Source organism: Roseivivax sp. GX 12232, assembly GCF_021272185.1.
Lineage (GTDB): Bacteria > Pseudomonadota > Alphaproteobacteria > Rhodobacterales > Rhodobacteraceae > Roseivivax.
In genome coordinates, this window is the sequence record NZ_JAJSEC010000013.1 from 1 (window position 1) to 55,974 (window position 55,974).

At 69.6% G+C, this 55,974-nt stretch carries 50 protein-coding genes (1 of these 50 only partly in view); 27 read left to right on the forward strand and 23 right to left on the reverse strand.

The window, feature by feature from the left end; all coding sequences use genetic code 11:
- Nucleotides 1–126: 126 nt before the first annotated feature.
- The 5 genes from LR948_RS17270 to purC are packed head-to-tail and all read right to left on the reverse strand — an operon-like array spanning nucleotide 127 to nucleotide 4,980.
- Entirely contained in the window at nucleotides 127–1,464 is a 1,338-nt protein-coding gene (locus LR948_RS17270) for a sigma-54 dependent transcriptional regulator (protein WP_232755337.1), read from the reverse strand.
- A 7-nt stretch (nucleotides 1,465–1,471) separates the two neighbouring features.
- A complete protein-coding gene (locus LR948_RS17275; protein ID WP_232755338.1) occupies nucleotides 1,472–3,235 on the reverse strand; it encodes an ATP-binding protein in 1,764 nt (587 codons plus the stop codon).
- A 36-nt stretch (nucleotides 3,236–3,271) separates the two neighbouring features.
- Nucleotides 3,272–3,940, reverse strand: a complete 669-nt coding sequence (gene purQ / locus LR948_RS17280) for a phosphoribosylformylglycinamidine synthase subunit PurQ (RefSeq protein ID WP_232755339.1) — start codon at nucleotides 3,938–3,940, stop codon at nucleotides 3,272–3,274.
- The gene (purS, locus tag LR948_RS17285; RefSeq protein WP_232755340.1) at nucleotides 3,940–4,170 is read right to left on the reverse strand and encodes a phosphoribosylformylglycinamidine synthase subunit PurS; all 231 of its coding nucleotides are present in this window, start codon (nucleotides 4,168–4,170) and stop codon (nucleotides 3,940–3,942) included. The genes purQ and purS overlap by 1 nt, the downstream gene beginning before the upstream one ends.
- Before the next feature lie 48 nt (nucleotides 4,171–4,218).
- The gene (purC, locus tag LR948_RS17290; RefSeq protein WP_232755341.1) at nucleotides 4,219–4,980 is read right to left on the reverse strand and encodes a phosphoribosylaminoimidazolesuccinocarboxamide synthase; all 762 of its coding nucleotides are present in this window, start codon (nucleotides 4,978–4,980) and stop codon (nucleotides 4,219–4,221) included.
- Between the two features lie 170 nt (nucleotides 4,981–5,150).
- Between purC and LR948_RS17295 the strand changes: the two genes are divergently transcribed.
- Together LR948_RS17295 and bmt are read left to right on the forward strand one after the other, a co-directional pair.
- The gene (locus tag LR948_RS17295) at nucleotides 5,151–5,465 is read left to right on the forward strand and encodes a DUF1476 domain-containing protein (RefSeq protein WP_232755342.1); all 315 of its coding nucleotides are present in this window, start codon (nucleotides 5,151–5,153) and stop codon (nucleotides 5,463–5,465) included.
- Nucleotides 5,466–5,576: 111 nt separating this feature from the next.
- The gene (bmt, locus tag LR948_RS17300; protein ID WP_232755343.1) at nucleotides 5,577–6,596 is read left to right on the forward strand and encodes a betaine--homocysteine S-methyltransferase; all 1,020 of its coding nucleotides are present in this window, start codon (nucleotides 5,577–5,579) and stop codon (nucleotides 6,594–6,596) included.
- Nucleotides 6,597–6,601: 5 nt separating this feature from the next.
- Here the strand turns inward: bmt and LR948_RS17305 are convergent, their stop codons facing one another.
- Nucleotides 6,602–7,687, reverse strand: a complete 1,086-nt coding sequence (locus LR948_RS17305) for a PA0069 family radical SAM protein (protein WP_232755394.1) — start codon at nucleotides 7,685–7,687, stop codon at nucleotides 6,602–6,604.
- Between the two features lie 185 nt (nucleotides 7,688–7,872).
- Here LR948_RS17305 and LR948_RS17310 point away from each other — a divergent pair, with 185 nt between their 5' ends.
- The 3 genes from LR948_RS17310 (at nucleotide 7,873) to LR948_RS17320 (ending at nucleotide 9,499) form a co-directional block, all read left to right on the forward strand.
- Nucleotides 7,873–8,577, forward strand: coding sequence for a B12-binding domain-containing protein (locus LR948_RS17310; RefSeq protein WP_232755344.1), 705 nt, complete (start codon nucleotides 7,873–7,875; stop codon nucleotides 8,575–8,577).
- A 108-nt stretch (nucleotides 8,578–8,685) separates the two neighbouring features.
- Nucleotides 8,686–8,859 carry a hypothetical protein gene (locus LR948_RS17315; RefSeq protein WP_232755345.1) on the forward strand — a complete coding sequence of 58 codons (174 nt, stop codon included), beginning with the start codon at nucleotides 8,686–8,688 and terminating at the stop codon, nucleotides 8,857–8,859.
- Nucleotides 8,840–9,499 carry a DUF1638 domain-containing protein gene (locus LR948_RS17320; RefSeq protein WP_232755346.1) on the forward strand — a complete coding sequence of 220 codons (660 nt, stop codon included), beginning with the start codon at nucleotides 8,840–8,842 and terminating at the stop codon, nucleotides 9,497–9,499. The genes LR948_RS17315 and LR948_RS17320 overlap by 20 nt, the downstream gene beginning before the upstream one ends.
- 150 nt (nucleotides 9,500–9,649) lie before the next feature.
- On the opposite strand, the gene LR948_RS17325 is transcribed toward LR948_RS17320, so the two are convergent.
- Entirely contained in the window at nucleotides 9,650–11,677 is a 2,028-nt protein-coding gene (locus tag LR948_RS17325) for a divergent polysaccharide deacetylase family protein (RefSeq protein ID WP_232755347.1), read from the reverse strand.
- Between the two features lie 194 nt (nucleotides 11,678–11,871).
- On the opposite strand from LR948_RS17325, the gene LR948_RS17330 reads away from it, so the two are divergent.
- The 6 genes from LR948_RS17330 to glp are packed head-to-tail and all read left to right on the forward strand — an operon-like array spanning nucleotide 11,872 to nucleotide 16,556.
- Nucleotides 11,872–12,453 carry an aminodeoxychorismate/anthranilate synthase component II gene (locus LR948_RS17330; protein WP_232755348.1) on the forward strand — a complete coding sequence of 194 codons (582 nt, stop codon included), beginning with the start codon at nucleotides 11,872–11,874 and terminating at the stop codon, nucleotides 12,451–12,453.
- Complete coding sequence (gene trpD, locus LR948_RS17335; RefSeq protein WP_232755349.1) at nucleotides 12,450–13,463, forward strand: anthranilate phosphoribosyltransferase; 1,014 nt, start codon at nucleotides 12,450–12,452, stop codon at nucleotides 13,461–13,463. Before LR948_RS17330 ends, trpD begins: the two co-directional genes overlap by 4 nt.
- Nucleotides 13,460–14,104, forward strand: a complete 645-nt coding sequence (locus LR948_RS17340; protein ID WP_232755350.1) for a uracil-DNA glycosylase — start codon at nucleotides 13,460–13,462, stop codon at nucleotides 14,102–14,104. Before trpD ends, LR948_RS17340 begins: the two co-directional genes overlap by 4 nt.
- Before the next feature lie 4 nt (nucleotides 14,105–14,108).
- Nucleotides 14,109–14,909 carry an indole-3-glycerol phosphate synthase TrpC gene (trpC, locus tag LR948_RS17345; RefSeq protein ID WP_232755351.1) on the forward strand — a complete coding sequence of 267 codons (801 nt, stop codon included), beginning with the start codon at nucleotides 14,109–14,111 and terminating at the stop codon, nucleotides 14,907–14,909.
- Nucleotides 14,910–14,913: 4 nt separating this feature from the next.
- Nucleotides 14,914–15,393: a cyclic pyranopterin monophosphate synthase MoaC gene (gene moaC / locus LR948_RS17350; RefSeq protein ID WP_232755352.1), complete on the forward strand. Its 480-nt coding sequence runs from the start codon at nucleotides 14,914–14,916 to the stop codon at nucleotides 15,391–15,393.
- Nucleotides 15,390–16,556 (forward strand): gephyrin-like molybdotransferase Glp, encoded by a 1,167-nt coding sequence (glp, locus tag LR948_RS17355; RefSeq protein ID WP_232755353.1) that lies wholly within the window; start codon nucleotides 15,390–15,392, stop codon nucleotides 16,554–16,556. Before moaC ends, glp begins: the two co-directional genes overlap by 4 nt.
- A 143-nt stretch (nucleotides 16,557–16,699) precedes the next feature.
- Here glp and LR948_RS17360 read toward each other — a convergent pair whose 3' ends face one another.
- From LR948_RS17360 to guaB, 3 genes are all read right to left on the reverse strand, one after another.
- Nucleotides 16,700–19,111, reverse strand: a complete 2,412-nt coding sequence (locus tag LR948_RS17360; protein ID WP_232755354.1) for a PAS domain-containing hybrid sensor histidine kinase/response regulator — start codon at nucleotides 19,109–19,111, stop codon at nucleotides 16,700–16,702.
- Between the two features lie 74 nt (nucleotides 19,112–19,185).
- Entirely contained in the window at nucleotides 19,186–20,346 is a 1,161-nt protein-coding gene (locus LR948_RS17365) for an RsmB/NOP family class I SAM-dependent RNA methyltransferase (protein ID WP_232755355.1), read from the reverse strand.
- An 8-nt stretch (nucleotides 20,347–20,354) separates the two neighbouring features.
- Nucleotides 20,355–21,803 (reverse strand): IMP dehydrogenase, encoded by a 1,449-nt coding sequence (guaB, locus tag LR948_RS17370; RefSeq protein WP_232755356.1) that lies wholly within the window; start codon nucleotides 21,801–21,803, stop codon nucleotides 20,355–20,357.
- A 982-nt stretch (nucleotides 21,804–22,785) separates the two neighbouring features.
- On the opposite strand from guaB, the gene speB reads away from it, so the two are divergent.
- The 7 genes from speB (at nucleotide 22,786) to ilvN (ending at nucleotide 31,356) form a co-directional block, all read left to right on the forward strand.
- Entirely contained in the window at nucleotides 22,786–23,745 is a 960-nt protein-coding gene (speB, locus tag LR948_RS17375; RefSeq protein ID WP_232755357.1) for an agmatinase, read from the forward strand.
- Nucleotides 23,746–24,132: 387 nt separating this feature from the next.
- On the forward strand, nucleotides 24,133–25,242 hold the full coding sequence (locus LR948_RS17380) for a CaiB/BaiF CoA-transferase family protein (RefSeq protein ID WP_232755358.1): 1,110 nt from the start codon (nucleotides 24,133–24,135) through the stop codon (nucleotides 25,240–25,242).
- Nucleotides 25,243–25,324: 82 nt separating this feature from the next.
- Complete coding sequence (locus LR948_RS17385; protein WP_232755359.1) at nucleotides 25,325–27,364, forward strand: ASKHA domain-containing protein; 2,040 nt, start codon at nucleotides 25,325–25,327, stop codon at nucleotides 27,362–27,364.
- A 259-nt stretch (nucleotides 27,365–27,623) separates the two neighbouring features.
- Complete coding sequence (locus tag LR948_RS17390; RefSeq protein WP_232755360.1) at nucleotides 27,624–27,893, forward strand: hypothetical protein; 270 nt, start codon at nucleotides 27,624–27,626, stop codon at nucleotides 27,891–27,893.
- 16 nt (nucleotides 27,894–27,909) lie between these two features.
- Nucleotides 27,910–28,395, forward strand: a complete 486-nt coding sequence (locus LR948_RS17395) for a hypothetical protein (protein ID WP_232755361.1) — start codon at nucleotides 27,910–27,912, stop codon at nucleotides 28,393–28,395.
- A gap of 564 nt (nucleotides 28,396–28,959) precedes the next feature.
- Entirely contained in the window at nucleotides 28,960–30,714 is a 1,755-nt protein-coding gene (locus LR948_RS17400) for an acetolactate synthase 3 large subunit (protein ID WP_232755362.1), read from the forward strand.
- Nucleotides 30,715–30,795: 81 nt separating this feature from the next.
- A complete protein-coding gene (gene ilvN, locus LR948_RS17405; protein ID WP_232755363.1) occupies nucleotides 30,796–31,356 on the forward strand; it encodes an acetolactate synthase small subunit in 561 nt (186 codons plus the stop codon).
- Nucleotides 31,357–31,401: 45 nt separating this feature from the next.
- On the opposite strand, the gene LR948_RS17410 is transcribed toward ilvN, so the two are convergent.
- Entirely contained in the window at nucleotides 31,402–31,722 is a 321-nt protein-coding gene (locus tag LR948_RS17410; RefSeq protein WP_232755364.1) for a hypothetical protein, read from the reverse strand.
- 257 nt (nucleotides 31,723–31,979) lie between these two features.
- Between LR948_RS17410 and LR948_RS17415 the strand changes: the two genes are divergently transcribed.
- Entirely contained in the window at nucleotides 31,980–32,753 is a 774-nt protein-coding gene (locus tag LR948_RS17415; RefSeq protein ID WP_232755365.1) for a helix-turn-helix domain-containing protein, read from the forward strand.
- Nucleotides 32,754–32,756: 3 nt separating this feature from the next.
- Here the strand turns inward: LR948_RS17415 and prfB are convergent, their stop codons facing one another.
- From prfB to LR948_RS17435, 4 genes are all read right to left on the reverse strand, one after another.
- Entirely contained in the window at nucleotides 32,757–33,878 is a 1,122-nt protein-coding gene (prfB, locus tag LR948_RS17420; RefSeq protein ID WP_232755366.1) for a peptide chain release factor 2, read from the reverse strand.
- Between the two features lie 320 nt (nucleotides 33,879–34,198).
- Nucleotides 34,199–36,706 carry a penicillin-binding protein 1A gene (locus tag LR948_RS17425; RefSeq protein WP_232755367.1) on the reverse strand — a complete coding sequence of 836 codons (2,508 nt, stop codon included), beginning with the start codon at nucleotides 36,704–36,706 and terminating at the stop codon, nucleotides 34,199–34,201.
- A 112-nt stretch (nucleotides 36,707–36,818) separates the two neighbouring features.
- Complete coding sequence (locus LR948_RS17430) at nucleotides 36,819–38,063, reverse strand: N-acetylmuramoyl-L-alanine amidase (RefSeq protein WP_232755368.1); 1,245 nt, start codon at nucleotides 38,061–38,063, stop codon at nucleotides 36,819–36,821.
- A 244-nt stretch (nucleotides 38,064–38,307) separates the two neighbouring features.
- The gene (locus LR948_RS17435; RefSeq protein ID WP_232755369.1) at nucleotides 38,308–39,453 is read right to left on the reverse strand and encodes a pyridoxal phosphate-dependent aminotransferase; all 1,146 of its coding nucleotides are present in this window, start codon (nucleotides 39,451–39,453) and stop codon (nucleotides 38,308–38,310) included.
- Between the two features lie 52 nt (nucleotides 39,454–39,505).
- On the opposite strand from LR948_RS17435, the gene LR948_RS17440 reads away from it, so the two are divergent.
- The 4 genes from LR948_RS17440 (at nucleotide 39,506) to LR948_RS17455 (ending at nucleotide 43,103) form a co-directional block, all read left to right on the forward strand.
- Nucleotides 39,506–40,825: a M48 family metalloprotease gene (locus LR948_RS17440; RefSeq protein ID WP_232755370.1), complete on the forward strand. Its 1,320-nt coding sequence runs from the start codon at nucleotides 39,506–39,508 to the stop codon at nucleotides 40,823–40,825.
- 27 nt (nucleotides 40,826–40,852) lie between these two features.
- A complete protein-coding gene (locus tag LR948_RS17445) occupies nucleotides 40,853–41,605 on the forward strand; it encodes a DsbA family protein (protein ID WP_232755371.1) in 753 nt (250 codons plus the stop codon).
- Nucleotides 41,605–42,261 carry a hypothetical protein gene (locus LR948_RS17450; RefSeq protein ID WP_232755372.1) on the forward strand — a complete coding sequence of 219 codons (657 nt, stop codon included), beginning with the start codon at nucleotides 41,605–41,607 and terminating at the stop codon, nucleotides 42,259–42,261. Before LR948_RS17445 ends, LR948_RS17450 begins: the two co-directional genes overlap by 1 nt.
- 68 nt (nucleotides 42,262–42,329) lie before the next feature.
- Nucleotides 42,330–43,103, forward strand: a complete 774-nt coding sequence (locus LR948_RS17455; protein WP_232755373.1) for a transglutaminase family protein — start codon at nucleotides 42,330–42,332, stop codon at nucleotides 43,101–43,103.
- A gap of 33 nt (nucleotides 43,104–43,136) precedes the next feature.
- On the opposite strand, the gene ispG is transcribed toward LR948_RS17455, so the two are convergent.
- The 3 genes from ispG to hemA form a co-directional block, all read right to left on the reverse strand.
- Nucleotides 43,137–44,279: a flavodoxin-dependent (E)-4-hydroxy-3-methylbut-2-enyl-diphosphate synthase gene (gene ispG / locus LR948_RS17460; protein ID WP_232755374.1), complete on the reverse strand. Its 1,143-nt coding sequence runs from the start codon at nucleotides 44,277–44,279 to the stop codon at nucleotides 43,137–43,139.
- 93 nt (nucleotides 44,280–44,372) lie between these two features.
- Nucleotides 44,373–45,656: a helix-turn-helix domain-containing protein gene (locus LR948_RS17465; RefSeq protein ID WP_370635007.1), complete on the reverse strand. Its 1,284-nt coding sequence runs from the start codon at nucleotides 45,654–45,656 to the stop codon at nucleotides 44,373–44,375.
- Between the two features lie 173 nt (nucleotides 45,657–45,829).
- A complete protein-coding gene (gene hemA / locus LR948_RS17470; RefSeq protein WP_232755376.1) occupies nucleotides 45,830–47,053 on the reverse strand; it encodes a 5-aminolevulinate synthase in 1,224 nt (407 codons plus the stop codon).
- Between the two features lie 347 nt (nucleotides 47,054–47,400).
- Here hemA and LR948_RS17475 point away from each other — a divergent pair, with 347 nt between their 5' ends.
- Nucleotides 47,401–48,780 carry a dipeptidase gene (locus tag LR948_RS17475; RefSeq protein WP_232755377.1) on the forward strand — a complete coding sequence of 460 codons (1,380 nt, stop codon included), beginning with the start codon at nucleotides 47,401–47,403 and terminating at the stop codon, nucleotides 48,778–48,780.
- Nucleotides 48,781–48,946: 166 nt separating this feature from the next.
- Entirely contained in the window at nucleotides 48,947–49,480 is a 534-nt protein-coding gene (locus LR948_RS17480; protein ID WP_232755378.1) for a hypothetical protein, read from the forward strand.
- Between the two features lie 167 nt (nucleotides 49,481–49,647).
- Here the strand turns inward: LR948_RS17480 and LR948_RS17485 are convergent, their stop codons facing one another.
- From LR948_RS17485 to choW, 3 genes are all read right to left on the reverse strand, one after another.
- On the reverse strand, nucleotides 49,648–50,523 hold the full coding sequence (locus tag LR948_RS17485; RefSeq protein ID WP_232755379.1) for a glycosyltransferase family 2 protein: 876 nt from the start codon (nucleotides 50,521–50,523) through the stop codon (nucleotides 49,648–49,650).
- Between the two features lie 61 nt (nucleotides 50,524–50,584).
- Nucleotides 50,585–51,616, reverse strand: a complete 1,032-nt coding sequence (choV, locus tag LR948_RS17490; protein ID WP_232755380.1) for a choline ABC transporter ATP-binding protein — start codon at nucleotides 51,614–51,616, stop codon at nucleotides 50,585–50,587.
- On the reverse strand, nucleotides 51,613–52,452 hold the full coding sequence (gene choW, locus LR948_RS17495; protein ID WP_232755381.1) for a choline ABC transporter permease subunit: 840 nt from the start codon (nucleotides 52,450–52,452) through the stop codon (nucleotides 51,613–51,615). The genes choV and choW overlap by 4 nt, the downstream gene beginning before the upstream one ends.
- Before the next feature lie 107 nt (nucleotides 52,453–52,559).
- Between choW and betI the strand changes: the two genes are divergently transcribed.
- Complete coding sequence (gene betI / locus LR948_RS17500) at nucleotides 52,560–53,129, forward strand: transcriptional regulator BetI (RefSeq protein WP_232755382.1); 570 nt, start codon at nucleotides 52,560–52,562, stop codon at nucleotides 53,127–53,129.
- A gap of 133 nt (nucleotides 53,130–53,262) precedes the next feature.
- On the opposite strand, the gene LR948_RS17505 is transcribed toward betI, so the two are convergent.
- On the reverse strand, nucleotides 53,263–54,015 hold the full coding sequence (locus tag LR948_RS17505; protein WP_232755383.1) for an RlmE family RNA methyltransferase: 753 nt from the start codon (nucleotides 54,013–54,015) through the stop codon (nucleotides 53,263–53,265).
- Nucleotides 54,016–54,098: 83 nt separating this feature from the next.
- Nucleotides 54,099–55,211, reverse strand: coding sequence for a Ppx/GppA phosphatase family protein (locus LR948_RS17510; protein WP_232755384.1), 1,113 nt, complete (start codon nucleotides 55,209–55,211; stop codon nucleotides 54,099–54,101).
- Nucleotides 55,212–55,393: 182 nt separating this feature from the next.
- Between LR948_RS17510 and LR948_RS17515 the strand changes: the two genes are divergently transcribed.
- Nucleotides 55,394–55,974, forward strand: partial view of a hypothetical protein gene (locus tag LR948_RS17515; protein WP_232755385.1) — the 5' portion only. 340 nt of this gene lie beyond the right edge of the window; 581 of the gene's 921 nt are visible here — the first part of the coding sequence; it begins with the start codon at nucleotides 55,394–55,396; its stop codon lies off the right edge, out of view.

The window sequence follows — 55,974 nt, forward strand, 5'->3', positions numbered from 1 at the left end:
CCGCCCCCCCTCACAACAAGAAACCCGGCCACCCCCAACGCGCCACCGCGCAGGCCTGACCGGGCCTTAAATACTCTCGGGGGGTCCGGGGGGCAGACAGCCCCCCGGCCTCTCAATCAAGCGCAGTCAGTCGAGGTAATCCGACCGCTGCAGGCCGTATTTCGCCATCTTCTCGTTCAGCGTCCGGCGCGGCAGGCAGAGCTCGTCCATCACGCTCGAGATCGAGCCCTTGTGGCGGCGCATGGTGTTGTCGATCAGCATGCGCTCGAAGGCTTCCACGTATTCCTTCAGCGGCTTGCCCTCGGTGGTCATCACCGGCTGCATGTCCTCGTGGTCGTTCATCAGGAGCGAGGAGATCGTCCCCGTCCCGCGGCGCGATTGCAGCACCGCGCGTTCGGCGAGGTTGATGAGCTGGCGCACGTTGCCCGGCCAGGGCGCCTGCAGAAGCTGCGCGGCCTCCTGGGCCGAGACCTGGGGCGCCTCGCAGCCGTATTCCTCGGCGTAGCTTTCCGAGAGCCGGGTGAAGAGCGTCAGGATGTCCTCGCCGCGCTGGCGCAGGGGCGGCACGGTGATGCGCAGCGCCGCGAGCCGGTAGAAGAGGTCCGAGCGCAGCGCCGTCTCGCAGGTCTTGCCCTCGTCCTGGAGGTTGCAGATCGCCACGATCCGGGTCTCGGGCGGGTTGCCCTGGTCGTTGATCACCGACAGGAGCCGCGCCTGGGCGCCGTCCGAGAGGCTTTCGATGTCCTCGAGGACCAGCGTGCCGCCGCGGGCCTCCTCGATGGCCGGCAGGCGGCTGTCGTCGGGGTCCATCGGCCCGAAAAGCCGCTTGGTCAGCGCCGCCTCGTCCATGGCCGCGCAGGGCAGGAGCACGAAACGCTTGCCCGCCCGGCTGCCGACGGCGTGCAGGGCATGGGCCACCAGCGTCTTGCCGGTGCCGGTCTCGCCCTCGATCAGCACGTGGCCGTCGGCCTGGCCGAGATCGAGGATGTCCTCGCGCAGCCGCTCCATGGCCGGGGCCTGGCCGATGAGCTTCTGCATGATCTGCCCGCCGTCCGAGAGCTCGCGCCGGAGCTGCCGGTTGTCGAGCGTCAGCCGCCGGGCGTTGGTGGCCTTCTTGGCCAGATCCGACATGCGTTCGGGGTTGAAGGGCTTCTCCAGGAAGTCGAAGGCGCCGATGCGCATGGCTTCCACCGCCATGGGCACGTCGCCATGGCCGGTGATCATGATCACCGGCAGCGAGCTGTCGAGCCCCATGAGCTTTTTCAGAAGCTGAATGCCGTCCATGCCCGGCATCTTGATGTCGGTGATGACGATGCCCGGATAATCCGCTCCGACGGTCTTCAGCGCCTCCTCGGCGCTGCCGAAGCTTTCGGTGTCATAGCCCGAGAGCGCCAGCCACTGACTGATCGATTGGCGCATATCCTTCTCGTCGTCGACGATCGCGATTTTCATAGCCTTTGCCATTGTTCTCTTATTCCGCGGCTTGAGTGTCTTCGGTCATGATCGGCAGTTGCATCTCGAAAACGGCCCCACCGCCCTCGGCGTTCCGCGCGGTGAGCCGTCCGCCGAGGTCGCTGACGATCCCCGAGGAAATCGCCAGCCCCAGTCCGGTGCCGTCTCCGGGCTGCTTGGTGGTGTAGAATGGTTCGAACAGCGCATCGAGATCCTCGATGCCATGGCCGTTGTCGCGCACGCTCAGGGTCGCCGTCTCGCCATGGGCGAGCAGGATCTCAATCTCGGGGTTGCGCACCGATTTGGTCGCGTCGAGCGCGTTGCGCAAGAGGTTGATCAGCACCTGTTCGATGCGCATCCGGTCGCCCATGACATGCACCTTCTCGTCGGGCAGCACCCGGCTGATGCGCACCTGGCGGGCGCGGAGCTGCGGCTCCATCATCGCCAGCGCCGAGGTCACCGCCTCGCCCATCTCCACCGGCGAGAACTCCTCCTGGCCCTTGCGGGCATAGGATTTGAGCTGCCGGGTGATGGCGCCCATGCGTTCGATCAGGTCGTCGATGCGGTGGAAGGCGCTGAGTGCCTCGTCGGGGCGGTTGCGGCGCAGCAGAAGCCGGGCGCCGGCGAGATAGGTCTTCATCGCGGCGAGCGGCTGGTTCAGCTCGTGGCTGACCGCCGCCGACATCTCGCCGAGGGCGGCAAGCTTGGAGCTTTGCGCCAGGGTCTGTTCGGCAACCGCGAGGTTTTCCTGCACGCGCTCGCGCTCGGCGATCTCGCGCTGGAGGCGCAGGTTGAGCTGGCGCAGCTCGCGGCTTTCGCGCTGGAAGAGCGCCATGCGCAGCGCGGTCTTTCGGCTGAGCGCGTAGAAGGCCAGCGCCGCGAGGAGCGCGAAGCCCATGATCTCGAGGGCGAGCACGGCGTTCACCCGCTCGCGCACGCTCTGGTAGGTGGTGAAGGAGGTGATCGACCAGCCCCGGAAGGGGATGCGCCCGTCGATCCGCATCACCGCCTGGCCGCCGACATAGGCGTCGGCGGGCAGCGCGGTCCAGTCGGTGGTGGCCTGGATCGCGCGCTCGATGGCGCTGTCGGGAGGCTGGCGCGCCAGCGCCGCCTCGACCGTCAGCCCGCGCCAGCGCGGCTCGGTCGCCAGGATGATCCGGCCTTCGCTGTCGGTGACCAGCACCGCGTCCGAGATGCCTGCCCAGGCGCGTTCGAACTTCGCCAGATCCGCCTCGACCACGATGACGCCAAGGGCGTTGCCCTGGCTCTCGACCCGGCGGGAATAGGTGAAGGTGTAATTGCCCACCTCGTTGGGGATCGAGGTGAAGACCGTCGAGGACGAGCGCATGGCCTCCACGAAATAGGGCGCGTTGCGATGCGCCGCGCCGAGCCGGGCGCGGTCGGTCGCGGCCACGGTCCGGCCTTCCTCGTCGAGCAGCATGAGCGAGGCCGCGCCGATCTCCTCGACGAAGGAGATCAGCCGCTGGGTCGACTGGCTGTAGTCGTCGGTGTTGAGCGCGTTGATCAGTGCGGGGTCGCGCGCCAGAAGCTGCGGCACGATGGCGTTGCGGCGCAGCTCGGACAGGAGGTTGCCGCTGTAGAGCGCCAGGCGCAGCTCGGCGCGGTTGCGCGTGGTCTCGGTGAAACGATCGGTCAGAAGCGCGTTCGTCACCCAGACGGTCGCCACCGCGGCGGCGAACAGGGCGACCAGCGCAGCGCGCACGCGCCACGACAATGGCCCGGGCCCGGGGCGGGATGTGTCTTCGGACGGCGTCTCCGACATGGATATGTCATAGGCCCCGAGAGGCCCCGCCACAAGTCAGGCGGCCGCCAGGGCCCCGCTGAGATGGGCGAAAAGACGCTGACCGTCGGTGCCGCCATGGCCCGGATCGGCGGCGCGCTCGGGATGCGGCATCATGCCGAGCACCCGGCGGTTGGCCGAGAGGATGCCCGCGATGTCGCGCTGCGAGCCGTTGGGATTGCGGCCGTAGCGGAAGGCCACGCGGCCCTCGCCCTCGAGCCGGTCCAGCGTCTCGGCATCGGCGTAATAATTGCCGTCGTGATGGGCGATGGGGATCATGATCTCCTCGCCCGCGCCGTAGCCCCGGGTGAAGACGCTGTCGGTCTCGCCCACCAAAAGCGGCTCGGTGCGGCAGATGTATTTCAGCCCGGCGTTGCGCAGGAGCGCCCCGGGCAGGAGGCCGGTCTCGGTCAGGATCTGGAAGCCGTTGCAGGGTCCGAAGACATAACCGCCCCGGCCCGCGTGATCGACCAGCGCCCGGCAGATCGGCGAATTGGCGGCGATGGCGCCGCAGCGCAGGTAATCGCCGTAGGAGAAGCCGCCCGGCACGCCGACGATGTCGGTGCCCTCGGGCAGCGCGGTCTCCTTGTGCCAGACCATCTGGGTCTCGAAGCCCGCGGCGCGGAAGGCCTGCGCCAGGTCGCGGTCGCAGTTGGAGCCGGGGAAGACCAGGACGGCGGCGCGCATCACAGCACCTCGACCCGGTAGCTTTCGATCACCGTGTTGGCGAGCAGCTTCTCGCACATCTCGCCGACCTGCGCCTCGGTGGTGCCGGGGGCCAGGTCGAGCTCGATCACCTTGCCCTGGCGGACGCCCTCGACGCCCTCGAACCCCAGCGCGCCGAGCGCGTGGCGGACCGCCTCGCCCTGCGGGTCGAGAACGCCGTCCTTCAGCATCACATGAACCCGTGCCTTCATCGCATCTGCCCCTTGTCGTTACCGCGCCGCCCCGGGCCCGGGCTTCTTTCAGTTGATCAGCGTCGGCTTGGTGACCGGCTGGTTGTTCTTGGGCATCACGCCCAGGCGCCGCGCCACCTCTGTGTAGGCATCGGCCAGGTTGCCGAGATCGCGGCGGAACACGTCCTTGTCGAGCTTCTGCCCGGTCTCGATGTCCCAGAGCCGGCAGCTGTCGGGCGAGATCTCGTCGGCCACGATGAGCCGCTGGAAGTCGCCCTCGAAGACGCGGCCGATCTCGATCTTGAAGTCGACGAGCCGGATGCCGACCGCCATCATCACGCCCGAAAGGAAGTCGTTGACCCGGAGCGCGAGGCTCAGGATGTCGTCCATGTCCTGCTGGCTGGCCCAGCCGAAGGCGGCGATATGTTCCTCGGTGACCAGCGGATCGCCGAGCGCATCGTCCTTGTAGTAGTATTCCACCACCGGACGGGTGAGCGGCGTGCCCTCCTCCATGCCGAGGCGCTTGGCCATCGAGCCCGCCACCACGTTGCGCACCACCACCTCGAGGGGGATGATCTCGCAGGAGCGCACCAGCTGCTCGCGCATGTTCAGCCGCTCGATGAAATGGGTCGGCACGCCGATCTGGTTCAGCCCGGACATGAAGAACTCCGACAGGCGGTTGTTCAACACGCCCTTGCCGTCGATCACATCCTTCTTCTCGGCGTTGTAGGCGGTGGCGTCGTCCTTGAAATACTGGACGATCGTGCCCGGGCGCGGGCCTTCGTAGAGAACCTTCGCCTTGCCTTCGTAGATCTTCTTGCGGCGTGCCATGCGGCCCCTTTCCCAAGATACAGGAATCGGCACGGGGGAAGCCCCCGCGCCCGTTGCGCGACCTTTAGTCGAAGCCCCGAAAACCCGCAAGCTGCGCAGGCGCACGCTTGCCCGAAGCCCCTGATTGACCGTATCATAACCGAACAGACGCATTTGTCGGGAGGCCCGGAATGACCACCTTCGACGACCGCGAAGCCGCGTTCGAGAATAAGTTCGCCCACGATCAGGAAATGCTGTTTCGTGCAGAGGCCAGGCGCAACAAGCTTCTGGGGCTCTGGGCGGCGGAGCGCCTGGGCCTCTCGGGGCCCGAGGCGGAAGCCTATGCGCGCGACGTCATCAAGGCCGATTTCGCCCATGCCGGCCACGAGGACGTGTTGCGCAAGGTGGCCGACGATCTCGGCACCGGCTCCAGCGACGACGAGATCCGCGTGAAGATGCATGAGCTGCTGGCGCTGGCCAAGGCGCAGCTGATCGACGAGCATTGAACCGGCCCTCCGGCTCATCATCTTCTTGAACATTATGAATTTGCGTCATGGCGCGCCTTCGGGCATTGCGCGGGGACACCTTTCCCGCGACTCGCACGGAGACCGCCCGACATGTCCAATGCCCTGACCGACCTGCTGCAAAGCCGCGACTGGCTGCTCGCCGACGGGGCCACCGGGACCAATCTGTTCAACATGGGGCTCTCCTCGGGCGATGCGCCGGAGTTCTGGAACATCGACGAGCCCGAGAAGATCCGCGCGCTCTACCGCGGTTCGGTCGACGCGGGATCGGACCTGTTTCTCACCAATTCCTTCGGCGCCAATGCTTCGCGGCTGAAGCTGCACGACGCCGCCCATCGCGCCCGCGAGCTGTCGCGGGTCTCGGCCGAGCTGGGCCGCGAGGTGGCCGATGCCTCGGGCCGCAAGGTCGTTGTCGCGGGCTCGGTCGGCCCCACCGGAGAGATCATGCAGCCCGTGGGCGAGCTGACCCATGAGGCCGCCGTGGAGATGTTCCACGAACAGGCCGAGGGCCTGAAGGAAGGCGGCGCCGACGTGCTCTGGGTCGAGACGATCAGCGCGCCCGAGGAGTTCCGCGCCGCCGCCGAGGCCTTCGCGCTGGCGGACATGCCCTGGTGCGGCACCATGAGCTTCGACACCGCCGGGCGCACCATGATGGGCGTCACCTCCGAGGATATGGTCAAGCTCGTCGAGGGGCTGCCGAACCCGCCGCTGGCCTTCGGGGCGAACTGCGGCGTCGGCGCCTCGGACCTCTTGCGCACCGTCCTGGGCTTCACCGCCGCGGGCCCGACTCGGCCCGTCGTGGCCAAGGGCAACGCCGGCATCCCGCGCTTCGAGGATGGCCACATCCACTACGACGGCACGCCGGACCTCATGGCCGAATACGCCGTGCTGGCCCGCGATTCCGGCGCCACGATCATCGGCGGCTGCTGCGGCACCATGCCCGAGCACCTCGAGAAGATGCGCGCCGCGCTGGAGACCCGCCCCCGGGGCGAGCGTCCCTCGCTCGAGACCATCGCCGAGAAGATCGGCGGTTTCTCCTCCGAGAGCGACGGCACCGGCGAGAACGAAGGCGGCCAGCGCCGCGCCGGCGGACGCCGCCGCCGTCGGGGCTGATGACCCTAGAGAAGCGTCAGCTGATCGCCCGGCCGCGGCGGCGGGCGGAAGAGGTCGCAGCGCAGCGGCGGCACGCTCCGGTCGAGGCCGAGGCGCCGCGCCGCCAGCTTGAAGCGGCTGGCGATGATCTCGGCGTAATGGCCTTCGCCGCGCATCCGGTGGTGCCACTGGGCGGAATACTCCTTGCCGCCGTGCATCTCGCGCAGCCGCGCCATGACGCGGGCCGCGCGGTCGGGGTAATGGGTCTCGAGCCAGTCCTGCCAGAGCGGCGAGACCTCGCGCGGGAGCCGCAGCATGATCCAGCTGGCCGCATCCACGCCCGCCTCGGCGCCGGCCTCGAGGATCGCCTCGAGCTCGGGATCGGTCAGCGCCGGCACCACCGGAGAGACCATGAGCCGCACCGGGATGCCCGCCTCGCTGAGGCGCCGGACCGTCGCCAGCCGCCGCGCGGGCGCCGGCACCCGCGGCTCCATCCGGCGCGAGAGCTGCGCATCGAGCGTGGTCACCGAGATGCCGACGCGGGTCAGCCCCTGGGCGGCCAGGTCGGACAGGATGTCGATGTCGCGCTCGATCAGCGTGCCCTTGGTCACGATGCCCACCGGGTGGCGGAAGTCGCGCAGCACCTCGAGCAGGCCGCGCATGACGCCCTGGTCGCGCTCGATCGGCTGGTAGGGGTCGGTGTTGGTGCCGATGGCGGTGGGCGCCACGCTGTAGCGCCGCGCGCGCAGCTCGCGGGCCAGGACCTCGGGCGCCTCGGGCCGGGCCACCAACCGGGTCTCGAAATCGAGCCCGGGCGAGAGCCCGAGGCAGGCGTGGCTCGGCCGCGCGAAACAATAGATGCAGCCGTGCTCGCAGCCCCGGTAGGGGTTGATCGTGCGGTCGAAGGGCAGATCGGGCGAGCGGGTGTAGTTGATCACGCTGCGCGGCGTCTCGACCGAGACCTCGGTGCGCAGGAGGCGCATCTCCTCGGGGATCTCCCAGCCGTCGTGGTCGTCGGCGCGGGAGAACCGTTCGAACCGCCCCGCGTCGCGGCTGGCGGCGCCGCGCCCGCGGCGGGCCTCGGGGGCGATATCGGTCTGGTGACGGCGCATGCCGTCAGAATAGAACGGAAGAAGAACATTCACAAGCGCCCCCGCAGGGACCCGAGCCGCGCGCATCGCGCGTCGGTCGCGGGACGGCGCATGTCGCAATCCGGCGATTGCTGTGCGGTGAAAAGCCACATAGCTGCCGATCAAGGCGGCGCCCGTGACGGCGCCCGAACCAGAGGACGTGCCTAATGTCTGACGAAGAAGACGATCTGATCCTGTCCGAACTGCCCGACGAGGAGCTCGTGCCGCAGATGCACGACGACCTCTACGACGGGCTCAAGGAAGAGATCGAGGAAGGCGTGAACATCCTGCTCGAGCGCGGATGGCAGCCCTACGAGATCCTGACCGAGGCGCTGGTCGCCGGCATGACCATCGTCGGCCGCGACTTCCGCGACGGGATCCTCTTCGTGCCCGAGGTTCTCCTGGCCGCCAACGCGATGAAGGCCGGCATGGCGATCCTCAAGCCGCTGCTGGCCGAGACCGGCGCGCCGCCGATGGGCAAGATGGTGATCGGCACGGTCAAGGGCGACATCCACGACATCGGCAAGAACCTCGTCTCCATGATGATGGAGGGCGCGGGCTTCGAGGTGGTGGACCTGGGCATCAACAACGCCGTGGAGGCCTATCTCGAGGCGATCGAGCGCGAGAAGCCCGACATCCTCGGCATGTCGGCGCTGCTGACCACCACCATGCCCTACATGAAGGTCGTGATCGACACGCTGAAGGAACAGGGCATCCGCGACGATTTCATCGTGCTGGTGGGCGGCGCGCCCCTGAACGAGGACTTCGGCCGGGCGATCGGTGCCGATGCCTACTGCCGCGACGCCGCGGTCGCGGTCGACACCGCCAAGGAGCTGGTGGCGCGTCGGCACAACCAGGCGGCCGCGCAGTAATCCGCCAAAGGCGGGTGACCTTCCGTCACATCGGGCCCCCTCTCGCGCCGAGGGGGCTTTTTCTTTCCACGACTGTGCCCCATATTATTGGCAGGGAAAGGAGAAATCATGCCCGTGACATCCTTCGCACTCACAATCCTTCTGGTCGTGGCCGCAGCGGCGCTGACCGTCTGGGCCATGAGCGCGTTCGGCGTCCTGGCGGTGATGCCCGTCCTGCTGGTGGTAGCGCTCATCGCGCGCTGGGGGCTTGGACATGTCCCCTATGACGACAGCCACACCTGACGACGCCACGCTTCGCGACAAGGGCTACGCCGAGGACGGCTCCGGCCGCATCCTGCTGATCGCCTGCGGGGCGCTCGCGCGGGAAATCCTCGACCTACGCGCCGCCAATGGCTGGGATCACCTCGATCTCACCTGCCTGCCCGCGATCCTGCACAACACGCCCGAGAAGATCACCCCCGCCGTGCGCCAGGCCGTCGAGAAGGCGCGCGGGGACTACGCGCGCATCTACGTGGTCTACGGCGACTGCGGCACCGGTGGCGGGCTGGCGGCGGCCTGCGCGGAGATGGGCGTGGAGATGGTGCCCGGCCCCCATTGCTACAGCTTCTTCGAGGGCAACGCGGCGTTCGCCGCCCGCGAGGAATGCACCGCCTTCTACCTCACCGATTTCCTCGTGCGCCAGTTCGAGGCCTTCGTCTGGCGCCCGCTCGGCCTCGACCGCCACCCCGAGCTGCGCGAGATGTATTTCGGCAATTACGAGACGCTGGTCTACCAGGCCCAGACCGACGACCCGGCGCTGACCGAGCGCGCCCGCGACTGCGCCGCGCGCCTTGGGCTCGCCTTCGAGCGGCGGATGACCGGCTACGGCGACCTCGGCGCGACGCTGGCCTCCTGGGCGGAAAGCGGCACGGCGCGGGGGTGACTCTGCCGCCTGCTGTGCCGGGAGGCGGCGGGTGAGAGGGGCTGGGAGGCGGTCGGCACGGGGACTCAAGAGCTGAGAAAAGTGCCGCGCGTCCCGAGAGCCCAGGCCTTCGATGACCTCGCGCCCTGCCCCGTTTGTCCGCCTGACCCGCTACTCCCCCTGCGCCGCGAGCACCGCCGAGACCGGCACCAGCGCGAGATCGTTGGTGCGGTCCTGCAGCCCCCAAAGGAGCAGCGCCGAGACGGTGTCCGCCGTCAGCCGGCCAAGCGCGATGACCGCGCCGTCCTGCCGCGCGCGCAGCGCCACGCGGTCGAGCATCCGGCGCTGCATCGTCGGGTCCTGCCCGTCGCCGTCGAAGTCGCGGAAGACCGCGCCCGCGGGCACCCCTCCGCGCCGCGCGAGGTCGGTCGCGGTGTTCAGCCCCTGCCCCTGCATGACCAGCGCATGGCCCGAGGCGGCGAGGTAATCGGCCACCTGTTCGGAGACATCGCGCGAGCCCTGAAGGCCACCCTCGGGAGCCTCGAGCACGCCCACCACCTCGGGCAGCGCGCCAAGCGCGGCCTCCAGCGTGACCTCGACGTCCCGGGCCGCGGCGCCCTCGGGCAGCGCGGTCAGCGCCAGCACCTCGAAGCCGCGTTCGCGGTAGCCCCGCATGCGCGCCGCCGCGTCGGGCGCGGTCGGGTCGACGGCGAAGGAGAGCGGAAAGGGAAAGGCCTCGAGCGCCGCGGGCCCGAGCGGCCCCGTGCCCGGGTCCATCAGGATCACCGCAAGGCGCGGCTGGCCGGCCTCGGCCTCATGCGCGACGGCGTAGCGCTGGTAAGGCGGCGCGTCGGGGTCGAGGCCCTTGGCGCCCTCCGCCGCGCTGGCCGGGGTCTCTTCCGGCGCGGGCGTACTGTCCTCGGGCGTCTCGCCGATGCGCGGCAGGCGGGTGCTGCGCGCGGCATCCGCGCGCTCGGTCGGAGATGTCGCGGGCCGGCCCACCTGCGGGCGGCCGGCCTCGCTGTCGGGCGGGCTGAGCACCGCCACCTCGTCCTGCGCCTGCGGCGCGGGCGCGGGGCGTTCGGGCGGGGTGGTCTCCGCGCTCGGTGCCTCAGGGGCGTCCTCCGGGGCCGCTGCCATGGCGTCGGGGGGCCGGGTGGTCTGAGTGCTGCTCTCTTGGGTGGCGCTCTCTTGGGTGGCGCTCACCCCTGTCTCGGAGGCGTCTTCGTTGGTCGCCGGGTCGGCGGGTTGGCCACTATCGGCGGCGCTGTCTTCGGCGGCGCTGCCAGCAGAGGCGGTCTCGCCCGCGTCACCACCCTTGGCGCTATCAGCCGTCGGACCCGAAGAGCTCCCCTCGACATCATCCGAAGCAGCCTCTGATCCGTCGCCCGCCTCAACCATCGCCCCTTCCGGCGCCTCCGGCACGACATCCGCCCCTTCCGGCGCGGCCAGCGCCATGCCGTCGCCCTCGGGCGCGGCCTCGTCGGCCCGGGTCGGATCCGCCAGCGCGACCTCCATGTCCGGCGCGGAGCCTGCCTCGGGCGCCGCGCCACGGGCGGGTGCCTCGGCGCTCTGCGTCTCGGGCGCCGGACCGCTGTCGGGGCTCTGCGTGGGCAGGCTCTCGGGCCCCGGCGCGGCGCGGGGGGCGTCGCCCGTGACGGGCTGGTCGGGGGCCGCGCCCTCCGAGGGCGCCGCGGCAAAACCGGCCTCGCCGTCGGAGACCTCGGGCCGCGGCGGCTCCGCCGGGGCCTCGGCCGCCTCTGGCGCGCGCTCACTTGCCGGCGCCTCAAGGCCCGCGCTACCCGGCGCGGCGCTCACCGGCGCATCCGCGCCCGGCGCGACCGGACCCGCCGCACCCGGCTCCGGCGCCTCGGAGAGGCCCTCCGCCGGCGCGGTCACCTCGGGGGCCGCCGCCGAACGCCTGTCCGCCCCGTCGGCCAGCGGCGCATCGGGCGCGGGCGCCACCAGCCCGCCGGACGAACGGCCCGGCGCGGGCGCCGCATCGGCCCCGGGCGCCTCGGCCCCGGCCTGTCCCGGCTCGGGCGCGGCCCCGGCCTCGCGATCCTCGCCCGCAACCTGCGGCTCGGGCATCAGCCCCGCCGGCGGCTCGGGATAGCTCTGGGTCAGCGACAGAACCGCCGCGCCCCCCGCCGCGATCACAACGCCCGTCATCGTGCCTGCCAGAAATCCGCGCGCCATCGCCCGTCCTTACCCTTGCGCCCCGGTCCCGGGGCCTGCCTGAAGTCTCGCGGCCTTCTCCCGGCGAGGCGCGCGGGCCGCGGCGCCGCCCTGCGCCCTTGACCTCCTCGGGCCGCTCGGACCATCTATACCGGAATTCGCCCCGCCCGGACCAGCCCCCGCGGCCCCACAAACCGTCGGAAACAGGCCAGAACATGCTGCTGCTCATCGATAATTACGACAGCTTCACCTATAACCTCGTGCACTACCTGGGCGAGCTCGGCACCGAGGTGACCGTGCGCCGCAACGACGCGCTCGACGTGCAGGAGGCCATGGCGATGAAGCCCGCGGGCATCCTGCTCTCGCCCGGGCCCTGCGACCCGGACCAGGCGGGCATCTGCCTCGCGCTGACCGAGGCCGCCGCCGAGACCGGCACGCCGCTCCTGGGCGTCTGCCTCGGCCATCAGACCATCGGCCAGGCCTTCGGCGGCCGGGTCCAGCGCCACAGCGACATCGTGCACGGCAAGATGGGCCAGATCCGCCACGAGGGCGGCGGCGTCTTCGCCGGGCTGCCCTCGCCCTTCGCCGCGACGCGCTACCACAGCCTCGTCGTCGCCCGCGAGGGCCTGCCCGACTGCCTCGAGGTGACCGCCGCGCTCGAGGACCGGACGATCATGGGGCTCTCGCACAAAAGCCTGCCGATCCACGGGGTGCAGTTCCACCCTGAAAGCATCGCCTCGGAACACGGGCACAAGCTTTTGAAAAACTTCACCAACCTGCTTCCGGTGCCGGCATGAGCGAGAGCCTGAAACCGCTGATCTCGGCCGCCGCCGAACGCCCGCTGACCCCTGAGGAGGCCACCCGCGCCTTCACGCTTCTCTTCGAGGGCGAAGCCACGCCGAGCCAGATCGGCGGCTTCCTCATGGCACTGCGCACCCGCGGCGAAAGCGTCGCGGAATATGCCGCCGCGGCCTCGGTCATGCGCGCCAAGTGCCACAAGGTCGCCGCCCCCACGGGCGCCATGGATATCGTCGGCACGGGCGGCGACGGCAAGGGCACGCTGAACATCTCGACCGCGACGGCCTTCGTGGTGGCGGGCGCCGGGGTGACGGTGGCGAAACACGGCAACCGCAACCTCTCGTCGAAGTCCGGCTCGGCCGATGCGCTGACCCAGATGGGCGTCAAGGTGATGATCGAGGCGGGCCGGGTCGAGGCGATCCTGCGCGAGGCGGGCATCTGCTTCATGATGGCGCCGATGCACCATCCGGCCATGGCCCATGTCGGCCCGACGCGCCAGGAGCTCGGGACAAGAACGATCTTCAACATATTGGGGCCGCTCACGAATCCGGCCTCTGTGACGCGGCAGCTTACCGGCGCCTTCTCGCGTGCGATGATCCGGCCCATGGCCGAGACGCTGCAGGCCCTGGGCTCCGAACGGGCCTGGCTGGTGCATGGCGGCGACGGCACCGACGAGCTGTCGATCGCGGGTGTGAGCCATGTCGCGGCGCTCGAAGACGGCGCGATCCGCGAGTTCGAGCTGCACCCCGAGGACGCGGGCCTGCCCGAGCATCCCTTCGAGGCGATCCTCGGCGGCACGCCCGAGGAGAACGGCCGCGCCTTCCGCGCGGTCCTGGGTGGCGCGCCCGGCGCCTACCGCGACGCGGTGTTGCTGAATGCTGCCGCAGCGCTGGTGGTCGCGGGCCGCGCGGGTGAACTGAAGGAAGGCGCGGCGCTCGGCGCCGAAAGCCTCGACAGCGGCGCGGCCATGGCCCGGATCGAGGCGCTGGCGCGGCTGTCCCAGGCGTGACGCCGCCCAACCCGCCCGCCGCTTGGGCGCATCTGCCCTTTTTCGCGACCCATTGGCCGCGCATCGCCGCGCGGCTGGCCGCCGAACAGCGCTTGATCCTGCCGCCCGCGCCGCAGGTCTTCGCCGCGCTCGAAGCGGCGGATCCGGCGGATGTGCGGGTGGTGATCCTGGGCCAGGACCCCTATCCGACGCCCGGGCACGCCAATGGTTTCGCCTTCTCCACCGCCCCGGAGACGCGCCCCCTGCCCCGCAGCTTGTCGAACATATACAAGGAGTTGCAGGCCGACCTTGAGGTGACGCGCAGCGAGGGAGACCTCTCCGACTGGGCCGCGCAGGGGGTGCTTCTGCTGAACACCGCGCTGACTGTTCCGGCCGGCGAGGCCGGCGGCCATGCCCGGCTTGGCTGGCAGCGGCTCACCGAAGAGGTGCTGGACGCGCTCTCGGACCGGCCGCGCGCCTTCCTTTTGTGGGGCGCCAAGGCGCAGGCCTTTCGCCCCTTCATTCGCGGCGCCGACCACCTTATCCTGAGCGCGCCGCATCCGTCGCCCCTGTCGGCGAGCCGGGGGTTTTTCGGCTCCCGGCCCTTTTCGCGGATCAACGCTTGGCTTAGGTCACAGGCTGATTGCGACATCAACTGGTGAGGACATGACAGAGACCATTCTTGACAAGATCAAAGCCTACAAGCTCCAGGAAATCGCCGCGGACAAGGCCACCATGCCGATCGACCTGATCGAGGAGGCCGCGAAGAACGCATCCGACCTGCGCCCCTTCGCCGACAGCCTGAAGCGCGCGCAATCCTCGGGCTACGGGCTGATCGCCGAGGTCAAGAAGGCGTCTCCCTCCAAGGGCATCATCCGCGAGGATTTCGACCCCGCGGGCCTCGCCCAGGCCTATGAGCGCGGCGGCGCGACCTGCCTGTCGATCCTGACCGACATGCCCAGCTTCAAGGGCGCGAAGCCCTACCTCAGCCAGGCGCGCAACGCCACGCGGCTGCCGGCGATCCGCAAGGATTTCATCTACGATCCCTACCAGGTGATCGAGGCCCGGTCGCTGCATGCCGATTGCATCCTGCTGATCATGGCGACCCTCGAGGACGACCAGGCTGCCGAGCTGGAAGCCGTGGCCCATGACTGGGGCATGGATGTGCTGGTCGAGGTCCACAACGAGGCCGAGCTCGAGCGCGCGCTGAAGCTGAAGTCGCGGCTGATCGGGGTGAACAACCGCGACCTGCACAGCTTCGAGACCTCGCTCGAGACCACCAAGCGGCTCGCGGCGCTGATGCCCGACGATGCGCTGGTCGTCTCGGAATCGGGCCTCGCGGCGCCCTCCGACCTGGCGGAGATCGCCGAGGCCGGCGTGCGCAGCTTCCTCATCGGCGAGAGCCTGATGCGCGAGGACAACGTCGAGGCCGCCACGGCCAAGATCCTCGCCGATCCGGTGGCCTGAGCGCATGGCGGGCGGGCTCACCCATTTCGACGCCAAGGGCGACGCGCATATGGTCGATGTCTCCGACAAGGCGGTGACCGCGCGGGTCGCCGTGGCGCGGGGCTGGGTCCGGATGTTGCCCGAGACCCTGGAGATGACCCGCGAGGGCCGCGCCAAGAAGGGCGACGTGATCGGCGTGGCCCGGCTCGCGGGGATCATGGGCGCCAAGAAGACGCCCGAGCTGATCCCGCTCTGCCATCCATTGCCCGTCACCAAGGTCTCGGTCGAGGTGACCCCCGATGCCGAGCTGCCCGGGCTGCGGATCGAGGCCACGGTCAAGACCACGGGCCAAACCGGCGTCGAGATGGAGGCGCTGACCGCCGTCTCGACCACGGCGCTGACCGTCTACGACATGCTCAAGGCCGTGGATAAGGGCATGCAGATCGGCGGCATCGAGGTGGCGCTCAAGGACGGCGGCAAGTCCGGCCGCTACGAGGCGCCGTGATCTCGGTCGAGGCGGCGCTCGAGGCGCTCTTTGCCCTGACGCCCGAGCTCGAGGCCGAGCGCGTGCCGCTGCGGCAGGCCTCAGGGCGGGTGCTGCGCGCGCCGGTCACCGCCCTCCGCGACCAGCCGCCCTTTGCCGCCGCCGCCATGGATGGCTATGCGGTCACCGAGGCCGCGCCGGGCGCCCGGCTGCGGGTTCTCGGCGAAAGCGCCGCCGGCCATCGCTTCGAAGGCCCCGTGGGCCCGGGTCAGGCGGTGCGGATCTTCACCGGCGCGCCGCTGCCCGAAGGCGCGATGCGGGTGGTGATCCAAGAGGATGTGACCCGCGAGGGCGATCAGATCACCCTGGGCGACAACCTCGATGCCGGGACGCATATCCGCGCCGCCGGTGTGGATTTCCGCGCGGGCGATCAGGTCGCGGCGCCGCGGCGCCTCGGGCCGAATGACATCGCGCTTCTGGCGGCGATGAATGCGGCCGAGCTGAGCGTCGCGCGCCGCCCGCGCGTCGCGCTGATCGCCACCGGCGACGAGCTGGTCAGCCCCGGAGAGACGCCAGGCCCGGACCAGATCGTCGCCTCCAACACCTATGGGCTGGCCGCGCTGTTCGAGAGGCTGGGCGCCGAGGTGCGGCTTCTGCCCATCGCGCGCGACAGTCGCGCGGCCCTGGGCGCGGTCCTGGGGCTGGTGGCCGACGCGGACCTGGTGATCACCGTGGGCGGCGCCTCGGTTGGCGATCACGACCTGGTGGGCGAGGTCGCCGAGACCCTTGGGCTCGAGCGCGCCTTCTACAAGGTCGCCATGCGACCGGGCAAACCGCTCATGGCCGGGCGGTTGGGCGCGGCGATGATGATCGGCCTGCCGGGCAACCCGGTCTCGGCCATGGTCTGCGGGCATGTCTTCGTGGCGCCCGTGTTGCGCGCCATGCAGGGGCTCGGCGCCGCGCCCGCGCCGCGGCAGCAAGGACGGCTGGCCCAGGACCTGCCCGCCAACGGGCCGCGCGCGCATTACATGCGGGCGGCGCGCGGGGCCGAAGGGCTGCGCGTCTTCGAGCGCCAGGATTCGAGCCTCCTGTCGGTTCTGGGAGAGGCCGATGCGCTGGTGGTCCGCCCGCCGGAAGACCCCGCGCGCCGCGCGGGCGAGACGGTGGAGTATATCGCGATCTAAGGGGCGCGGCGGGGCGTGCCGGCGCAGAAGCGCGCGGGCAGCTCGCCTTGGAAAGCGGCGAAACGGTTTTGCCATTCCAAACGCGCGGCGCAGCGCAGTTGCGATTTTTCCGAAAAATTGTCCTGCATTTTTCGCAGAAATAATCATGAGGCCGGGGCCTCCCGGGCTTTGGGTTGGGCGCTGCCTCCCTCTGGCGCGTCGGAGCTTCCATGTGCCCCGAACTCACTTGATGGCTCCGCAGCCGCCCCACCCTCTGCTGCCGGATCCGCCGGCGGTTTCGGCTTCCGGCGCGGCAGGTAGGTGTCGATATCAATGCCCAGCGTCTCGTCGACCAGGTCCGTCAACTCGTTGAGTGAAAAGGGTTTCGGCAGGAAGGCGGCGTCGGCCAGCTCGGGGCCGGAGCGGTCGAGCGCCTCTTCGGCATAGCCCGACATGAAAATCACCGGCGTGCCGGGGTGTTTGGCGCGCGCCTCGGTGATCCAGCTGGGCCCGTCGCGGCCGGGCATGATCACGTCGGAGATGAAGAGATCCACCGCCATGCCGCTGCCCGAAAGCAGCTCCAGCGCGGCCTCGGCGCTGGGGGCCTCCCTTACCTTGTAGCCGCGCAAGGTAAGCGCGCGGCTGGCGAAGGCGCGGACCGGGGCCTCGTCCTCGACCAGCAGGATGTTGCCCCGGGCGCGGCCGCGGAGCCGGCCGCGCGGGACCTCGCGCGGAGCGGGATCGGGCTGTGGCAGCGGCCCGTCGTGGGCCGGCACATAGATCGAGAAGGTGGTGCCTGCGCCCGGCGCGCTTTCGACGAAGATGAAGCCGCCGGTCTGTTTCACGATGCCATAGGCGGTCGACAGGCCGAGGCCCGTGCCTTCGCCCTGCCGCTTGGTGGTGAAGAAAGGCTCGAAGACCTTGCCGAGCTGGTCCTGCGGGATGCCCTGCCCGCCGTCGATCACCCGGATCCGCACGTAGGAGCCCGCGGGCAGGCGCGCGCGGTCGCGGCGCAGCGGTTCCTCGAGGGTGACATGTTCGGTCTCGATGCGGATCTCGCCGCCCTCGGGCATGGCGTCGCGGGCGTTGACCACGAGGTTCATCACGACCTGCTCAAGCTGCCTGCGGTCGCCGCGCACCGGCGGCAGACGCGGGTCATGCGTCAGGATCAGCCGCGTGCGTTCGCCGACCAGCCGGTTCAAGAGATGGGTCAGGTCCGAGAGCGTCTCGCGCATGTCGAAGATGCTGGGGCGCAGGGTCTGCTTGCGCGAAAAGGCCAGGAGCTGGCCGACCAAGCTGGCGGCGCGGTTGGCGTTCTGGCTGATCTGCACGAGGTCCGCGTAATTCGGATCGGCGGCGTCGTGGCGCAGCAGCATGAGGTCGCAATGGCCGGTGATGGCGGTCAGCAAGTTGTTGAAATCATGGGCAACGCCGCCGGCGAGCTGGCCGATGGCCTGCATTTTCTGGCTTTGCACGAATTGCGCTTCGAGGGTCTTGAGCTCGGTCGCGTCGTTCAGAACGGCGATCAGAATGCGGCGCCCGGCCTCGGTCGTGGGGGTCAATGTGACCTGCACGAAGGCCTCGCGGTCGTCGCGGACGAGGCGCAGGAATTCCGAGCGGTTGAGACCGCGGCCCTCGGCCGCCTCGGAGAGCCAGTCGGCGATCGAACGGCCCAAGCCTTCCATGTAGCGCGGCAGGCGGGCGCCCTCTAGCTTCTCGGCCCCGAGGAGCTGGCGGGCGGTTTCCGTGGCAAAGAGGATCGTGCCGTCGCCTGCCACCTTCAGGACCGCCACGGGCAGTTCCGAGAGGCTCTGGTCCGCGCCCACCTTCGGCAGTTCGGCGGGGATCACCGCCAGTTCGCGACAGCCCGGCCGGTCCTCGAGCGCGGCGACATGCGCCTCGCGCGGGCCCTGGGCGGTCTTCAGCCGGTAGATCCGGTCCTCGGCGATGGGGCCGTCGGCCACGAGTTGATCGGCCCGGCGCGGGCGCTGGCCGATCAGCCGCCGCCCGGCGGCGTTCATCGACAGGACCTTGCCATCCTGGCCCAGCGTGACCAGCGGGATCGCGGTTTCCGCGTCTGGTCCCAACCGCTCGATCCGCCAGAGCATCCATTTGCCGAGCGGTCTGAGCGACAGGAGATGCGCGGCGCCGGCCAGCCGGGTTTCGCGGGTGGCGTGGCCTTCGGCCCGGGCGCAGGCCAGGAGCATGTCGGGATCGACCGGCGGATCGGCCCCCGCCAGCCCGGTCCGCAGCGGTGTGTCGGCCCCGAGCGCCAGGGCGGCGCAGGCGGCGGGATTGGCGTAGACCAGCCGCCCCGTGCCATCGGTCACGCAGCCCGGCACCGGGTCGTCGCGGATCAGCGCAACGAGGCCTCGCCGCGCCCCGGGCAGGAGCAGCCAGCGCAGGAGAAGCCCCAGCGCCAGCGCGCCGCCAAGCGCCGCAAGCGTCAGCCCCGGGTCGGGATCAAGCGCCGTCAGCCGGGCCAGCGCAAGCCCGGCCAGGATAAGAAGAACGCCCAGGATCGGCAGCCAAAGCTCCCTCCCGCGCCGCGCGCCCTGCCCCGTATCGCCCGTCATGCCGCAAGTTCCCGGACCGTTCGCTCCGGTCAATCTTTAGGGCAAAGACCTTAACAAAGGCTGAAAGGCGGGGATCAGGCCCCGGCGCGCTGCAGGACCGCGTGGTAGAAGCCGTCGCCCTCGGCGTCGGGCAGCGCAAGCGCCTCGCGCGACAGGAAAAACTCCGGGTGCTCCGCCAGGAAGGCCGCGACCTGGGCCGCGTTCTCGCGCGTGAGCACCGAGCAGGTCGCATAGGCCAGCACCCCGCCCGGGCGCACCAGGGGTGCGACCTCGCGCAGGATCGCGGCCTGGGTCGCGCAGAGCCCGGCAAGCGCCTCGGGCGTCAGCTGCCACTTGGCCTCGGGCGCGCGCCGCCAAGTGCCGCTGCCGGAACAGGGCACATCGGTCAAAACCAGGTCGAAAGGCCCCTCGGGGCGGTCGGTCACGCGCAGATCGGCGCCGGCGCGGGCCGCCCGATCCGGCAGGTCGCGCATCCGGCGGGGATCGGCGTCATGGGCCCAGACCGGGCCGCCGCCGAGCCGGGCGGCCAGGGCCAGGCTCTTGCCGCCGCCGCCCGCGCAGTAGTCGAGGACGCGGTCGCCCGGGGAGAGCGGCAGATCCGCCATGGCGGCCTGGCTCGCGGCGTCCTGCAGCTCGACCAGGCCTTCGCGGAAGGCGCGCGAGCCGGCGACGCGGCGGGGGTTCTCGGTGACGCTCAGCGCGGTCTCGGCGCGGGGGTTGGGCGTGGTGGCGATGCCCTCTTCCGCCAGTGCCTCCGCCGCGACATCGCGGTTTGTTTTCAAAAGGTTGACCCGCAGGATGATCGGCGCACGGGCACGCAGGGTCTGGGCGATCTCCCGGGCTTGATCAATCCCGTGATCGGTGCTGAGCGCCTCCAAGAGCCAGTCGGGCAGATCGCGCGCCTCGGCCTCGGGCACCTCGGGCGCCCGGGCTTCCGCGTCGCTCAGCGGCGCGGGCGCATGGCCTTCTCCGGTGAAGAGCTTCTCGGGCGCGAGGCCCTGTTGCCGCAGAAGCCCGATCATCCGGGCCCGGCCGGTGGTCCCGCCGCCCGCCGCCGCCGAGGAGCGCCACATCCGCAGCGCGTCGAAGACGTGATCGCGCACCGCCGCGCGGTCCTTCGAGCCGGCGAAGCGCGCCCCCCGCGCCCAGCGGGTCAGCGCCTGCTCCGCCGCCATGCCCCCGGCCACGCGGTCGAGGATCTCGACCGCCGCCTGCACCCTTGCGCCTGGCGTCATCTTGGGGCTCAGCCGATCCGGTAGTTCGGGCTTTCGCGCGTGATCGCCACGTCGTGCACGTGGCTCTCACGCAGGCCCGCGTTGGTGATCCGCACAAAGCGGCAGCCGCGGCGCATGTCCTCGACGGTGGCGTTGCCGGTGTAGCCCATGGCGGCGCGCAGACCGCCGACGAGCTGGTGCAGCACGGTGCCCGCGGCGCCCTTGTAGGGGACCTGGCCCTCGATGCCTTCGGGGACGAGCTTGTCGGTGGCGGCGTCCTTCTGGAAGTAGCGGTCGGCCGAGCCGCGCGCCATGGCGCCCATGGAGCCCATGCCGCGGTAGGCCTTGAAGGAGCGGCCCTGGTAGAGGATCACTTCGCCCGGGCTTTCGTCGCTGCCCGCCAGCATCGAGCCCACCATGGCGCAGGAGGCGCCGGCGGCGATGGCCTTGGCGAAATCGCCCGAGAACTTGATGCCGCCGTCGGCGATGATCGGCACGTCGCCGGCCGCCTCGGCGCATTCCATGATCGCGGTGAGCTGCGGCACGCCGACGCCGGCGACCATGCGGGTGGTGCAGATCGAGCCCGGCCCGATGCCGACCTTGACCGCATCGGCGCCCGCGTCGATCAGCGCCCGGGTGGCCTCGGCGGTGGCGACATTGCCGGCGATGACCTGGACCTCGTTGGAGAGCCGCTTGGCCCGGCTGACCGCCTCGATCACGCCGCGGCTGTGGCCATGGGCGGTGTCGATCACCACGATGTCGACCTCGGCGTCGACCAGCGCCTCGGTGCGCTCGAAGCCGCTGTCGCCGACCGAGGTGGCCGCGGCGACGCGCAGCCGTCCGAGCCCGTCCTTGCAGGCGGTGGGGTTGACCACGGACTGCTCGGTGTCCTTCAGGGTCAGAAGGCCGGTGAGCTTGCCCTGGGCGTCGGTGACGAGCAGCTTCTCGATCCGCCGCGCCTTCATAAGGTTGATCGCCTCCTGCCGGTCGGCGGGTTCGGTCAGCACCGCCAGCCGCTCCGAGGTCATCATCGCGTGCACCGGCGTGTCGTCGCGCTCGGCGAAGCGCATGTCGCGGTTGGTCACGATGCCGACCAGGCGGTGGGCCTCGTCGACGACGGGGAAGCCGGTGAAGCCGTAGCGCTCGGTCAGGGCGCGGGCATCGCCCAGCGTCTGGTTCGGTGTCAGCGTGATCGGGTTGTAGACGATGCCGCTTTCGAAGCGCTTGACCCGGCGCACCTCGCGGGCCTGTTCCTCGACCGAGAGGTTCTTGTGGATCACCCCGATGCCGCCCGCCTGGGCCATGGTGATCGCCATGCGGCTCTCGGTCACGGTGTCCATGGCCGAGGACAGGAGCGGGATGTTCAGCGACACCGCCCTGGTCACGCGCGTGCGGGTGTCGGCGGTCGAGGGCAGGACCTCGCTTGCGCCGGGCAGAAGCAGAACATCGTCGAAGGTGAGCGCCTCGCGAATCTCCATGAGCAGACCTCTCGGGTTGGAGCCTCGTTTGGCGCTTCCCTATCGCACGCGACCGAAGGATTGGAAAGGCGCATTCGGGGAAAATCTGGCGGGATGGTTGGGGGGTGGTTTTGGGTTGGGGGCGTGGCGAGGTGGCGTGGTGTGGTGGCCTGGTGGTTTTGCAGAGGCAGCGTGGGTTGTGGGCTGGGGTGTGCTCTGTGGTCCAGGTGTGGCCGGGTCGCGCCTAGTCGCCCCCCCACCGTCTCCGGGGTCCGCCCCGCCCCCCCTGGCAACGACACCCCAACCGAGGGCGCGCGCCGGACCGGGGGCCGGCGCTACTGACCTCCGAGCGAGGCGCTTTATCCCAACAAGGTCAGGGCTAGGGGATAGCTGAGCACGTCACCCTAAGGAGCGCCGGCCCATCGGGCCGGTCCGGCGCGCGCCCGGCACCTTCGGTGCTATTCGGGCGCAAGGGGGCGCGAGGGATGGAAATGATGGGCGTAAATTGTGAATGAGGTGCAAAGAAGGCCGCTTCGCTGCGCGCAAAAAAACATAGAAGACAAGGCTGCCTTCAGATTTCGTGATCCGCCCGAGACCAATCGGCCCTCCCGCTCTCAACAAGCGCTTCCAGAGGGCGCGCGCCGGACCGGGGGCCGGCGCTGCTGCCCTCCGAGCGAGGCGCTTTATCCCGGCAAGGTCAGGACTAACGACGATCTAAGCGCGCCATTCCAAGGAGCGCCGGCCCAAGGGGCCGGTCCGGCGCGCGCCCGGCACCTTCGGTGCTGTTCGGGCGCAAGGGGGCGCGTGGGAAGGGAATGATGGGCGTGGATTGTGACGGGGGTTCAGAGGATGCATCTGAACGCGGCACCAAAACTCGGAACACCAGCTCCCTCCGTTCCCCCCCCCCACAGACCAGACGAACCGCCACCTCCTCCGCGCCCGCACGTCCGCGCCCCCACTCCCCCCTTGCCAGCCCCGCCCACCGCGCTCAAAACTCCCTCCCATGACCCATGGCTACGACACCGGCCGGCTGAACCTGCCCTTCACCGGCATCTGCACCTTTGCCAAGAAACCCTTCGAGCCCGACTGGAACCGGCTCGACGCCGATGCGGCGATCCTCGGCGCGCCCTTCGACGGGGGCACCCAGTGGCGGCCGGGCGCGCGCTTCGGGCCGCGGGCGGTGCGCGAGGCCTCGACGCTTTTCTCCTTCGGCCATTCCGGCGCCTACGACCACGAGGACGACGCCACCTACCTCGGGCCCGACGTGCAGATCGTCGACATGGGCGATGCCGACATCATCCACACCGACACCCAGCAGAGCCACGACAACATCGAGACCGGCGTGCGCGCGGCGCTCAATGCCGCGGCCCTGCCGGTGGTGATCGGCGGCGACCACTCGGTCAACATCCCCTGCCTGCGCGCCTTCGACGACCAGGGCGACATCCACATCCTGCAGATCGACGCCCATCTCGACTTCGTCGACGAGCGCCACGGCGTAAGGCACGGGCACGGCAACCCGATGCGGCGGGCGGCGGAGCGGCCCTATGTCTCGGGGCTGACGCAGCTCGGGATCCGCAATGTCTCCTCCACCGCCAAGGAGGGCTACGACGACGCGCGCGGCATGGGCTCGGACATCCTCTCGGTGCGGCAGGTGCGCAAGCTCGGGCCGCGGGCGACGGCGGCGCGGGTGCCGAAGGGCGCGCGGGTCTATGTGACGCTCGACATCGACGCCTTCTGTCCTTCGATCGCGCCGGGCACGGGCACGCCCTCGCATGGCGGCTTTCTCTACTACGAGGTGCTGGAGATCCTGCAGGAGATCGCCCGGCAGAACGAGGTTGTGGGCCTCGACCTCGTGGAGGTCGCCCCGGCCTATGACCCCGCCGGCGTGACCTCGATCCTCGCGGCGCAGGTCTTGATGAACACGCTTGGCTTCATCTTCCACGCCCGCGCGGCGGGCGGCTGAGCGGGACGCACACGCTCAAAGTTTGGGCAGCGGCTCGGATCGTTCGCAGCGATGGCTCGGAGGAGCGAGCCGATCTCCTTTGTTTTGAAAAAGGCGGGCCGCAGATGTTCGCTTCATAGCCGTTCCCACGCACCCCAGCGTCGCCGCCCCTTGTTCACCCACACGCCTTCTCCGCCCAGCCCTTCCTCGAACCAGCACAACGCTTGACCCACACCGCGCCCCTCAATCGCGCCCCCACGACACAACCGAACCCCCCACCCTGCCCCCGCCCCGCCCGCGGCTCGGCGGCAACCCGCCGCCGGACACCGCGCACAAGGGCTTGAACTCCGGCGCCGAGGGGCGTTCAAACGGAGGGGAGACTCCAGCCCCCACCGGACCCTCACCCTCATGCCGCAGCCGCTCAACGGCCTTGTCATCCTCGATCTCACCCAGGCGCGCGGAGGCCCCTTCGCGGCGCTGAGCCTGGGCGAGCTGGGCGCCAAGGTCATCAAGGTCGAACGCCCCGGGACAGGCGACGCCGGCCGCGCCGTGCCGCCCTTCAAGAGCGGCAAGAGCGCGCTGTTCGCCGCCCAGAACCACGGCAAGGCCTCGATCGCGCTGGACCTGCGCTCCGAGACCGACCGCACCACCTTCGAGCGGCTTCTGGCCCGCGCCGACGTGCTTCTGGAGAACTTCCGCCCCGGCGCGCTCGAGCGGCTGGGCTACGGCTGGGAGGCGCTGCACGCGGCCTACCCCGGGCTGATCTACGGCGCCCTTTCGGGCTTCGGCCAGACCGGGCCCGAGGCCACCCGGCCGGGCTACAGCGGCATCGCCGCGGCGCGCGCGGGCCAGATGGGCCAGGGCCGCACCGGCCAGGCCGAGGTCGCGGGGCTCTACCTCGCGCAAGGCGTGCTGGCCGCGCTCTACGACCGCAGCACCACCGGGCGCGGGCGGCGGGTCGATGTCTCGCTCCTCGACACGGAGTTCGCGCTTCTCGGTCCCGCCTTCGCCGCCGCGGCGGCGGGCAGCAAGACCCCCGAGGAAGGCGCCCCGCCGCCCTTCGCCCCGGTCGAGACGCTGGAGGCCGCCGACGGCGCCTTCGTCCTGGCCGCGGCCAGCGACAAGCTCTTCGAGAAACTCTGCATCGCGCTGGCGCTGCCGCTCAGCGAGGATCCCCGCTTTGCCCGCCCCGAGGCGCGTTGCGCCAACGCGCGGCTCCTGAAGCGGCTGATCGAGGCGGTGACGCTCGAGCAGACCCGCAGCCACTGGCTGCAGAAGCTCACCGCCGCCGGCATCCCCGCCGCGCCGATCCAGAGCCTCGACCAGGCGATGAAGGACCCCCAGCTCCTGGCCCGGACCATGGTGGTCGACGTGCTCGACCGCAACGGCCGCAAGGCGCATCTCGCCCCCGGCAACCCGATCAAGATCTCCGGCGCCGAGGACCGCTCGGCCCGGGGCCCGGCGCCCGATCTCGACGGCAACCGCGGCGAGGTGCTGCGCTGGCTCGACGAGGCGTGAGGCCGCAGCCCGCGCGGGCGGCTTTCACTTCCCGCAAAACCTCATATGGTGCGCGCAAAGAATGCGCCCCCGAGAGGAGTCCATGAGCCAAGATCCCCTCGTCGTCTTCACCCCCTCGGGCAAGCGAGGCCGCTTCCCCGTGGGCACCCCCGTCCTGACCGCCGCGCGCAAGCTCGGCGTCGATCTCGATTCGGTCTGCGGCGGCCGCGGAATCTGTTCGAAGTGCCAGGTCGCGCCCTCCTTCGGGGAGTTCTCGAAACACGGGCTGACCTCGCGCGAGGAGGCGCTGTCGGACTGGAACCGGGTCGAGGCGCGCTACGACGAAAAGCGCGGGCTGAAGCCCGGCCGGCGGCTCGGCTGCCAGGCCGAGATCCGCGGCGACGTGGTGATCGACGTGCCGCCCGAAAGCCAGGTGCACCGGCAGATCGTGCGCAAGGCCGCCAGCGCCCGGGCGATCCCCATGGATCCCGCCACGCGGCTGTATTACGTCGAGGTCGCCGAGCCCGACATGCACGAGCCCTCGGGCGATTTGCAGCGGCTGGAGACGGCGCTGCGCCGCGAATGGGGCATCGAGCGGCTCGAGGCGGACCTCTCGGTCATGGCGGGCCTGCAGCCGACCCTGCGCAAGGGCGGCTGGAAGGTCACCGCCGCGCTTTACCGCGACCACGCGGGCGGCGCGCACAAGCTCACCGCGCTGTTCCCGGGCTTCCACGAGGCGGGGCTCTACGGGCTCGCCATCGACCTGGGCTCGACCACAATCGCGGCGCATCTGACCGACCTCGACACCGGCGCGGTGATCGCCTCCTCGGGGCTGATGAACCCGCAGATCCGCTTTGGCGAAGACCTGATGAGCCGGGTCTCCTACGCGATGATGAACCCCGGCGGCGACCAGGAGATGACCCGCGCCGTGCGCGAGGCCATCGACCGGCTCGCGGTCGAGATCGCCGGCGAGGCGGGCATCGACCCGGCGCATATCCTGGAGCTGACCTTCGTCTGCAACCCGGTGATGCATCACCTGCTCCTGGGCCTCGACCCGGTGGAACTGGGCCAGGCGCCCTTCGCGCTGGCGACCTCGGAAAGCGCGCGGCTGACCGCGCGGGATCTCGACCTCGGCCAGCTGCGCGACGCCGCGCGGGTCTACGTCCTGCCCTGTATCGCGGGGCATGTCGGCGCCGATGCGGCGGCGGTGGCGCTTTCCGAGGAGCCCGGCAAATCCGAGGACCTGGTGCTCATGGTCGATGTCGGCACCAACGCCGAAATCCTCCTGGGCGACACCTCGCGGGTGCTGGCCTGTTCCTCGCCCACCGGCCCGGCCTTCGAGGGGGCGCAGATCTCCTCGGGCCAGCGTGCCGCGCCGGGCGCCATCGAGGCGATCCGCATCGACCCCGAGACCAAGGAGCCGCGCTTCCGGGTGATCGGCTGCGAGCTCTGGTCCGACGAGCCGGGCTTCCTCGATGAGGTCGGCGCCTCGGGCATCACCGGCATCTGCGGCTCGGGCATCATCGAGGCGGTGGCGGAGCTGCGCATCGCGGGGCTGATGGACCCCTCGGGGCTGATCGGCTCGGCCGAGCAGACGGGTTCCGCGCGCTGCGTGCCCGAGGGGCGGACGCATGAATACCTGATCTGGGACGCCAGCGCCGAGGGCGGCCCGCGCATCACCGTGACCCAGGGCGACATCCGCGCGATCCAGCTGGCGAAATCGGCGCTTTACGCGGGCGCGCGGCTCCTGATGGACGAACGCGGGGTCGAGAAGGTCGACCGCGTGGTCCTGGCCGGGGCCTTCGGCGCGCATATCTCGCCGCGCCACGCCATGGTGCTGGGGATGATCCCCGACGTGCCGCTCGACAAGGTGACGAGTGCTGGCAACGCCGCGGGCACCGGCGCGCGCATCGCGCTCTGCAACATCGCCCGCCGCGCCGAAATCGAGCGCATGGTGCGCGAGATCACCAAGGTCGAGACTGCGATCGAGCCGCGCTTCCAGGAGCATTTCGTCGCCGCCAACGCGATCCCGCACAAGACCGACGCCTTCCCGGAGCTGTCGCGGCTGGTCACCCTGCCCCAGGTCAGCTTCGGCGCCGGCGCTGACCGCGAAGGCGGCCGCCGGAGACGGCGGCGGGGGTAGGTCTCTGTCGCCAGGCGCCGTGGCACGGCGGACGTGCGGGCTTTGCCGTCATTTGGTCCGGCCCTGTGATGGCTTAGCAGTCGGCTAGTTCGGCGCCGTGGAGTTTCGCTCGGCCCTGCCGCGCCTCAATCCCACAGAGTTAACGAAACCTTTAGGTATCTGCCGTTTAGACGAAAGGCGTGGGTGTCCCCGCGTCCGAAGCCCTCTGGCTTCGGCCCTACGGTTGTCAGTTGACAACCATTTAGCCGGAGGCTACATATTGCGGCGACCGAAACACCCGGACCGGACCATCGAAAAGGCGCTTCGCGCGCTGGAGGGCCTCGGGTGGTCGGTCCGGAAATCCACGGGCCGCAGCGCCCATGCCTGGGGCATGGTGCGCTGTCCCGAAAACGCCAAGGACCTGTGCCGCAACGGGGTGTTCTGCCAGAACCAGGTCTGGAGCACCCCGCGCAACCCGACGTCCCATGCCCGCCAGCTTCTGCGCATGGCGCAGGGCTGCGTCATCGCCCGGGACAAATCGCAGAAGTGAGCCCGTGAGTAAGCCCATGAGTGACGCCACCGAGTTCGAGTTCGACCTGATCTTCGCCCTGCCCCGCAAGGACCTGGACCAGGACGCCCTGACCGATGCGCTTTTCGAGGCCGGCTGCGACGACGCGCTGATCGGCTTCGGTTCGCCGGGGATGCTGGGCCTCGCCTTCACCCGCGCGGGCGACGAGGCCGAGGCGGTGATCTCCGACGCGCTGCAGGCCGCGCTGTCTGCCCTGCCGGAAGGCACGCGGCTGCGCGAGGTGAAGCCCGATCTGGTGAGCCAGGGCGATGTGGCCGCGCGGCTGCGGGTGACGCGCCAGGCGCTGCAGAAGCGCGAGTTGCCGCCGCCCTCGATCGGCGGGCTCTACCGCGCCGCCGAGATGCAAAGCGCGCTCGAGGCGCAGCCCGGCAAGGTGCAGGCGGCGCTTGAGGACGCGCGCGCCTGGTTCGCCGCCGCCCCCGCCGCGCAACGCATCAACGCGCGCCTGAGCCTCGAGGGCTGAGCTGCCTTCTGAGGGAGAAGTGCCCGCGTCGCCAGGCTGTGGCGTGATGATCGGGTCAGAACGGGGCGCCCTTTCTGTCGATCAGGAACGTATCGCGGCGCTGTCCGGTCATATTCTTTCGCGTCGTCGAAAGTCGCACTGCGGCCTGCGCGCCATGCGGTGCCGATCCCGCGAGCCGCATGGCAGCCTGGAACTGGCTCCGTGTTCCCGCTCCACAGGCTAGGTTAGCGGTGATGGGCCATCACGGCCCCAAAACACCCCCCAAAAGGTCAGCCCTGCTTTCCCAATCCGTCGCCCCACCCCGCAGAGACGCAACTATCGCAAAGAAATCCGCCCCCGCGCGGCAACATTTTCTGCGCTTTCGCGGTTGACCACGGCCCGGCGCGACCGTAAACGGATCAGGCACGCAGTCAGGAGCGCCCGGATGACCGGCATTCTCGTACTTATCGTAAGGACATGGCGCATGGGCCGGTAACGGACACCATAACGGTACCCCATGCGCCCTCGGACCCCCGGGGGCTTTTTTATGCGCGCAAGACGAAACGCCTTTAACGGAGTAGATCGATGACCAAGGCGATGACCGGAGCGAAGATGGTTGTTCAGGCCCTCAAGGACCAGGGCGTGGACACGGTATTCGGCTATCCCGGCGGCGCCGTGCTACCGATCTACGACGAGATCTTCCAGCAGAACGACATCCGCCACATCCTGGTGCGCCACGAGCAGGGCGCGGTCCATGCCGCCGAGGGCTACGCCCGCGCGACCGGCAAGCCGGGCGTCTGCCTGGTGACCTCGGGGCCCGGGGCCACCAACGCGGTGACCGGGCTGACGGATGCGCTGATGGATTCGATCCCGATCGTGGTTCTGACCGGCCAGGTGCCGACCTTCATGATCGGCTCGGACGCCTTCCAGGAGGCCGATACCGTCGGCATCACCCGTCCCTGCACCAAGCACAACTGGCTGGTGGACGACACCAACAAGCTCTCGGCGACGATCCACGAGGCCTTCCACGTCGCGACCAACGGCCGGCCCGGGCCGGTGCTCGTGGACATCCCCAAGGATGTCCAGTTCGCCAGCGCCGCCTACCAGCCCAAGGCCCAGGCCAAGACCCGGCGCTACCAGCCGCAGGTCAAGGGCGACATGGAGATGATCACCCGCCTCGTCGAGGCGATCGAGAACGCCGAGCGGCCGGTCTTCTACACCGGCGGCGGGGTGATCAACTCGGGCCCGGCGGCGAGCCAGCTCCTGCGCGAACTGGTCGATGCCACCGGCATTCCGATCACCTCGACGCTGATGGGCCTCGGCGCCTACCCGGCCTCGGGGCGGCACTGGCTGGGCATGCTGGGCATGCACGGGCTCTACGAGGCCAACCTGGCGATGCACGGCTGCGACCTGTTGATCAACGTCGGCGCCCGTTTCGACGACCGGATCACCGGCCGCATCGACGCCTTCTCGCCGAACTCGCAGAAGGCCCATATCGACATCGACCCCTCCTCGATCAACAAGGTGATCCGCACCGACATGCCGATCATCGGCGACGTGGCCCATGTCCTCGAGGACGTGCTCAAGGTCTGGAAGTCGCGCGGCCGCAAGATCAACCGCGAGGGGCTGCAACGCTGGTGGGCCTCGATCGAGGACTGGAAGAAGGTTGACTGCCTGTCCTTCAAGCCCTCGGCCAAGACCATCAAGCCGCAGCACGCGCTGCAGCGGCTCGAGGCGCTGACCAAGGACCGCGACCGCTACATCGCGACCGAGGTCGGCCAGCACCAGATGTGGGCCGCGCAATACCTGGGCTTCGAGGATCCGAACCGCTGGATGACCTCAGGCGGGCTCGGGACCATGGGCTACGGCTTCCCGGCCTCGATCGGGGTGCAGACCGCCCATCCCGAGGCGCTGGTGATCAATGTCGCGGGCGAGGCCTCCTGGCTGATGAACATGCAGGAGATGGGCACCGCGGTGCAGTTCCGCCTGCCGGTCAAGCAGTTCATCCTCAATAACGAGCGCCTGGGAATGGTGCGCCAGTGGCAGGAGCTCCTGCACGGCGAGCGCTATTCGCACTCCTGGTCCGAGGCGCTGCCGGACTTCGTGAAGCTGGCCGAGGCCTTCGGGGCCAAGGGCATCCAGTGCGACGATCCCGCCGATCTCGACGAGGCGATCCTCGAGATGATCAACCACGACGGGCCGGTGATCTTCGACTGCGTGGTCGAGAAGCACGAGAACTGCTTCCCGATGATCCCCTCGGGCGAGCCGCACAACAAGATGCTCTTGGGCGAGGCCTCGACCAAGGACGCCATCGGCGCCTCGGGCGCGGTCATGGTGTGAGCCATTGCAGGGGGGCCCCGCGTCCCCCTGCCGCCCCAAGCGCAACTCCGGCCAGATCCAGACAGAAGACCAGGAACCCACATGTCCGCACTGAAGATCAAGAAGGGCTCGACCAAGCATTCGGCCTACAACCTGCGCCCCACCTTCTCGGAGGTGATCGAGACCCACACCCTCGCGGTCATCGTCGACAACGAGCCGGGCGTTCTGGCGCGGGTGATCGGGCTGTTCTCGGGGCGCGGTTACAACATCGACAGCCTGACCGTGGCCGAGATCGACCACGAGGGGCACCAGTCGCGCATCACCATCGTGACCACCGGCACCCCGCAGGTGATCGAGCAGATCAAGGCGCAGCTCGGGCGCATCGTGCCAGTGCACGAGGTGCATGACCTCACCGTCGAGGGCCGCTCGGTCGAGCGCGAACTGGCGCTCCTGAAGGTCTCGGGCAGCGGCGACAAGCGCGTCGAGGCGCTGCGGCTGGCCGACATCTTCCGCGCCCAGGTGGTCGACTCGACGCTCGAGAGCTTCGTCTTCCAGATCACCGGCACGCCGGAGAAGGTCGACGCCTTCGCCGATCTCATGCGGCCGCTCGGCCTGAACGAGATCGCCCGCACCGGCGTGGCGGCGCTGGCGCGCGGCACCTGATCCTTTCCTGATCTTTCCCGGGGCCCGCGTGGGCCCCAATGCGCCTCAGGCGACCCAGAGCTCGGTTCCGGTGAAGGGGCCGAGCAGCCCCGGCCCGGGCTCCCGCCCGTCGGCCGCATGGCGCACCAGAAGCGCGGCCAGCGTCTCATGCGTGCCGCGGCTCAACAACTTCGGGTTGCGGACCAGACGATAGTCCGGCCGCACCTCCAGCTCGAAGCCGATCAGGTCCCCGGCATCGAGCCGCGCCTCCCCCTCGGGCAAGACCGCCCCCGGCTCCGGCAGGATGAAAGCAAGCTCCGCCTGGTCGTCGCACCAGACGACCGCCCTGCCCGTTTGGTAATCAGCCCATAAAATCACACCAATCATAAAACCGGTCCCTAAGAAAATTACGCGCCCCGAAGTCCCAGTTTTCATTAAGACTTCTGACATGAAAACGCCATTTTTCACATTTCTGTCACCAATTTCGTGTCATTTGACAGAGACAGTGACGCTCATTAGCGTCATTTACATGCGGTTTTCGGGACACCAGGGCGGAGGCTCGATCCGGGCACGGAAGCGGGCCTTCCATGCGTGAGGGGCGTCCCACGCGCGTTTTCACGCGCCCCCAGGACGACCCTTCGGAGTTGCGCGCGCGATTCGGGCGCAACCTCCGAGAGCTGAGCAGCCGGGCGCATTCGATCTCCGCGCTCTGCCGCGAGCTCGGGATCAACCGCACCCAATACAACCGTTACCTGAGTGGCGAGAGCTTCCCCCGGCCCGACATCCTGCATCGCATCTGCACCCATTTCGGCACCGACGCGCGGATCCTTCTCTGCGATGTCTCCGAGATCGAGGCCGAGCGGCGCGAGCTCTCCGCCCTGGCCGAGGTCGCGGGTTTCGTCGGCGCGGCCGAACGGCGCGGGCCTTCCGAGGGCGAACTGCCGAGCGGCTTCTACCGCTTCTCGCGGCGCAGCTACATCACCGAGGAGCTGTTCCTGACGGCGGTGGTGAAGATCTACCGCGCCGCCGGGCGGGTCTTCGTGCGCGGCTACGAGCATCGCCGCATCGCCCGCGAAAAGGGCCTGCCGGTCGATCGCTACACCCGCGAATACCGCGGCGCGGTCCTGCCCCAGAGCCACGGCATCGCCGCGCTGGTCAGCCGCCGGGGCGGCGAGACGGCGAGCCTCAACTTCCTGACCCGCGCCCCGAGCCTGGCCAACAACTTCTGGGTTGGCTTCACCGCCCGCACCGCGGCCGAGAGCGGCACGGGGCGGCTGATCGAACGGCTGGTTTTCGAATACCTGGGTAGCGGCGTCGCGGATGTGCTGCCGGCCGCCCGCGAGGCGGGCCTGCGCGACTTCGCCGAGCTGCCGCCGATCCACCGGCAGCAGCTGCGGATCAACGATCCGATTTCCTGAGCTTCAGTCCTCGCGCGCGTCGGCGCGGCTCTTGCCCGAGACCTTCAGCGCCAGCGTCGCCGCCATGAAGGGATCGAGGTCGCCGTCCAGCACCCCCGAGGTGTCCGAGGTCTCCACGCTGGTGCGCAGGTCCTTCACCATCTGGTAGGGCTGCAGCACGTAGGAGCGGATCTGGTTGCCCCAGCCGGCCTCGCCCTTCTGCTCGTGCTGGGCGTTGATCTCGGCGTGGCGCTTTTCCAGCTCCATCTGGTAGAGCCGCGATTTCAGCGCCTTCATGGCGATGTCGCGGTTCTGGTGCTGCGACTTCTCGGACGAGGTCACGACGATGCCGGTCGGATGGTGGGTGATCCGCACCGCCGAGTCGGTGGTGTTGACGTGCTGGCCGCCCGCCCCCGAGGAGCGATAGGTGTCGACCCGGATGTCGGCGGGGTTCACCTCGATCTCGATGTTGTCGTCGACCACCGGGTAGACCCAGACCGAGGCAAAGGAGGTCTCGCGCGTGCCCTTGCCGAAGGGCGAGATGCGCACCAGCCGGTGCACGCCCGACTCGGTCTTGAGCCAGCCGTAGGCGTTCTTGCCGGAGATCTTGTAGGCCACCGACTTGATGCCCGCCTCGGAGCCCGGCTCCTCGGACTGCAGCTCGACGTCGTAGCCCTTGGACTCGGCCCAGCGGACATACATGCGCTGCAGCATCTGCGCCCAGTCGCAGGCCTCTGTGCCGCCGGCGCCGGCGTTGATCTCGAGGAAGGTGTCGTTGCCGTCGGCCTCGCCGTCCAGGAGCGCCTCGAGCTCCTTCGAGGCGGCGGTCTCGGCCAGGCTGCGCAGCGCGGCTTCGGCCTCGGAGATGATCTCCTCGTCGCCCTCGGCCTCGCCCATCTCGATCAGCTCGACCTGGTCGGCCTTCTCCTGCGAGAGGCTGCGGTAGGTGTCCATGGCGTCGACCAGCAGCTGGCGGTCGCGCATCAGCTTCTGGGCGGCGGCGGGATCGTTCCAGAGGTTGGGATCCTCGACCCGGGCGTTGAACTCCTCGAGCCGGTGTTCGGCGGTCTCCCAGTCCAGCCGCTGGGCGAGAAGCGCCAGGGATTTCTCGATCCGCTCGACATTCTGTTCGGCCTCGGCGCGCATGGGTGCTCCGTCTCAATTCGCTGGGTCAGCGCGTGATAACGCAAGGGGCATGGGCCCACAAGAAGGGTGGTCGCGGCAAGCGGGTGGTGCAGGGGCTTGGGCGCCGGGGGTGCCGGGTGCGGTCGTCGGGGATGCCCGGACGGGCGCGGGAGCGCCCTGCCCTCGGCGTCTTTCTCTGCGCCTTTAGAGCGGGTCAGATGCCCCACGCGGCGCGCTGACATGCTCACCCCTCCGGGCTCAATGCGCAGAGGCAAGCGCCTCGCCTAGCCCGGTGCGCACCGTCGCGAGCGACGCTAAGAGCGCCGCCGCCCCGTCCGGTCTCAGTACAGCCCGCCCGAGGACAGCGTGCCGAAGCTCGCCTTCGGCCCCACCACGGCCTTCTTGCCGGTCGAGGTGGTGACCTCGCGGCTGCCGCCGCCGGGCTGGATGATGTCGAAGCCCGAGCCCATGGCCCAGCCGCCGTCGAACTGGATGCCGAACATCGGCTCCATGCCCTCGCGGAAGCACTCCGAGACCACGTTGTCGCCCGAGGCGCCGTCCCCCAGCCGCGCGCCGGTAAAACGGTCGATGTTGATGAACATGCATTCCTCGGGGATCGCGAAGGCGCCGCCGCCGAATTTCTGCACGGCCTCGGACATGAACTGCTGGAACACCGGGCCGCAGATGCCGCCGCCCGAGGCGCCGCTGCCGAGGCTGCGCGGCTGGTCGTAGCCGATGTAGCAGCCCGCCACGATGTTCGAGGTGAAGCCCACGAACCAGACGTCCTTGGCGTCGTTGGTGGTGCCGGTCTTGCCCGCGGTGGGCACCGACAGGTTCACCGCGCCCGAGGCGGTGCCGCGATCCACCACGCCGCGCATCATCGAGGTGAGCTGATAGGCGGTCACCGGGTCCATGATGCGTTCGCGGTTGTTGGCGATGGTCGGCGCCTCGCCCTCGGGCAGGTTGGCGTCGTAGCAGTTCACGCAGACGCGCTCGTTGCCGCGCTGTTTCTCGTGGTTGTAGACGGTGTTGCCGTAGCGGTCCTGCACCCGGTCGACCAGCGTCGGCTCGACCCGCTCGCCGCCGTTGGCGAACATCGCGTAGGCCGCGACCATCTGGAAGAGCGTCGTCTCCTCGGAGCCGAGCGCATTGGCCAGCACCCGCTGCATGTCCTCGTAGACGCCGAAGCGCTCGGCGTAGCGGGCGACCGTGTCCATGCCGATCTCTTGCGCAAGGCGCACGGTCATCAGGTTCCGCGAGCGTTCGATCCCGGTGCGCAGCGGCGTCGGCCCGTAATACTGGTTCGAGGCGTTCTTCGGCCGCCAGACGCCCTGGGGCGTGTTCACCTCGATCGGGGCGTCGACGACGATGGTCGCCGGGCTGTAACCCGAGTCGAGCGCGGCCGCATAGACGAAGGGCTTGAAGGAGGAGCCCGGCTGCCGCTTGGCCTGGGTGGCGCGGTTGAAGACCGAATGCTGGTAGGAGAAGCCGCCCTGCATGGCGATCACCCGCCCGGTGTTGACGTCCATGGCCATGAAGGCGCCCTCGACGCGGGGGACCTGGCGCAGCGACCAGCGCAGGAAGCTGCCGTCCTCGTCCGAGGTCATGGCACGCACATGCACCACGTCGCCGCGTTCGAAGTTCTCGAAGAAATCGCCGCGCAGCCACTGGATGTCCTCGCGCGGGACTTCGCCTTCGCCTTCGCCCTCGATGCCGAGGGTCAGGCTGTTCTCGGCCACATCCAGCACCACCGCGGGCAGCCAGGGGTTCTCGAGCGTGATGTCGCGGGCCACGGTCACGCCGGAGAGCGCCGACTCCCAGTTCGATAGCGCCTCCTCGGGGATGGTCTCGCCGGTGCCGCGCCAGGTGCCGCGGCTGCGATCGAAGCGCTCGAGCGCGCCGCGCAGCGCACCGGCGGCCTCGCCCTGCATCTCGGGATCGAGCGTCGCGCGGACCGAGAAGCCGCCCGAGAAGAACTCGCCCTCACCGAAGTCGCGGCTGAGCTGACGGCGGATCTCGTCGGTGAAATAGTCGCGCGGCGGCAGCTGCTTCTGGAAGGGCTCGAAATCGCCCGCCTGCACCGAGCGCAGCGGCGTCTCGCGCTCGCGCTCGTAGGTGGCGGCGTCGATATAGCCGTTCTCGTGCATCTCGCGCAGCACGTAGTTGCGCCGCGACATGAGCCGGTCGGCGTTGCGCACCGGGTGGAAGTCGGAAGGCGCCTTGGGCATCGAGGCCAGGAAGGCCGCCTCATGCGGGGCAAGCTGCGACAGGGTCTTGTTGAAATAGGTCTGCGCCGAGGCGGTCACGCCGTAGCTGTTCTGGCCGAGGAAGATCTCGTTCAGATAAAGCTCGAGGATCTCGTCCTTGCTCAGGGTCTCCTCGAGACGGGTCGCGAGGATGATCTCCTTGATCTTGCGCTCGGCCCGGCGGTCGCCGCCCAGAAGGAAGTTCTTCATCACCTGCTGGGTGATCGTCGAGGCGCCGCGCACGTCCTGCCCGCGCGAGCGCACCGCGTCGAAGACCGCCGCGGCGATGCCGCGCGGGTCGTAGCCTTCGTGGGTGTAGAAGTTCTTGTCCTCGGCCGAGATGAAGGCCTGTTTCACCAGGTCCGGGATCTCCTCGGCGGGGGTGAAGAGCCGCCGCTCCTGGGCGAACTCGTCGATGATCTTGCCTTCGGTCGAATAGATCCGGCTGATCGTCGGCGGGGTGTATTGCGCCAGGCTTTCATGGCTCGGCAGGTCACGGCCGTAGATCCAGAAGACCGCGCCGATGGAGATCGCCACGGCAAGGACGCCAAGCGTGACCAGCGAGAAGATCGCGCCGAAGAAGGACAGGATGAACCGGATCATGACAGCTTTCCCACGAGGAACGTCGATCGCATTACAGACTCCGCGCGCAGGCGTCAAAACACGATCTTTTTGAGCTTCGGCGGGGTCCCGCGCAGCGGCACCCCGAATGTCGTCATTTGCGCCGCAGACCTTCGAGCGCGGCATCCTCGATCAGCCAGGCCGACAGCCCGTCGCGGATGCCCGCGGCCATGCCCGCGCGCCAGGCGCCGTCCTGCAGGTTGCGCAGCTCCGCCGGGGTCGACAGGTAGCCCACTTCGATCAGGACGGAAGGGATGTCGGCGCTTTTCAGGACCGAGAAGCCGGCCGAGCGCAGCGGGCGCTTGTGCACGTTGCCGGTGGCGTTGTCGATGCCCGCGACCAGCGCCCGGGCCAGCGCCGCGCTGCGCGGCGCGGTGTCGAGCCGGGCGAGATCCATCAGCACATCGGCCACCCGGTCGTCGGTCCGCGCGAGGTCGAGCCCGGCCAGGATGTCGTCGCGGTCGTGCCGCGCGGCCAGCGCCGCCGAGGCCGCGTCCGAGGCCTCCTCGGAGAGGGTGTAGACCGTGGCACCGCGGGCGATGCCCTCGGCCAGCGCATCGGCATGCAGCGACAGGAAGACGTCGGCCTCGGCCTCCTGGGCGGCGGCGACGCGCGCCTCGAGCGAGACGAAGACATCCTCGTCGCGGGTCATCGCCACCTCGAAGCCGCCGGCGCGCAGAAGCACCTCCTTCAACTCGCGGGCGAAGATCAGCATCAGGTCCGACTCGTCCGCCCCGCCGTGTTCGGCGCCGGGGTCGATGCCGCCGTGGCCGGGATCGAGCATGACCCGCAGGGGCCGCCCTTCGCGGCCGCCGCGCGGGCGGGCGGTCACGGGGGCCGGATCCGGCAGGTCCCAGCGCGGATCGCGCAGGGCGCCCGCCGCGGCGGCGAAGCTTTCGGCGTCTGTGGGTTGCAGCCGGACGGTCAGCCGCGCGGTTCCGCTGTCCTCGGCGATGCGCAGGCCCGCGCGTTCCACCGCCATGGGTTCCTCCAGCAGCGCCACGAGCCGGGTCCAGCCTTCGCGGTACGGGCCGGTGCGCACCTCGCGCACCCGCTCGGAGCGGTCGAGTGCGGGGCCTTCCACGCCGCCCCAATCGACCTCGCGGAAGTCGAGCACCAGCCGCTGCGGCGCGTCGAGGGTGAAGATCCGCCAGGGCACGCCCTGGCTCAGCGCGAGGGTGATCTCGGTGCCCCGGCCCCAGCCCAGGTCCTCGATCCCGCTTTGCGCGGCGTCGAGCCGCGCCAGCGCGCCAAGCGCGGGCTCCTGCGCGCGCGTCTCTTCGGGCGCGCCGAAGCCCGCCAGGGCGAGGCCCAGAAGTAATGCGATCCGCCTGATCATCTGCCCGATCTCTTGCCCGTCTCACGCAAGTATAATGAAGCCCCGCGCCGCCGTCTGCCCTTTGCGGGCGCCCGTGACTTGCCGGGAGTTGGTGGCGCGGGGGGCCTTTTGTCGCGGAGGGGCGTGGCAGGGCGCGGTGTCCGCGCTCAGCTCCGCGCCAGCAATCCGCCCGCTCCGTTCCCCGAGGCGGCGCACCCTAAGCGAACAGCACCAACCCGCCCGCGCAGGCCCCGCCGCCCCTCACTCAGCTCCGCGCCTCCATGAAGGTCTTGAGCCGCGCCAGACCCTCCTCGATGTCCTCGCTCGCCCGGGCGTAGGAGAAGCGCAGCGTCTGCCCGCCCCGCGCGGGGTCGAAATCCAGCCCCGGCGTCACCGCGACCCCGGCTTGCTCCAGGATCTCCGCGGCGAAAGCGCGGCTGTCCGTCGTCAGATGCGACACGTCGGCATAGACGTAGAAGGCCCCGTCGGGCGGCGCGATGCGGTCGAAACCCGCCTTCGGCAGCCCCTCGAGCATCAGCGCGCGGTTGCGGCGGTAGACCGCCATGTTCGCCTCGAGCTCGTCGCGGGCGTCGAGCGCGCCAAGCGCGGCCACCTGCGCCGCATGGGGCGCACAGATGAAGAGGTTCTGCGCCAACCGCTCGACCTGGCGCAGCTGCGCCTCGGGCATGACCATCCAGCCCACGCGCCAGCCGGTCATCGAGAAATACTTCGAGAAGGAGTTGATCACGCAGAGGTCGTCAGAAATCTCCAGCGCCGAGACCGCCCGGCCCTCGTATTCGATGCCGTGGTAGATCTCGTCCGAGATGAAGGCGGCCCCCCGGTCCTGCGCGCAGCCGATCAGGTCCGAGAGCGCGGCGCGGTTCAGCATGGTGCCGGTGGGATTGGCCGGCGAGGCCACCATGAGCCCCTGCCAGTCATGCGGCGCGAGGTCGGCGGGCGTTGGCTGCAGGCGGTTTTCGTCCGAGGATTCCACCTCGCAGGCCTGAAGGTCCAGCGCCCGCAGGATCTGCCGGTAGGAGGGATAACCCGGCCGCCCCAGGGCCACCGTCTCGCCCGCGTCGAACAGCGCGGTGAAGGCCAGGATGAAGGCTCCCGAAGAGCCCGGCGTCACCACCACCCGCGCGGGGTCGAGATCGACGCCGTACCATTCCTTGTAAAGCCCCGCGATCCGCGCCCGGAGCGCCGGCAGACCCAGCGCCACGGTATAGCCAAGCGCGCCGCTCTCCATCTCGCGGGCGAGCGCCTCGCGGGCGGCTTTCGGCGCCGCGGTGCCCGGCTGGCCGACCTCCATGTGGATGATCCGGCGCCCCGCCTCCTCGGCCGCGCGGGCCTGCTCCATGACGTCCATCACAATGAAGGGATCGACATCGCCCCGTCTTGAGTTCCGCATCTTGCCCTCTCTAAAGTCGCGCCATGTCTGAAAGGAGCGGGGCGGACAGTCAATGCGGGCGATCCGGGTCTTGATGCTGAGCCTCTGCCTGGCGCTCGTGGCGGGCACGCCCGCGCGGGCGCTGACGGTGCTGCGCGACGCGGATATCGAATATGCCCTCGACGAGCTGGCGCGCCCGATCCTGAACGCCGCGGGGCTGAGCCCCCGGGCGGTGAAGATCCTGCTGGTCGACGACCCGAGCCTCAATGCCTTCATCGCCGACAACCGGCACATCCTGATCCATTCCGGGCTGGTGCTGAAGCTCGACACCGCCCGCGCGCTGCAGGCGGTGATCGCCCATGAGGCCGCCCATATCGCCAACGGCCATATCCCGCGCCGCGCCGCCAACATGCGCTCGGCGCGGACCGCGGCGGGCTTGGGGCTGGTGCTGGCGGGGGTGGCCGCGACGCAGAACGCCGAGGCCGGGCTGGGCATCGCCATCGGCACCTCCTCCTCGGCGCTGAGGCGGCTCCTGGCCCATACCCGGGCCGAGGAAGCCTCGGCCGATCAAAGCGCGGTGCGCTACATGCTGCGCGCGGGCATCGACCCGGTGGGCGCGGTCGAGGTGATGGAGATATTCCGCGGGCAGGAGGCCCTCTCGGTCTCGCGGCAGGATCCCTACATGCTGACCCATCCGCTGTCGCGCGACCGGCTGCGCACGCTGCAGGCGCTGGCCAAGGCGCATTCCGCCGACATCCCCCAGGACTCCGGCGCGGCCTATTGGTTTGCCCGCGCACAAGGCAAGCTCTCGGCCTTTCAGCGGCATCCCGGCTGGACGCTGAAGCGCGCGGGCGACAGCGCCACGACCGACATCCGCCACATGCGCGAGGCCGTGGCCCACCACCGCCGCGCCGACAAGACCCGGGCCCTGCGCGCGCTCGATGCGGCGCTGGCGCTGCGCCCGAACGATCCCTTCCTGCTGGACCTGAAGGGCCAGATCCTGCTCGAGAGCCGCGAGGCCCGCGCCGCGATCCAGGCCTACCGCCAGGCCACCCGCTTTGCCCCCGGCCATCCGCTGATCCTGGCCGGGCTTGGCCGCGCGCAGCTTGCCGCCGGGGATGCCCGGGGCGCGCTTTCCGCGCTCGAGGCCGCCTATGCGCGCGATCCCCAGGATCCGCGCTTGCTTCGTGACCTCTCGGTCGCCTATGCCCAGACCGGACAGACCGGCATGGCCTCGGTCGCGACCGCCGAACGCTACGCCCTGCAGGGCCGGCTGGCCGACGCCAAGATCCACGCCGACCGCGCCCTGGCGCTGCTGCCGCGCGGAGCCCCCGCCTGGCGCCGCGCCGAGGACGTGGCCCTCATCGCCCAGAGCGCCGCAAGGCGCCGCTGAGCCCGAGACATGACCAAAGGAGCCTTCATGCTGAAACCCGCCCTGACCGCCCTGGCGCTGACCCTCGCCGGCAGCGCCACCGCGCAGACCATCGACGTGACCGACATGTCCGAGGCCGAGCGCGGCGCCTTCCGCGCCGAGGTCCGCGCCTACCTCATGGACAACCCCGAGGTCATCATCGAGGCGGTGAACGCGCTCGAGGCCCGGCAGGCCGAACAGGAGGCCGCCGCCGCCGAACAGGCGCTGACCGCCAATTCCGACGCGATCTTCAACGACGGCATGTCCTGGGTCGGGGGCAACCCCGAGGGCGACATCACCGTGGTCGAATTCATGGACTACCGCTGCGGCTACTGCCGCCGGGCCAAGGACGAGGTCGAGGCGCTGGTGGCCGGCGACGGCAACATCCGCTTCGTGCTGAAGGAGTTCCCGATCCTCGGCGAGGCTTCGGTGATCATGTCGCGCTTCGCCATCGCCACCGGCAATGTCGCGGGCGAGGCCGCCTACAAGCAGGTGCATGACGCGCTGATGGAGATGACGAGCGAGCCCAGCGAGGCGGCGCTGCGCCGGCTTGCCGGGGGTTTCGACCTCGATGCCGACGCGATCCTGGCCGAGATGAACTCCGAGGCGGTGACCCGGCAGATCGCCGAGACCCGGCAGGTCGCCGAACAGCTGGCGATCCGCGGCACCCCGACCTTCGTGATGGGCGACCAGCTGGTGCGCGGCTACGTCAGCCTCGAGGAGATGCAGGAGATCGTCGCCGCCGAACGCCAGGAGGGCTGATGCCGGCACGCCATGGCCTGGCCGCGGCGCTCTGTGCGGGCGTTGCGGCCACCCTGCCCTATGCCGCGCCCGCCGCGGCGCGGGACACCTCCACGATCCCGCAAGACAGCGCCGAACCGCGGGGCCTGTCCTCGATCCCCGAGGCGGCCCCCCGGCGCGGGGCGCAGAACACCCCCGAGAGTGCGCGGCAAAGGCCCGGTTTCGCGACTCCCGAGACCCGCGCGGCCTTCGGCGCTGAGCTGCGCGCTCTGATCCTCGACGAGCCCGAGATCGTCGGCCGGGCGCTGACGCCCACCGTCCCCGAGGCCGCCGACATCTACGCCGAGGAGCGCGAGGCCGACCTCGCGACGCTCACCGAGGCGCGCGCGGCGCTCTTCGATCCCGCCTGGCCCCGGCTCGGGGCCGCCGGGACCGAACCCGCGCTCGCCTTCGTCACCGAAGCGGGCTGCCAAACCTGCGCCGAGGCCCAGGCCGAGCTCGTGACCCTGCTCGACAAGCTGGGCCTCACCGCCACGGAGATCGACGCGGGCAGCCCGCGCGGGGCCGCGCTCATGGACCGGTTGACGCTCGATGCCGTCCCGTCCTACGTGCTGCCCGACATGATGGTGCGCGGGCAGGTCCCCTCTTTCGTTCTCGAGCGATATCTCTCACCCTGAGGTCGCTGCCGCGGCGTGCCATCCGACCCTTTCCACGACGACACCCGCGCGGCGGCCCCGGAGGCTCGATGACCCTGAAGATCGACGTCACGCTCGATTACGCGCTTGATGCGCCCACCGACTGCCTGGTGCAGATCAATGCCGCCGCCCTGCACGACCAGGGCATCCGCGAGGAACAGCTGACCACGCATGGCGCCCAGGCGCGGATCAACCCCGCCGAGGACGAGATCGGCCTGCGGCTCTGGTTCCACGAGGCCGAGGCGCTGACGCTCGACTACACCGCCGAGGTGGCAATCGACCGCGAGGTCGCGGATGTGGCGAGCCTGCGCTCGGACAGCCCGGCGGACCTGCCGCGCGACGTGGTGAAATACCTTCTGCCCTCGCGCTACTGCCCCTCGGACAAGTTCATGAGCTACCTCTCGACGGCCTTCCCGGGCCTCGGCGGCGGCGCGCTGGTGGTCGAGATCGAGGAGTTCGTGCGCCGGAACTTCGCCTATGTGCCCGGCGCCTCGGGGCCCGAGACCTCGGCGCTCGAGACCTTCGTGACCCGCCAGGGGGTCTGCCGCGACTTCGCGCATATGCTGGTGACGCTGGCGCGCGCGGGCACCATCCCGGCGCGGGTGGTGAGCTGCTACGGGCTGAACGTGACACCGCAGGATTTCCACCTGGTGGCCGAGGTCTTCCTCGAGGGGCGCTGGCACATGGTCGATCCGACCGGCATGTGCCGCCCCGACCAGATCGCCCGGATCTGCGTCGGCCGCGACGCCACCGACGTGGCCTTCCTGACAAGCTACGGCCCCACCACGCTGATGCGGCAGAGCGTCATGGTCTCGGAGCTTTGAGACGCGGCGCGGGCCAAGGCGGCCCGCCCCCGCTCACTCGGCCGGTTCGGCCTCTTCGGGGCGCTCGGCCTCGCCGCGCTCGATCGCCTCGGCGCGTTTCTCGACCTCTTCGACGATATGGTCGATCATCTGGTCGTTGGACATCTTGTGGCTGGCCTTGCCCGCCAGGTAGACCATGCCCGAGCCCGCGCCGCCGCCAGTGAAGCCGACGTCGGTCATCAGCGCCTCGCCCGGCCCGTTCACCACGCAGCCGATGATCGAGAGCGACATCGGCGTCTTGATATGGGCCAGCCGGTCTTCCAGCGTCTCGACGGTCTTGATCACGTCAAAGCCCTGCCGCGCGCAGGAGGGGCAGGAGATGATGTTCACACCCCGGTGGCGCAGGCCCAGCGATTTCAGGATCTCGTAGCCGACGCGCACCTCTTCGACCGGATCGGCCGAGAGCGAGACGCGCAGCGTGTCGCCGATACCCATCCATAGGAGGTTGCCGAGGCCGATCGAGCTCTTGATCGTGCCGGACATCAGCCCGCCCGCCTCGGTGATCCCAAGGTGAATGGGCGCGTCGGTCTGTTCGGCCAGCTGCTGGTAAGCGGCGGCGGCCATGAAGACATCCGAGGCCTTGCAGGAAATCTTGAACTCGTGAAAGTCGTTGTCCTGCAGCACCTTGATGTGATCGAGCCCGGATTCGACCATGGCGTCGGGACAGGGCTCGCCGTATTTCTCAAGAAGGTGCTTCTCGAGCGAGCCGGCGTTCACCCCGATGCGCATGGAGCAGCCGTGATCGCGGGCGGCCTGGATCACCTCGCGGACGCGGTCCTGGCTGCCGATGTTGCCGGGGTTGATGCGCAGGCAGGCGGCACCGGCCTCGGCGGCCTCGATCCCGCGGCGGTAGTGGAAGTGGATGTCGGCCACGATCGGCACCGGGCTTTCGCGGCAGATCTCCTTCATCGCCTTGGCCGAAGCCTCGTCGGGCACAGAGACCCGCACGATGTCGGCGCCGGCCTCGGCCGAGGCCTCGATCTGCGCCAGCGTCGCCTTGACGTCGGTCGTGGCGGTGTTGGTCATGGTCTGCACCGAGATCGGCGCATCGCCCCCGACCGGCACCGATCCGACGTGGATCTGGCGGGACTTGCGGCGGTAGATGTTGCGCCAGGGACGGACGTGGTTGAGGCTCATCGCCTGCTCCTTTCACCCGTGCGCCGCGCAGCTGCCGCGGCACCTCTTCAGGATCTAGCTAGTAGGCTGGCGCAGGGCTTGCAAGCCGCGCGGTCACTCCGCCTCGGGAGTGGTGGCGGCGCCCGAGATGTTCAGCTCGGCCACGACCCGGGCGAGATCCGCGTCGGTGTCGATCTCGGCGACCTGGTAGGTCGAAGAGAGGTTGTCGACCGACAGCGCCAGGTCCGAGGTGACCGAACCGCGCGGGCCGACGGGGCCGTAGGTGCGGCCCTGCATGGCGAAATAGACCGCGCCGGACTCGCCCACCCGCAGGGTCGGCGGCTCCTCGGTGCGCGGCACCTCGAAGGTGTCGCCGGCGTTCATGATCGCCTCGTAGATCACCGTACCGTCGGCCGAGCGGACCCGCACCCAGGCAGGGCGCACGGCCAGCATGGTGACGCCGGGGCCCGCCGCCTCGAGGACCTGCGGGCTTTGCGGCGCGGCATCGGCGGCTTCCGCCGCGACGCCGAGCGCCTCGGCCAGGGCGCCCTCGACGCCCGAGGTGGCGGTGTCGCGCTGGGTGCCGAGCGCGGCGAAGTCGCGCGGCGCGCTGTCCGGCGTCTCGCCGCGCGGCAGGCTGCGGCGATCGGCCTCGGCGAAGGCGCCGACGCTGGCGGGATCGAGCGTGGAGATCGGCGCGTCGCGGGCCACCAGGACCGGCACGTCCAGCGCCTGCGGGCGGTAAAGGCGATCGAGCGCCTCGGAGGAGGGCGGCGTGAAGACGCCCGCGCCCCCGGCATCGGCGGTCTCGGTGCCCTCGGCGGGCTCCGCGGTCGCGGCCTCGACGGGGTCGAGATCGGACAGCACCACGGGGGTCTGGTCGACCGGCGTCAGCCGCACGCGCTGGACTTCCTGCAGCACGCTCCAGCCGCCGTAGCCAAGCCCGCCCACCAGCGCCAGAAGCACCAGCGTGGAACCGATGGCCCCCGGCTCGATCCGGCTCAGGAAACTGTCGCCGGTCGGCGCGAAGGAGATCCGCGGATCGGCAAAGGGATCGCGGTCGCCCGAGACCGGCTCGGCCACCACGTCGCGCTTCTTCTTCACCGTCGAGGCGGCATCGGACATGCCGTGGGCGGTGGCGAAGCCGCTTTCGGTGCAGAACTGGGCATAGGCTTCGTCCGGGTCGAGCCCGAGGTAGCGCGAGTAGGAGCGCACGTAGCCGGCGATGAAGCCCGGGGTGTCGAAGGCGGTGGGGTCGCAATTCTCGATCGCGGCGATGTAATTCGCCTTGATCCGCAGCTCGCGTTCCACGTCGAGCAGCGATTTCCCCATGGTCGCGCGTTCGCCGCGCATTACATCTCCGAGGCGCACCTCGAAGTCGTCGTAGCTTTGCGGCACGACCGGGGGGTGTTCTTCATCAATTCGGGATTTGCGCCCGATCATGGCATCTGCCCCACTCTTCCCATGAGCCACCCGGCTGTCCGGTCCGGGAGACTATGCCACGATTCGTGTCGCGGCGTTATTTCCCGTCGTTATACCACAAAGCAACGGGAAACTAAGACTTTTGGGGATCAGGCGCTCAGGTCGGCACGATTCAGCGCACAATGCGACCACAGCTCGTCCATGGCGCGGACGAGGTGATCGATCTCGCGCGGGCCATGCACCGGCGAGGGCGTGAAGCGCAGCCGCTCGGTGCCGCGCGGCACGGTCGGGAAGTTGATCGGCTGCACGTAGATCCCGTAACCCTCAAGAAGCATGTCGGAAAGCTTCTTGGTGTGCACCGGGTCGCCGACGATCACCGGCACGATGTGGCTGCCGTGATCGATGATCGGCAGGCCCATGCCCTTGAGCCGGGTCTTCAGGATCGCCGCCTGGGTCTGGTGCCGCTCGCGCAGCGCCTGGTCCTGTTTCAAATGCGCAACAGAGGCCGCGGCGCCCGCCGCCACCGCTGGCGGCAGCGAGGTGGTGAAGATGAAGCCCGGCGCATAGGAGCGGATCGCGTCGCACATCTTCGCCGAGGCCGCGATATAGCCGCCCATGACGCCGTAAGCCTTGGCCAGCGTGCCGTTGATGATGTCGATCCGGTGGGCCAAGTGGTCGCGCTCGGTCACGCCACCGCCGCGCGGGCCATACATGCCCACGGCATGGACCTCGTCGATATAGGTCAGCGCGCCGAACTCGTCGGCGAGGTCGCAGATCGCCTCGATCGGGCCGAAATCGCCGTCCATCGAATAGACCGACTCGAAGGCGATGAGCTTCGGCGCCGCCGGGTCGTCGGCCTCGAGAAGCGCGCGCAGGTGCTCGACGTCGTTGTGACGGAAGATGCGCTTGGCCCCGCCGTTGCGGCGCACGCCCTCGATCATCGAGGCGTGGTTCAGCTCGTCGGAATAGATGATCAGCCCGGGAAAGAGCTTCGGCAGCGTCGAGAGCGTGGCGTCATTGGCGATATAGGCGGAGGTGAAGAGCAGCGCCGCCTCCTTGCCGTGCAGATCCGCCAGCTCGGCCTCGAGCCGCTTGTGATAGACCGTGGTGCCCGAGATGTTGCGCGTCCCGCCCGAGCCCGCGCCGGTGGCGTCGATGGCCTCGTGCATGGCCGACAGGACCACGGGATGCTGGCCCATGCCCAGATAGTCGTTGCCGCACCAGACGGTGATCGGCGTCTCCTGCCCGTCGGGCCGGGTCCAGGTGGCGTGCGGGAACTGGCCCTGGCGGCGCTCGATGTCGATGAAGGTGCGGTACCGGCCTTCGTCGTGAAGGCGGTCGATCGCTTGGGTCAGTTGCGCGCCGTAGTCCACGCCATGTCTCCTTCTCAGGGCGGGCCGGGCCCGCCGCGTCGCCGGTCCCGGTTCACTAAAGCGCGGATCCGCGCAAGACAACCGCTCCCGACCGCGACCGAGGGGCGCAGCCCGCCCCCGTCATATGGCCGCCCGCGGCCTTTGGGAAAACCCGCGTTCCGATCGGAAACAAGGGCATCCCTTCCAGCCGCAGCCCATCATTTCGCCCGAAACCGCCCCGGGGCAAGCCCGCACGCGCCTGTCGCGACCATTTGGCAGGCGCCCGCGGGCGCCCCGGGGTCGCTCTGGACACCGCCTGCCCGGCTGATACCGTCGCGCCAAATCCGAACAGGAAAGGCCCTCTCCCCATGTCTCTCGACGCCGTTCTCTCTCGTATCGACCAGGATCTCGACGCCGCGCTCGACCGGCTCTTCGACCTCCTGCGGGTGCAATCGATCTCGACCGATCCGGCCTACAAGGCCGAATGCACCAAGGCCGCCGACTGGCTGGTCGAGGACCTGCGCTCCATGGGCATCGCCGCCGAGAAGCGCGAGACGCCGGGCCATCCGATGGTTGTCGCCCATGTCGACGGGCCGGGGCCGCACCTCCTGTTCTACGGCCACTACGACGTGCAGCCGGTCGATCCGCTGGAGCTCTGGCACCGCGACCCCTTCGATCCCGCCATCGAGGAGACCGAGGACGGCCGCGTCATCCGCGCCCGGGGCGCCTCGGACGACAAGGGCCAGCTGATGACCTTTGTCGAGGCCTGCCGCGCCTATATCGCAGAGAACGGCGCCCTGCCCTGCAAGATCACCTTCTTCTTCGAGGGCGAGGAGGAATCCGGCTCGCCCTCGCTGGTGCCCTTCATGAAAGAGCACGCCGAGGAGCTGAAGGCCGATGTGGCGCTGATCTGCGACACCACCATGGCCGCGCCCGGCCTGCCCTCCATCGCCACCCAGCTGCGCGGCATGCTGAAGGAGGAGTTCACCCTCAAGGGCCCGAAGATGGACCTGCATTCGGGGCTTTACGGCGGCCCGGCGCTGAACCCCCTGCGCGAGATTTCCAAGCTGGTGGCCAGCTTCCACGACGAAAGCGGCGCGGTCGCGGTCGAGGGCTTCTACGACGGCGTGCCCGAGCTGTCCGACGAGCTGCGCGCGCAATGGGCCAACGCGGGCTTCGACGAGGGCAGCTTCCTGGGCCGCATCGGCATGAGCCGGGCGCATGGCGAAGAGGCCTTCTCGGCGATGGAGCAGGTCTGGGCCCGCCCGACGCTCGAGGTCAACGGCATGTGGGGCGGCTACACCGGCGCGGGCACCAAGACGGTGATCCCCGCCGAGGCCCACTGCAAGCTGACCTGCCGGCTGGTCGGCGACCAGGACCCCGCGGCGGTGCGCCAGGCGCTGCGCGCCCATGTCGAGGCCCGGCTGCCGACCGATTCCGAGGTGGTCTGGGAAGGCTCGCTCGACGGGGCCAAGGCTTCGGTCATGGACATCACCCGGCCCGAGTTCGAGAAGGCCCGCGGCGCGCTGAGCGCGGAATGGGACCGCGAGGCGGTCTTCGCGGGCATGGGCGGCTCGATCCCGATCGCGGGGTATTTCTCCTCGATCCTGGGCATGGAGAGCATGCTGATCGGCTTCGCCAAGGACGACGACGCGATCCATTCCCCGAACGAGAAATACGACGTGCAGAGCTTCCACAAGGGCATCCGCAGCTGGGCGCGCATCCTCGAGGCGCTGGGGCAAAGCTGAGGGCGTCGAGCCTTGGCGTGCACGTGAAGGCGGCGCGCCAGGGCGCTGATCTTGCATGACAAATCGACCTCGGGCCCTGCGCGGCCCGAGGCATCCCGCCGCCGCCTCCACGCGAGCGCCGCCGGTGCTCTTTCATTGCGCCACATTCCTTCGTGGTAATCGCCTCATGCAGAGGCGTTTCCGAAAACTCGACCAGGCGGATTTCCGGGCCCGCGTGACGCGGCTCGATCCGCATTACGCGCGCCACGGCGTGTCCCGTGCCCGGCCCCGGGCGCAGAGCGAGAGGCCGGCCCTCTGGGCCATGCTGGGTTTCAGCCTGAGCCTCTGCCTGACCGCGCTGGTGCAGAACCGCGCGGCCATCTCCGAGAGCCTGGCGCAGGGCAGCCTCGGCGCCGATCATCGGCTCTGGCTTCTGGGCGGGGTCACGGCGCTGGCGATCTACGGCGTCCTGCGGCTTGCGGCGTTTGCGCTTCAGTGCCTCTTCGCCAAGCGCGCCCGCCGGGGCGCGCCGGGCGGGCTCGTCGTCGGGGCGCTCGGGGCGCTTCTGGTCCTGCAGGTGCCCAGCGAGACCTACCGCGCGGGCCTCGCGCTTCTCGGCGCCGAGGGCGACCGCATCGCCCGCGACGCCTCGCGCGGCGCGCAGGAGCGGCTGAACATCGACGCGGCGGAGCTGCGCTTCGTCTCGCGCACCATCGAGTAAGGGGCGCATGACGGGCGGTTTGGCGTGGAGAGATCGACGTCAGACCAGCAACGCATGAGCTTTCAGTGCCACTGAAAGAGTGCCCTCTATGTCATTGAAATATGCACGATAAGCATGACATCACGCCGCGCCAAAACGATCGCCGCCACGCCCCCGGCGCCGACCTCTCAGATCACCCCGAAGAACCGCTCCGGCAGCTGATACAGCACCCCGTAGTCCTTCCGGTCGAACTGCCAGAACCCGGTCTCCCCGCGCGGGGCCCAGCTTTCCTGCATCTCCCGGCGCAGCCAGTCCAGCTCGAAGCCCGAACGCTCCTCGAGCAGCCGGAAGCTCTCGAAGACGGCGCGGTCCTCGCCGCGCGCCTCGGCGAACCAGTGCCGCCCGATCGAAGTCTCCTTCACGCCCACGCCGATCTCCTCGACCACCGCGTTGCGGCGGTCCATGGCGCGCACATACTGCCCGAAGTCGCAGAATTTCAGGTGGAAGAGATAAAGCCCCTCGGGCGTGTTGAGGTTCTCGGCCTTGGCGTAATGCCCGCCCCGCGACAGCTGCGCGGGCCGGCCGAGGACGCAAGGTTTGGAGTGATAGGGCAGAAGCTTCACGTGCCGGCGCGGGCCGAGGACATGGTCGCCCACCGGCGCCTCTTCGCGGTCGATGCGGTGGATCACGTCGAGCCCGATGGGCGTGTAGACCCGCGGCCGCCGCTTGGTCGCGAGCCAGCTCAGCAGGTCCTGCCCCGTGGCGGGGTCCATCACGACCAGCTCGTCGACATCGCCCACCACGACATGGGCGTAATAGCCCAGGAGCCCGGCCACCATGCCGTTCAGAAGCCGCCAGCGCTTGCGTTCGAACATCGGGTCGGCCTGGCCCGGCAGGCCGATGACATTGCAGCCCGCCGCCATCTCGGCGACCTCCGGGCCGCGCCCGTGGTTGACCACGTAGCAGTTTTCCCGCCCGAAGAGCCCGCCGTAGTAGCGCAGCCATTTGTCGAGGAAGAAGGTGTCGTCCCGCACCATGGTCAGGGCGGCGGCATGGGTCTGCATCTCTGCTCGGGCCTCCTTCGCGGGGTCTGAGGCCCGAGCTTAGCCCCGGCGGCGCGCGGCGTCAGCCCTCCGCGCGCGGATCGAGGAGCCGTTTCAACAGCCCGGTCTCGCTGACCTGGCCGAGAAGCGCGCCGCCCTCTTCCACACCGACCGGCGCATCGGCCTCGGCGCAGCGGCGCATGACGTCGGCCACATGCATGTCGGCGGGCACGCGGACCTCGCAGGCGCCCTCGGCGGGCTCCATGACGTCGCGGGCGGTCAGCACGCCGAGCGGGTTCATATGGGCGACGAACTCGGCCACATAGTCGTTGGCGGGCTTGGAGTAGATCTCCTGCGGGCGCCCGCATTGCACGATCCGGCCGCCTTCCATGATGGCGATGCGGTTGCCGATCTTGAAGGCCTCATCGAGGTCGTGGGAGACGAAGATGATCGTGCGCTTGAGCTCGCGCTGCAGCTCCAGCAGCTCGTCCTGCAGCTTGTTGCGGATCAGCGGGTCGAGCGCCGAGAAGGGCTCGTCCATGAGCAGGATCGGCGCGTCGGTCACGAAGGCCCGCGCCAGGCCCACGCGCTGCTGCATGCCGCCCGAGAGGTCGCCGACCTTGCGGTCGCCCCAGCCGTCGAGCCCGACGAGCCCGAGCTGCCGGTCGGCCTTCTCGAGCCGCTCGTCCTTGCTGAGCCCGCCCAGCTCCAGGCCAAGCGCCACGTTCTCGCGCACCGTGCGCCAGGGCAGCAGGCCGAACTGCTGGAACACCATGGCGACGCGGTTGAGTCGCATCCGGCGCAGCTCGGCCGCGGGGGCATGGGTCACATCGACCATGCTGCCGCCGTCGCTGACCTCGACCTTGCCGCGCACCACCGGGTTCAGCCCGTTGATCGCGCGGAGGAGAGTGGATTTGCCCGAGCCGGAAAGGCCCATGAGCACCAGGATCTCGCCCTCTTCCACGTCGATGGAGCAATCGTGCACGCCCAGCACCTGGCCGGTCTCGCGCTGGATCTCGGGGCGGTCCTTGCCGGCGTCCATCATCGGCAGGGCGGTTTCGGGTTCGTCTCCGAAGACGATGGAGACATTGTCGATCTTCACGGCATGGGTCATTTGCGGTCTCCCATGTTGAGGATGCGGTCGAGCATGATGGCCACGACGACGATGACGAAGCCGGATTCGAAGCCGAGCGAGGTGTTCACCTGGTTCAGCGCGCGCACCACCGGCACGCCCAGCCCGTCGGCGCCCACCAGCGCGGCGATCACCACCATCGACAGCGACAGCATGATGGTCTGGTTCAGCCCCGCCATGATCTGCGGAAAGGCCGAGGGCATCTCGACCTTCCAGAGCAGCTGGCGCGGGGTGGCGCCGAAGGCGGTCGCCGCCTCCTTGAGCGCGGTCGGCGTCGAGGAGATGCCCAGGTAGGTCAGCCGGATCGGCGCGGGCACCACGAAGATCACCGTGGCGATCAGCCCCGGCACCATGCCGATGCCGAAGAAGACGATCGCCGGGATCAGGTAGACGAAGGTCGGCAGCGTCTGCATCAGGTCGAGGATCGGACGCAGCGCGGTGTATAGCTTCGGCCGATGCGCTGCGGCGATGCCGATCGGCACGCCGACGCCCATGCAGACCACGCAGGCCGAGAGGATCAGCGTCAGGCTTTCCAGCGTCTCGGTCCAGTAGTCCTGGTTCAGCACGAAGAGGAAACCCAGCGCCACGAAGAGGCAGATCTTCCAGTTGCGCTGCAGCACCCAGGTGATCGCCACGAAGGCGGCGATGACCACGAAGGGATGCGGGGTCTCCAGGGTCCAGAGGATCCCGTCGATCATCATCTCCATGAGCCAGGAGAGCGCATCGAGCAGGAATCCCAGGTTGCTGCGGATCCAGTCGAACACCGCCTCGGCGGTGTCCCCTACGGGTATCTTGTAATCGGTCAGCGTCTCGAGCATCGCGGGGCGCTCCTGGTTACTGGCGTATTGTTGATTGACGGGTCAATTAATCACGCTTTATGCTTTCATTGCAACCGGAGTCTGGCTCAAAGGGAATATCCACCCGGATGACCAAGGAAATTCGACGCCGCGCCGACCTGATCGAAGCCACCCTGCGCGAGATCGGCGCGGAAGGCACGCTCAATGTCACCGTGGGCAAGATCGCCCGCCGCGCCGGGGTCTCTCCCGGGCTGGCCTTCCATTACTTCGGCGACAAGGAGCAGCTCTTCCTCGCCGCGATGCGGGCGATCCTGCGCGCCTTCCATGGCCAGGTGGTCGCGGCGCTGCACGAAGCCGAGGGCCCCGCCGCCCGGCTCGAGGCGATCCTGCGCGCGAGCTTCGCGCCCAGCCATTTCGAGGATGGCGCGGTGGCGGCCTGGCTGAACTTCTACGTCCTAGCCCAGACCTCGCCCGAGGCCCAGCGGCTGCTGGCGCTCTATCACCGGCGGTTCCATTCCAACCTGGTGCACGACCTGCGCCCGCTGGTCGGCTCCGAGCGCGCCCATGGCGCCGCCGAGCGCATCGCGGGGCTGGTCGACGGGCTTTACCTGCGCTTCGCGCTCGACCGCAACGCCGTCGATCCCGCGCCCGCCATCGCCCAGGTGCTGGCCGCGCTCGAGGCCGAGATCGCGGCCTGAGGCGCGGCGGTCCGGCAGGACGTTTTCAATAGAGTTGGGCTCGGCCCCTTCGTCGGATCGGTCCGCGCCCGCGTCGGTCCGCACGCAGCAGCGCCCCGCCCCCGCGTCGGACCAGCCCGCGCGGGGACCGCGCTCAGTCCTCCGCGCCCTCCTCGGTGGGGGCACCGCGGCGCGGGCGATAGCCCGTCGCCACCACGAATTTCTCCGAGGAATCGCTGCGCGAAGCCGGCGGCTTGACGTTGGCGACCTTGGTGAAGCGCTGCTTCAGAAGCGTCTGCAGCTCGGTCTCCGCCCCGCCGGCCAGCACCTTGGCGACGAAGGTGCCGCCCTCTTCCAGCACGTCGAAGGCGAACTCCGCCGCCGCCTCGCAGAGCGCCACGATGCGCAGATGGTCGGTCTGCTTGTGCCCCGAGGAGGAGGCCGCCATGTCCGACATGACCACATCCGCCGCCCCGCCAAGCCAGTCCTTGACCTTGGCGTCGGCGTCGTCCTCGAGGAAATCGAGCTGGTGGATCTCGGCGCCGGGGATCGGCTCGACCTCCTGCAGGTCGACGCCCAGGACCCGGCCCTGGGCCTTGCCCGGCTTCTCGTTCAGCGCGTTGACCCGGCGCACCGCGACCTGGCACCAGCCGCCGGGGGCACAGCCCAGGTCCACGACCCGCGCACCGGGCACGAGGAAGCGATATTTCTCGTCCAGTTCCAGGATCTTGAAAGCGGCGCGGCCGCGGTAGCCCTCGGCCTTGGCGCGCTTCACGTAAGGATCGTTGAGCTGGCGCTGCAGCCAGCGCGTGGAGGAGAGCTTGCGCCCGCGCGCGGTCTTGACCTTGGTCTTCAGCTCGCGCTGCCCCCGGCCCGAGCTTTTCCGGTCTCCGATCTTCTTCGCCATGGTCCAAGTCTTCCCGTCTGCCAGCCTCGCGAGGGGCCTAGGCCGCGCGCCCCGCAGCCCGCGCCTTCGCACGGCGCCGCGGTTCAGTAAAGCGCGTCCTCGAGCACGCCGTCGGCCGACATCTGCGCGTAGAGCAGCCCCTCGCGCAAGCCCCGGTCGGCCACCGAGAGCCGATCGGTCGGCCAGCAGCGCAGGAGCGCCTGCAGGATCGCCGCGCCCGACATGATCAGCGCGTGGCGGTCCTGGCCGATGCGCGGATCGCGGCGGCGGCCCTCGGGGCCCATGGCCAGGTAGTTCTGGATCACCGCCTCGATCTGGTCGGAACTCATGCGCAGCCCGTCGACCTTGGTGCGGTCGTAGCGCTTGAGCCCGAGGTGCGAGGCCGCGACCGTGGTCACCGTGCCGCTGGTGCCGACGATCTGGAAGCCCTCGCGCGCCTGTTCGTCCTTGTAGGGCGCGAACTCGGCGAGGTTCTCCTCGAAGTACCAGGACATCAGCGCGTAGCGCGCGGCGTCGTCCTCGACGTCCGAGAACTGGTCGCGCAGCGTCGCGACGCCTAGGGGCACCGAGATCCAGTCGACCACCTTGGCCGCCGGAAAGGGGCTCTCGGGGGCGTGGAAGCCCGCGTGCAGCCGCATGATCGCCCGCGGCCGGTCGCGTTTCGGCACCGAGGAGAGGTCGATCCAGACCAGCTCGGTCGAGCCGCCGCCGATGTCCACGACCAGGAGCTGCTCGGTGCGGGTCGAGACCAGCGGCGCGCAGGAGATCACCGCCAGCCGGGCCTCTTCCTCGGGCTGGATGATCTCGAGCGAGAGGCCGCTTTCGCGCTTCACCCGTCGGATGAAATCGCGCGCATTGGCAGCGCGGCGGCAGGCTTCGGTCGCCACCAGCCGCATGCGCTGGACGTTGTGCCGCTTGATCTTCTGCTGGCAGACCCTGAGGGCCGCGACGGTGCGGCCCATCGAGCCGCGCGACAGCCGGCCCGTCCGCTCGAGCCCGTAGCCCAGCTGCACGGAGCGGGAAAAGCTGTCGACCACATGGAACTGACTGCCCTTGGGCTGGGCGATCAGCATACGGCAACTGTTTGTGCCCAAATCCAGCGCGGCATACAGCTCGCCTGGATCCGGGCCTTCTGGCGCGGGGCTCTCGACCGGTTGCAGGAAAGCGCCCGCACCTTTGGGACGCTCTGGCGCCATGATCATGCGCCTTTCCGGATTTCAACTTGAGCCCACGATACGCATTTGGGCAAGGCTCGGCAACACGGATCTGGGTCGCCGGGCGGCCCGCCCGAGGGCCCGCGCATGGCGCGAAAACGCTTGCCGTGCGGGGATTTGGCGGGGATCATCGCGGGAATTTGAGCAAGAGCGGACCCGCGCCCATGCAGATCACCCTGCCCCCCGAGGGGCTCTACCTGCACCTCGGCGCGCATCGCACCGGGACCGGCTCCTTCCAGGAGTTCCTGGCCTCGAACGAGGACGCCTTCGCCGACATGGGGATCAACCTCGCGGTGGCCAATCGCGACGGCTTGAGCCCGGGCTCGCTGCGCCTGCGCCTGCCCGACGCGCGCCACTTCCGGCGCGGCGAGCTGGAAGAGCGCGCGGTCCTGCGCGACGAGGCGCTCTCCGAGGCGCGGGTGAACCGCCGGGCGCGGACCTTGATCTCCGAGGAGAACATCCCCGGCAGTTTCAACGCGATCTTCGCCGATGCCCCCTACCGCGCTGCGCGCGAGCGCATGGGGTTTCTGAAGGCGGCGCTCGCGCGTCCGGTGCGCCGGGTGGTCTTCGTGACGCGCAGCTACGACAGCTTCTACCCTTCCGCCTACCGCAAGCGCTGCGAGTTCCGGAAGATCGCGCCATTTTCCGACTATGCGCCGCGGTTCCTGGCGGCGGCGCGCGGCTGGCCCGAGCTCATCGCCGACATCCAGGCGGCGCTGGCCTCCGAGAGCCTGGTGGTGCTGCG

Excerpts from the sequence above, each read along its gene's own strand:
- LR948_RS17410 (WP_232755364.1), bottom strand. The coding sequence starts at position 31,722 with ATGATTGGTGTGATTTTATGGGCTGATTACCAAACGGGCAGGGCGGTC.
- LR948_RS17400 (WP_232755362.1), top strand. The coding sequence starts at position 28,960 with ATGACCAAGGCGATGACCGGAGCGAAGATGGTTGTTCAGGCCCTCAAG.
- LR948_RS17445 (WP_232755371.1), top strand. The coding sequence starts at position 40,853 with ATGCTGAAACCCGCCCTGACCGCCCTGGCGCTGACCCTCGCCGGCAGC.
- LR948_RS17450 (WP_232755372.1), top strand. The coding sequence starts at position 41,605 with ATGCCGGCACGCCATGGCCTGGCCGCGGCGCTCTGTGCGGGCGTTGCG.
- LR948_RS17295 (WP_232755342.1), top strand. The coding sequence starts at position 5,151 with ATGACCACCTTCGACGACCGCGAAGCCGCGTTCGAGAATAAGTTCGCC.
- purC (WP_232755341.1), bottom strand. The coding sequence starts at position 4,980 with ATGGCACGCCGCAAGAAGATCTACGAAGGCAAGGCGAAGGTTCTCTAC.
- choW (WP_232755381.1), bottom strand. The coding sequence starts at position 52,452 with ATGCTCGAGACGCTGACCGATTACAAGATACCCGTAGGGGACACCGCC.
- LR948_RS17395 (WP_232755361.1), top strand. The coding sequence starts at position 27,910 with ATGAGTGACGCCACCGAGTTCGAGTTCGACCTGATCTTCGCCCTGCCC.
- moaC (WP_232755352.1), top strand. The coding sequence starts at position 14,914 with ATGGCGGGCGGGCTCACCCATTTCGACGCCAAGGGCGACGCGCATATG.
- LR948_RS17505 (WP_232755383.1), bottom strand. The coding sequence starts at position 54,015 with ATGGCGAAGAAGATCGGAGACCGGAAAAGCTCGGGCCGGGGGCAGCGC.
- LR948_RS17425 (WP_232755367.1), bottom strand. The coding sequence starts at position 36,706 with ATGATCCGGTTCATCCTGTCCTTCTTCGGCGCGATCTTCTCGCTGGTC.
- LR948_RS17325 (WP_232755347.1), bottom strand. The coding sequence starts at position 11,677 with ATGGCGCGCGGATTTCTGGCAGGCACGATGACGGGCGTTGTGATCGCG.
- LR948_RS17385 (WP_232755359.1), top strand. The coding sequence starts at position 25,325 with ATGAGCCAAGATCCCCTCGTCGTCTTCACCCCCTCGGGCAAGCGAGGC.
- LR948_RS17440 (WP_232755370.1), top strand. The coding sequence starts at position 39,506 with ATGCGGGCGATCCGGGTCTTGATGCTGAGCCTCTGCCTGGCGCTCGTG.
- prfB (WP_232755366.1), bottom strand. The coding sequence starts at position 33,878 with ATGCGCGCCGAGGCCGAACAGAATGTCGAGCGGATCGAGAAATCCCTG.
- LR948_RS17455 (WP_232755373.1), top strand. The coding sequence starts at position 42,330 with ATGACCCTGAAGATCGACGTCACGCTCGATTACGCGCTTGATGCGCCC.
- purS (WP_232755340.1), bottom strand. The coding sequence starts at position 4,170 with ATGAAGGCACGGGTTCATGTGATGCTGAAGGACGGCGTTCTCGACCCG.
- bmt (WP_232755343.1), top strand. The coding sequence starts at position 5,577 with ATGTCCAATGCCCTGACCGACCTGCTGCAAAGCCGCGACTGGCTGCTC.
- guaB (WP_232755356.1), bottom strand. The coding sequence starts at position 21,803 with ATGGAGATTCGCGAGGCGCTCACCTTCGACGATGTTCTGCTTCTGCCC.
- LR948_RS17435 (WP_232755369.1), bottom strand. The coding sequence starts at position 39,453 with ATGCGGAACTCAAGACGGGGCGATGTCGATCCCTTCATTGTGATGGAC.
- LR948_RS17310 (WP_232755344.1), top strand. The coding sequence starts at position 7,873 with ATGTCTGACGAAGAAGACGATCTGATCCTGTCCGAACTGCCCGACGAG.
- ispG (WP_232755374.1), bottom strand. The coding sequence starts at position 44,279 with ATGAGCCTCAACCACGTCCGTCCCTGGCGCAACATCTACCGCCGCAAG.
- betI (WP_232755382.1), top strand. The coding sequence starts at position 52,560 with ATGACCAAGGAAATTCGACGCCGCGCCGACCTGATCGAAGCCACCCTG.
- purQ (WP_232755339.1), bottom strand. The coding sequence starts at position 3,940 with ATGCGCGCCGCCGTCCTGGTCTTCCCCGGCTCCAACTGCGACCGCGAC.
- LR948_RS17380 (WP_232755358.1), top strand. The coding sequence starts at position 24,133 with ATGCCGCAGCCGCTCAACGGCCTTGTCATCCTCGATCTCACCCAGGCG.
- LR948_RS17360 (WP_232755354.1), bottom strand. The coding sequence starts at position 19,111 with ATGACGGGCGATACGGGGCAGGGCGCGCGGCGCGGGAGGGAGCTTTGG.
- LR948_RS17275 (WP_232755338.1), bottom strand. The coding sequence starts at position 3,235 with ATGTCGGAGACGCCGTCCGAAGACACATCCCGCCCCGGGCCCGGGCCA.
- LR948_RS17430 (WP_232755368.1), bottom strand. The coding sequence starts at position 38,063 with ATGATCAGGCGGATCGCATTACTTCTGGGCCTCGCCCTGGCGGGCTTC.
- LR948_RS17480 (WP_232755378.1), top strand. The coding sequence starts at position 48,947 with ATGCAGAGGCGTTTCCGAAAACTCGACCAGGCGGATTTCCGGGCCCGC.
- trpD (WP_232755349.1), top strand. The coding sequence starts at position 12,450 with ATGAGCGAGAGCCTGAAACCGCTGATCTCGGCCGCCGCCGAACGCCCG.
- LR948_RS17330 (WP_232755348.1), top strand. The coding sequence starts at position 11,872 with ATGCTGCTGCTCATCGATAATTACGACAGCTTCACCTATAACCTCGTG.
- speB (WP_232755357.1), top strand. The coding sequence starts at position 22,786 with ATGACCCATGGCTACGACACCGGCCGGCTGAACCTGCCCTTCACCGGC.
- trpC (WP_232755351.1), top strand. The coding sequence starts at position 14,109 with ATGACAGAGACCATTCTTGACAAGATCAAAGCCTACAAGCTCCAGGAA.
- LR948_RS17365 (WP_232755355.1), bottom strand. The coding sequence starts at position 20,346 with ATGACGCCAGGCGCAAGGGTGCAGGCGGCGGTCGAGATCCTCGACCGC.
- choV (WP_232755380.1), bottom strand. The coding sequence starts at position 51,616 with ATGACCCATGCCGTGAAGATCGACAATGTCTCCATCGTCTTCGGAGAC.
- LR948_RS17315 (WP_232755345.1), top strand. The coding sequence starts at position 8,686 with ATGCCCGTGACATCCTTCGCACTCACAATCCTTCTGGTCGTGGCCGCA.
- LR948_RS17270 (WP_232755337.1), bottom strand. The coding sequence starts at position 1,464 with ATGGCAAAGGCTATGAAAATCGCGATCGTCGACGACGAGAAGGATATG.
- LR948_RS17485 (WP_232755379.1), bottom strand. The coding sequence starts at position 50,523 with ATGCAGACCCATGCCGCCGCCCTGACCATGGTGCGGGACGACACCTTC.
- LR948_RS17305 (WP_232755394.1), bottom strand. The coding sequence starts at position 7,687 with ATGCGCCGTCACCAGACCGATATCGCCCCCGAGGCCCGCCGCGGGCGC.
- LR948_RS17475 (WP_232755377.1), top strand. The coding sequence starts at position 47,401 with ATGTCTCTCGACGCCGTTCTCTCTCGTATCGACCAGGATCTCGACGCC.
- LR948_RS17320 (WP_232755346.1), top strand. The coding sequence starts at position 8,840 with ATGACGACAGCCACACCTGACGACGCCACGCTTCGCGACAAGGGCTAC.
- LR948_RS17510 (WP_232755384.1), bottom strand. The coding sequence starts at position 55,211 with ATGGCGCCAGAGCGTCCCAAAGGTGCGGGCGCTTTCCTGCAACCGGTC.
- ilvN (WP_232755363.1), top strand. The coding sequence starts at position 30,796 with ATGTCCGCACTGAAGATCAAGAAGGGCTCGACCAAGCATTCGGCCTAC.